Annotated in this window: 56 protein-coding genes (2 of these 56 only partly in view); 32 read left to right on the top strand and 24 right to left on the bottom strand. The window is 52.7% G+C overall.

The features are described 5' to 3' along the window. The 6 genes from ACJJII_RS01870 to pcnB all read right to left on the bottom strand — a co-directional run. Positions 1-668 carry the 5' portion of an endonuclease/exonuclease/phosphatase family protein gene (locus ACJJII_RS01870; protein WP_444907381.1) on the bottom strand. It extends 370 nt beyond the left edge of the window, so 668 of the gene's 1038 nt are visible here — the first part of the coding sequence; it begins with the start codon at positions 666-668; its stop codon lies off the left edge, out of view. A 398-nt stretch (positions 669-1066) separates the two neighbouring features. Further along, a complete protein-coding gene (locus tag ACJJII_RS01865; protein WP_444918101.1) occupies positions 1067-1858 on the bottom strand; it encodes an acyl-CoA thioesterase in 792 nt (263 codons plus the stop codon). A gap of 78 nt (positions 1859-1936) precedes the next feature. Beyond that, complete coding sequence (gene panB / locus ACJJII_RS01860; protein ID WP_413663177.1) at positions 1937-2749, bottom strand: 3-methyl-2-oxobutanoate hydroxymethyltransferase; 813 nt, start codon at positions 2747-2749, stop codon at positions 1937-1939. A 5-nt stretch (positions 2750-2754) separates the two neighbouring features. Continuing rightward, positions 2755-3441: a deoxynucleoside kinase gene (locus ACJJII_RS01855; RefSeq protein WP_444915629.1), complete on the bottom strand. Its 687-nt coding sequence runs from the start codon at positions 3439-3441 to the stop codon at positions 2755-2757. A gap of 101 nt (positions 3442-3542) precedes the next feature. Then, positions 3543-4019, bottom strand: a complete 477-nt coding sequence (gene folK, locus ACJJII_RS01850; protein WP_282931421.1) for a 2-amino-4-hydroxy-6-hydroxymethyldihydropteridine diphosphokinase — start codon at positions 4017-4019, stop codon at positions 3543-3545. Then, a complete protein-coding gene (pcnB, locus tag ACJJII_RS01845) occupies positions 4019-5395 on the bottom strand; it encodes a polynucleotide adenylyltransferase PcnB (RefSeq protein WP_444918100.1) in 1377 nt (458 codons plus the stop codon). Before pcnB ends, folK begins: the two co-directional genes overlap by 1 nt. A 6-nt stretch (positions 5396-5401) precedes the next feature. Between pcnB and ACJJII_RS01840 the strand changes: the two genes are divergently transcribed. After that, positions 5402-6025, top strand: coding sequence for a hypothetical protein (locus ACJJII_RS01840; protein WP_444918099.1), 624 nt, complete (start codon positions 5402-5404; stop codon positions 6023-6025). Between the two features lie 182 nt (positions 6026-6207). Here ACJJII_RS01840 and ACJJII_RS01835 read toward each other — a convergent pair whose 3' ends face one another. The 5 genes from ACJJII_RS01835 to dksA form a co-directional block, all read right to left on the bottom strand. Further along, a complete protein-coding gene (locus ACJJII_RS01835; protein ID WP_444907386.1) occupies positions 6208-7599 on the bottom strand; it encodes a sigma-54-dependent transcriptional regulator in 1392 nt (463 codons plus the stop codon). Positions 7600-7728: 129 nt separating this feature from the next. After that, a complete protein-coding gene (locus ACJJII_RS01830) occupies positions 7729-10692 on the bottom strand; it encodes an ATP-binding protein (RefSeq protein WP_413663173.1) in 2964 nt (987 codons plus the stop codon). Then, positions 10682-10858 carry a hypothetical protein gene (locus ACJJII_RS01825; RefSeq protein ID WP_169337099.1) on the bottom strand — a complete coding sequence of 59 codons (177 nt, stop codon included), beginning with the start codon at positions 10856-10858 and terminating at the stop codon, positions 10682-10684. The genes ACJJII_RS01830 and ACJJII_RS01825 overlap by 11 nt, the downstream gene beginning before the upstream one ends. A gap of 142 nt (positions 10859-11000) precedes the next feature. Then, positions 11001-11873 (bottom strand): tRNA glutamyl-Q(34) synthetase GluQRS, encoded by an 873-nt coding sequence (gene gluQRS, locus ACJJII_RS01820; protein WP_444918098.1) that lies wholly within the window; start codon positions 11871-11873, stop codon positions 11001-11003. A gap of 80 nt (positions 11874-11953) precedes the next feature. Then, positions 11954-12391, bottom strand: coding sequence for an RNA polymerase-binding protein DksA (gene dksA / locus ACJJII_RS01815; RefSeq protein ID WP_108734345.1), 438 nt, complete (start codon positions 12389-12391; stop codon positions 11954-11956). A 258-nt stretch (positions 12392-12649) separates the two neighbouring features. On the opposite strand from dksA, the gene sfsA reads away from it, so the two are divergent. Beyond that, positions 12650-13351: a DNA/RNA nuclease SfsA gene (sfsA, locus tag ACJJII_RS01810; RefSeq protein WP_444918097.1), complete on the top strand. Its 702-nt coding sequence runs from the start codon at positions 12650-12652 to the stop codon at positions 13349-13351. Positions 13352-13369: 18 nt separating this feature from the next. Here sfsA and ACJJII_RS01805 read toward each other — a convergent pair whose 3' ends face one another. From ACJJII_RS01805 to ACJJII_RS01785, 5 genes are all read right to left on the bottom strand, one after another. Continuing rightward, positions 13370-13714 (bottom strand): Rieske (2Fe-2S) protein, encoded by a 345-nt coding sequence (locus ACJJII_RS01805; RefSeq protein WP_444896214.1) that lies wholly within the window; start codon positions 13712-13714, stop codon positions 13370-13372. Between the two features lie 48 nt (positions 13715-13762). Next, positions 13763-14818, bottom strand: coding sequence for a S1C family serine protease (locus ACJJII_RS01800; RefSeq protein WP_282931426.1), 1056 nt, complete (start codon positions 14816-14818; stop codon positions 13763-13765). Positions 14819-15083: 265 nt separating this feature from the next. Beyond that, positions 15084-15431 (bottom strand): hypothetical protein, encoded by a 348-nt coding sequence (locus ACJJII_RS01795; RefSeq protein ID WP_444918096.1) that lies wholly within the window; start codon positions 15429-15431, stop codon positions 15084-15086. A gap of 53 nt (positions 15432-15484) precedes the next feature. After that, positions 15485-16369: a protease HtpX gene (gene htpX / locus ACJJII_RS01790; protein WP_282931439.1), complete on the bottom strand. Its 885-nt coding sequence runs from the start codon at positions 16367-16369 to the stop codon at positions 15485-15487. Between the two features lie 174 nt (positions 16370-16543). Further along, on the bottom strand, positions 16544-16828 hold the full coding sequence (locus ACJJII_RS01785) for a TfoX/Sxy family protein (protein WP_108735343.1): 285 nt from the start codon (positions 16826-16828) through the stop codon (positions 16544-16546). Positions 16829-17074: 246 nt separating this feature from the next. Here ACJJII_RS01785 and ACJJII_RS01780 point away from each other — a divergent pair, with 246 nt between their 5' ends. The 3 genes from ACJJII_RS01780 (at position 17075) to ACJJII_RS01770 (ending at position 19252) form a co-directional block, all read left to right on the top strand. Then, entirely contained in the window at positions 17075-17794 is a 720-nt protein-coding gene (locus ACJJII_RS01780) for a M15 family metallopeptidase (protein WP_444918095.1), read from the top strand. 156 nt (positions 17795-17950) lie between these two features. Further along, positions 17951-18757 (top strand): serine O-acetyltransferase, encoded by an 807-nt coding sequence (gene cysE / locus ACJJII_RS01775; protein WP_282931441.1) that lies wholly within the window; start codon positions 17951-17953, stop codon positions 18755-18757. 18 nt (positions 18758-18775) lie between these two features. Continuing rightward, positions 18776-19252: a hypothetical protein gene (locus ACJJII_RS01770; RefSeq protein WP_444918094.1), complete on the top strand. Its 477-nt coding sequence runs from the start codon at positions 18776-18778 to the stop codon at positions 19250-19252. 81 nt (positions 19253-19333) lie between these two features. Here the strand turns inward: ACJJII_RS01770 and ppa are convergent, their stop codons facing one another. Further along, on the bottom strand, positions 19334-19870 hold the full coding sequence (gene ppa / locus ACJJII_RS01765) for an inorganic diphosphatase (protein WP_282931443.1): 537 nt from the start codon (positions 19868-19870) through the stop codon (positions 19334-19336). A 162-nt stretch (positions 19871-20032) separates the two neighbouring features. Here ppa and ACJJII_RS01760 point away from each other — a divergent pair, with 162 nt between their 5' ends. The 5 genes from ACJJII_RS01760 to ACJJII_RS01740 all read left to right on the top strand — a co-directional run bounded on the left by ACJJII_RS01760 (position 20033) and on the right by ACJJII_RS01740 (position 25846). Further along, positions 20033-21406 carry a glutamine synthetase family protein gene (locus tag ACJJII_RS01760; protein WP_444918093.1) on the top strand — a complete coding sequence of 458 codons (1374 nt, stop codon included), beginning with the start codon at positions 20033-20035 and terminating at the stop codon, positions 21404-21406. Between the two features lie 18 nt (positions 21407-21424). Further along, complete coding sequence (locus ACJJII_RS01755; RefSeq protein WP_444918092.1) at positions 21425-22831, top strand: aldehyde dehydrogenase family protein; 1407 nt, start codon at positions 21425-21427, stop codon at positions 22829-22831. A 105-nt stretch (positions 22832-22936) separates the two neighbouring features. Then, positions 22937-24121 (top strand): iron-containing alcohol dehydrogenase, encoded by a 1185-nt coding sequence (locus tag ACJJII_RS01750; RefSeq protein ID WP_444915641.1) that lies wholly within the window; start codon positions 22937-22939, stop codon positions 24119-24121. Positions 24122-24183: 62 nt separating this feature from the next. Further along, positions 24184-24777: a peptide-methionine (S)-S-oxide reductase MsrA gene (gene msrA / locus ACJJII_RS01745; protein ID WP_413663162.1), complete on the top strand. Its 594-nt coding sequence runs from the start codon at positions 24184-24186 to the stop codon at positions 24775-24777. Between the two features lie 25 nt (positions 24778-24802). Beyond that, positions 24803-25846 (top strand): alpha/beta fold hydrolase, encoded by a 1044-nt coding sequence (locus tag ACJJII_RS01740; RefSeq protein WP_444918091.1) that lies wholly within the window; start codon positions 24803-24805, stop codon positions 25844-25846. Between the two features lie 253 nt (positions 25847-26099). Here ACJJII_RS01740 and ACJJII_RS01735 read toward each other — a convergent pair whose 3' ends face one another. From ACJJII_RS01735 to pdxR, 3 genes are all read right to left on the bottom strand, one after another. Beyond that, positions 26100-27032 (bottom strand): ADP-ribosylglycohydrolase family protein, encoded by a 933-nt coding sequence (locus ACJJII_RS01735; protein WP_444918090.1) that lies wholly within the window; start codon positions 27030-27032, stop codon positions 26100-26102. A gap of 200 nt (positions 27033-27232) precedes the next feature. After that, the gene (locus ACJJII_RS01730) at positions 27233-28042 is read right to left on the bottom strand and encodes a right-handed parallel beta-helix repeat-containing protein (RefSeq protein WP_444918089.1); all 810 of its coding nucleotides are present in this window, start codon (positions 28040-28042) and stop codon (positions 27233-27235) included. 260 nt (positions 28043-28302) lie between these two features. Continuing rightward, positions 28303-29757: a MocR-like pyridoxine biosynthesis transcription factor PdxR gene (gene pdxR / locus ACJJII_RS01725; protein WP_444918088.1), complete on the bottom strand. Its 1455-nt coding sequence runs from the start codon at positions 29755-29757 to the stop codon at positions 28303-28305. Positions 29758-29860: 103 nt separating this feature from the next. On the opposite strand from pdxR, the gene ACJJII_RS01720 reads away from it, so the two are divergent. After that, complete coding sequence (locus ACJJII_RS01720) at positions 29861-30460, top strand: pyridoxamine 5'-phosphate oxidase family protein (RefSeq protein WP_444918087.1); 600 nt, start codon at positions 29861-29863, stop codon at positions 30458-30460. A 28-nt stretch (positions 30461-30488) separates the two neighbouring features. On the opposite strand, the gene ACJJII_RS01715 is transcribed toward ACJJII_RS01720, so the two are convergent. Both ACJJII_RS01715 and ACJJII_RS01710 read right to left on the bottom strand, forming a co-directional pair. Further along, the gene (locus ACJJII_RS01715) at positions 30489-31463 is read right to left on the bottom strand and encodes a S41 family peptidase (protein WP_444918086.1); all 975 of its coding nucleotides are present in this window, start codon (positions 31461-31463) and stop codon (positions 30489-30491) included. Between the two features lie 2 nt (positions 31464-31465). Further along, positions 31466-31936: a MarR family winged helix-turn-helix transcriptional regulator gene (locus ACJJII_RS01710; RefSeq protein WP_444896232.1), complete on the bottom strand. Its 471-nt coding sequence runs from the start codon at positions 31934-31936 to the stop codon at positions 31466-31468. Between the two features lie 264 nt (positions 31937-32200). On the opposite strand from ACJJII_RS01710, the gene ACJJII_RS01705 reads away from it, so the two are divergent. The 3 genes from ACJJII_RS01705 (at position 32201) to ACJJII_RS01695 (ending at position 36271) form a co-directional block, all read left to right on the top strand. Then, a complete protein-coding gene (locus tag ACJJII_RS01705) occupies positions 32201-35053 on the top strand; it encodes an ExeM/NucH family extracellular endonuclease (protein ID WP_444918085.1) in 2853 nt (950 codons plus the stop codon). Between the two features lie 456 nt (positions 35054-35509). Then, a complete protein-coding gene (locus ACJJII_RS01700; protein ID WP_413663153.1) occupies positions 35510-35878 on the top strand; it encodes a hypothetical protein in 369 nt (122 codons plus the stop codon). Positions 35879-35908: 30 nt separating this feature from the next. Further along, entirely contained in the window at positions 35909-36271 is a 363-nt protein-coding gene (locus tag ACJJII_RS01695) for a VOC family protein (protein ID WP_413663152.1), read from the top strand. Between the two features lie 66 nt (positions 36272-36337). On the opposite strand, the gene ACJJII_RS01690 is transcribed toward ACJJII_RS01695, so the two are convergent. Then, positions 36338-37600, bottom strand: a complete 1263-nt coding sequence (locus tag ACJJII_RS01690) for a 6-phosphofructokinase (protein ID WP_282931458.1) — start codon at positions 37598-37600, stop codon at positions 36338-36340. A gap of 287 nt (positions 37601-37887) precedes the next feature. Between ACJJII_RS01690 and mpl the strand changes: the two genes are divergently transcribed. From mpl to ACJJII_RS01670, 4 genes are all read left to right on the top strand, one after another. Continuing rightward, the gene (mpl, locus tag ACJJII_RS01685; protein ID WP_444918084.1) at positions 37888-39270 is read left to right on the top strand and encodes a UDP-N-acetylmuramate:L-alanyl-gamma-D-glutamyl-meso-diaminopimelate ligase; all 1383 of its coding nucleotides are present in this window, start codon (positions 37888-37890) and stop codon (positions 39268-39270) included. Between the two features lie 31 nt (positions 39271-39301). Beyond that, positions 39302-39964, top strand: coding sequence for a flavin prenyltransferase UbiX (locus ACJJII_RS01680; RefSeq protein ID WP_444891899.1), 663 nt, complete (start codon positions 39302-39304; stop codon positions 39962-39964). Next, positions 39954-40241 carry an Rdx family protein gene (locus ACJJII_RS01675; protein ID WP_282931461.1) on the top strand — a complete coding sequence of 96 codons (288 nt, stop codon included), beginning with the start codon at positions 39954-39956 and terminating at the stop codon, positions 40239-40241. Before ACJJII_RS01680 ends, ACJJII_RS01675 begins: the two co-directional genes overlap by 11 nt. A gap of 118 nt (positions 40242-40359) precedes the next feature. Further along, positions 40360-42942 carry an efflux RND transporter permease subunit gene (locus tag ACJJII_RS01670; RefSeq protein WP_444918083.1) on the top strand — a complete coding sequence of 861 codons (2583 nt, stop codon included), beginning with the start codon at positions 40360-40362 and terminating at the stop codon, positions 42940-42942. A 72-nt stretch (positions 42943-43014) separates the two neighbouring features. On the opposite strand, the gene ACJJII_RS01665 is transcribed toward ACJJII_RS01670, so the two are convergent. Continuing rightward, positions 43015-43296 carry a peptidylprolyl isomerase gene (locus tag ACJJII_RS01665; RefSeq protein ID WP_282931463.1) on the bottom strand — a complete coding sequence of 94 codons (282 nt, stop codon included), beginning with the start codon at positions 43294-43296 and terminating at the stop codon, positions 43015-43017. A 194-nt stretch (positions 43297-43490) separates the two neighbouring features. On the opposite strand from ACJJII_RS01665, the gene ACJJII_RS01660 reads away from it, so the two are divergent. The 14 genes from ACJJII_RS01660 to ACJJII_RS01595 all read left to right on the top strand — a co-directional run. Continuing rightward, entirely contained in the window at positions 43491-44066 is a 576-nt protein-coding gene (locus ACJJII_RS01660; protein WP_444911418.1) for an LON peptidase substrate-binding domain-containing protein, read from the top strand. Between the two features lie 96 nt (positions 44067-44162). Further along, a complete protein-coding gene (locus tag ACJJII_RS01655; RefSeq protein ID WP_444918082.1) occupies positions 44163-45446 on the top strand; it encodes a glutamate-5-semialdehyde dehydrogenase in 1284 nt (427 codons plus the stop codon). A 48-nt stretch (positions 45447-45494) separates the two neighbouring features. Next, positions 45495-46178, top strand: a complete 684-nt coding sequence (gene nadD / locus ACJJII_RS01650) for a nicotinate-nucleotide adenylyltransferase (RefSeq protein ID WP_444918081.1) — start codon at positions 45495-45497, stop codon at positions 46176-46178. Further along, the gene (rsfS, locus tag ACJJII_RS01645; protein WP_413663146.1) at positions 46175-46552 is read left to right on the top strand and encodes a ribosome silencing factor; all 378 of its coding nucleotides are present in this window, start codon (positions 46175-46177) and stop codon (positions 46550-46552) included. Before nadD ends, rsfS begins: the two co-directional genes overlap by 4 nt. A 5-nt stretch (positions 46553-46557) precedes the next feature. Next, positions 46558-47034 (top strand): 23S rRNA (pseudouridine(1915)-N(3))-methyltransferase RlmH, encoded by a 477-nt coding sequence (gene rlmH, locus ACJJII_RS01640; protein WP_444896240.1) that lies wholly within the window; start codon positions 46558-46560, stop codon positions 47032-47034. 120 nt (positions 47035-47154) lie between these two features. Next, entirely contained in the window at positions 47155-49050 is a 1896-nt protein-coding gene (gene mrdA / locus ACJJII_RS01635) for a penicillin-binding protein 2 (protein WP_444918080.1), read from the top strand. Continuing rightward, positions 49043-50188 carry a rod shape-determining protein RodA gene (gene rodA, locus ACJJII_RS01630; RefSeq protein WP_444918079.1) on the top strand — a complete coding sequence of 382 codons (1146 nt, stop codon included), beginning with the start codon at positions 49043-49045 and terminating at the stop codon, positions 50186-50188. The genes mrdA and rodA overlap by 8 nt, the downstream gene beginning before the upstream one ends. Positions 50189-50230: 42 nt before the next feature. Continuing rightward, complete coding sequence (gene mltB, locus ACJJII_RS01625) at positions 50231-51241, top strand: lytic murein transglycosylase B (RefSeq protein WP_413663142.1); 1011 nt, start codon at positions 50231-50233, stop codon at positions 51239-51241. Between the two features lie 147 nt (positions 51242-51388). Then, positions 51389-52264, top strand: a complete 876-nt coding sequence (locus tag ACJJII_RS01620; protein WP_282931471.1) for a septal ring lytic transglycosylase RlpA family protein — start codon at positions 51389-51391, stop codon at positions 52262-52264. A gap of 249 nt (positions 52265-52513) precedes the next feature. Continuing rightward, entirely contained in the window at positions 52514-53659 is a 1146-nt protein-coding gene (locus ACJJII_RS01615) for a D-alanyl-D-alanine carboxypeptidase family protein (RefSeq protein ID WP_282931472.1), read from the top strand. 167 nt (positions 53660-53826) lie between these two features. Further along, complete coding sequence (locus ACJJII_RS01610) at positions 53827-54108, top strand: HP0495 family protein (protein ID WP_282931473.1); 282 nt, start codon at positions 53827-53829, stop codon at positions 54106-54108. Next, on the top strand, positions 54108-54809 hold the full coding sequence (lipB, locus tag ACJJII_RS01605; RefSeq protein ID WP_444918078.1) for a lipoyl(octanoyl) transferase LipB: 702 nt from the start codon (positions 54108-54110) through the stop codon (positions 54807-54809). The genes ACJJII_RS01610 and lipB overlap by 1 nt, the downstream gene beginning before the upstream one ends. Further along, positions 54802-55785 (top strand): lipoyl synthase, encoded by a 984-nt coding sequence (lipA, locus tag ACJJII_RS01600; protein WP_282931475.1) that lies wholly within the window; start codon positions 54802-54804, stop codon positions 55783-55785. The genes lipB and lipA overlap by 8 nt, the downstream gene beginning before the upstream one ends. 889 nt (positions 55786-56674) lie before the next feature. After that, positions 56675-57671, top strand: the 5' portion of a protein-coding gene (locus ACJJII_RS01595; protein ID WP_444918077.1) for an AMP-binding protein. The gene runs 719 nt beyond the window's last position; the window shows 997 of its 1716 coding nt (coding positions 1-997); its start codon is at positions 56675-56677; its stop codon lies beyond the right edge, outside the window.

Genomic DNA, 57671 nt, shown 5'->3' with positions numbered 1-57671 from the left:
TTGGCTTTGGCATTTAGGTCATCGTCTTGGTGTCCTGCATCCATATGGGTGTTGTACACATGAACATGGAAGTTTTTGGTCACTTCAACTTTTGCTACGGTAAAGCCTTTTTCGGTATCACAGTCATTACCTGCGCACTTATCAAAAGTTTCCTCCTCATAAGTGGCGAAGGTGTAGTCGTCATCATCGCGATTATCTCGGTCAAACGGAAACTTGGAAAAGGTCAGCAGGCCATTGCCAAAGCTGGTACCAGTGCCTTTCCAGTGTTTGGAGCGATAGGGGACTGTATCGTTATCGAGCTTGTCGTCGTCGTCCAGATAATTGGCTTTGGTTTTGCTCCAAGCTTCCTGCATCAACCAGAGGTCTTTGGGGTTATTATCAAAAGTGTTAATAATCTGTTTGAAGTCAGATTTACTGTTGCCGCCTATACACTCCAAAAATCCATCCATGTTGTAGACGATCATGTCAAAGCTGCCTGAATTGGCATCGGCAAATTCAGTGTCACCGTATTCATAGCCGTCCAGGTCTTTTGAGCCGGTATCGTCGACATCATCAATAAATTCAAACCAGTTACAAGAAGTAATTGCATCCCAAACGTCTTCAAAATCTACTGCTGCGGCGGAATGGCTGAATAGAAGTGTGAGTGAAAAAAATATTCTTTTTATCATTATTGCTCTCCAACTTTGTTATTACCGACGGTTTTGTAGTGGGGTCGAAAATTGGGGCGTTTCTCTGGCGGCCCCTTTGTTTTCGATGGAGGGGATGATGGATAGCGTAGATTACAAATTGGAGTAAAGGAGGTTTTTTTTATTTTATTTTTCTGTAAGGGCGGCGCGAATTATTTTTTTCATAAAAAAATAATAAAAATCACGAAAGTTGTATATTTTTATGCAGGTAATAATTGATTCGTTAGGCGGGTTAAGCAGGATCGGGAAGTATTATTTAGAGTTATCTGAAGGCTGCAGAAAAGTTACAAAATTCTTTAGGACCGTTTAAATGGTTCCATCCGTGGAGCCAAGGCACTCAATGAGTGGCGGTAAAGGGATAGTTGATCGACGAGTGCTGGTTAACCAAAGATAGTGACCATTTGGCGGGAGAGGGCGGTTAAACGTCCATCGGCATCCCACAAGCGGGCCTGTATTACTGCGTAGCCATCCTCAGCCTGTTCCACTTCGGCCTCGTATTGCCACCAGTCAGAAGCGGTGCGCTCTGGGAGTGGCTCCATAAACTCCACTGTCCATGTTAATGAGCTGGCGGGAGCCGGCTCTTTCATCATCGGGAGTGTCGCCGGTGGCCAGGCATCGATCAGTGCGAGTAAGTGGCTGATACCGGTACGGCCTTTACTGCCATCCTTAAATCGTACCCAGCCACCTAAAACTCTCTCTTTCGCGCCGCTGAAAGGGAGGCTCCCACATGCGATACGGTAATCGAACTTCTGTGTGAACTCCGGTACTACACCTTCGATATAGGGCAGGGGCAGGCATTTATCCGGGGTGGGGTACTCCGGTGCTGAGGGACCTTTGGCGAGAACGGATGACTCCCTGCCGCGACCAAAACTGGCGAGGCCCGCCAGCATAACGGCACCATTCTGATCGAGGTGCCCCTGTACCTGAGTGACAGAGCGGCCTGCGCGGAGGACATCCGCACGGGTGTTAATCGCCCCCGGGGCAACCGGGCCTACGAATGAGGTGGTAAAAGAGCGTAAGCTGCTCTCAGAGGGCAGCTCTGAAGCCATCTGCTCATACAGCATTGCGGCTACAAGGCCGCCAAATGTAGCTCGCCCCTGGGTCCAGCCTTCGGGCACAGAAGTGGCGCCATTGGTCGAGAGCCAATCCTGGATTAGTTGGTCGAAAGTCATAGTGTTACCGCTTGAGAGCGGCAGGTGGGACCTGCCGCAGAAAAATACCGGGTGAGAAGCACCCGGATGAGGGGAGTATTATTTAAATATGTGTTCCTCGCCGGGGAAAACGCCCTGCTTGACGTCCTCGGCGTATTTGCGCAGGGCCCCGGGAATATCCTCGGCCTCTACCAGGAAGTTTTTGGAAAACTTGGGGGGCTGTTGGGTGAGGCCCAGGATGTCATTGATTACCAGTACCTGGGCATCGCAGTCGCGGCCCGCGCCTATGCCGATGGTGGGCATGGATACGGCTTCGGTAATACGCTTTGCCAGGTCGGCGGGTACACATTCCAACACCAGCAGATCAGCTCCGGCTTCGTCGAGTTGTAGAGCGTCTTCGAGGATTTGCTTGGCGTGTTCTTCGTCGCGCCCCTGAACGCGATAGCCTCCCAGTTTGTGTACTGATTGAGGGGTGAGGCCCAGGTGGGCGCAAACGGGAATACCGCGATCAGTAAGAATCTTCACGGTGTCGGCGAGCCAGGCGCCTCCCTCAATCTTCACCATATGTGCACCGGCCTGCATGATCCGGGTTGCATTCTGGAGTGCCTGCTCTGGGGTGGCGTAGGTCATAAACGGCATATCCCCCATAATCAGGGACTTCTTATTGCCGCGCGCGACCGCCTCGACGTGGTAAATCATTTGCTCCATCGTCACTGGCACGGTGCTGTCGTAACCCAGCACGGTCATGCCCAGGGAATCTCCGACGAGCAGTGTCTCAACCCCGGACTTTTGTGCCATCGCAGCCATAGGGGCATCGTAGAGAGCAACGGTAATAAACTTCTCACCATTCGCTTTCATTTTTCGCAGGGTTTGAACGGTTACGAGCTTTTCTAATTCAGAGGGTGCATACATAACGATTAACTTCCTGGGTTGTAATAGTGCCGGCCACTGGTGATCGTGAACAGATATTCGACCAGCTGTTGGTAGTCCTCTGGGCTATCGACAATGTCGATCTCCTCGGTATTGACGATAAGTAGAGGCGCCTCATCGTAAAAATGGAAAAAGCGGGTGTAGGCGTTGTTGAGGGTGGCGAGGTACTCATTGCTTATCGCCTGCTCAGCCGGGATTCCCCGATTGCGGATTCGGGCTTGCAGCACATCGAGGGGGGCTTGCAAATAGATCACCAGGTCCGGCTTGGGTGCTTCCAGGGTGAGGTGTTTGTACACCTGTTGGTACAGGTGCAGCTCATCCTTATCCAGGGTGACTTCAGCAAACAGCTGGTCCTTTTCGATCAAAAAGTCCGATACCCGCACCGGCTCAAAGATATCGTCCTGCCGGAGTGCCTGGATTTGCTGTGATCGCTGGAGGAGAAAGTGCAGCTGGGTGGGCAGTGCGGCATTTTGGGGGTCCCGGTAGAAACGCTCCAAAAAGGGGTTCTCCTCGGGTAATTCCAACAGCGTGTCGTAATTGAATGTGGAGGCCAGCTTCTTTGCCAGTGTGGTTTTTCCCACACCAATATTGCCTTCCACCGCGATAAATTTAGGCGGTGTTTTATTAGACAGGTTGAGTTCAGCTGTGCTGGTCTCGGGTTTTTCGATAACCACTTGAGCGACTCCTCTTTGTCTGGGGTCTTCCCTGATGAGTTGCAAACGCAAAAGTACTATTGAGAGGGCCGCCCGTCGAGTAGTTGGGGAGCCTCAGTCGATCAAACCTTTTCCAGGCGGTTTTCTGGGCAGCCCTGTAAGAGTGCTGGAAGGGCTCCCAATCCGGGCAGTTCCATCGCGGGAGCCAGTTCAGAAAGGGGTAGCAGTACGAAGTTGCGCTCGGCCATGCGCGGGTGTGGGACCTGTAGGCGGGGCTCATCGATTTGAGATTCCCCAAACAGCAGGATATCCAGGTCCAGGGTGCGGGCGCCCCAGCGGATGGAGCGCTCGCGCCCGTGGGACAGCTCGATAGATTGGAGCTGGTCCAGTAGTGCTAGCGGGGACAGTGCTGTTTTCAATGCTGCGACGGCATTGATGTAATCGGGTTGATCGCCGGGGCCGACTGGGGCGCTTCGGTAAAAGCTCGAACACCCCAATAATTCTGTACTGGGGATTCGTTCCATGGCCGATAGGGCGCTGCGCAGTTGTTTGCCGGGCTCTGCCAGGTTACTGCCCAGGCCGATGTATACCGTTTCCATTACTGTTCTGCTCTCGGCTTGCGACGGCGGCCGCGAGAGTTACGGTTGCGGCGCCCACCGCTGCCTGTGCGCTGTAGCTTGCGCACCATTTGCTGGCGCTGCTCATCGTCGGCCTGTTGGAAGTCGGTCCACCATTTGCCCAGGCCCGCTTCAATCTCGCCACTTTCTTCCCGCAGCAACAGGAAGTCGTAGGCGGCGCGGAAACGGGGGTGCTCCTGTAAGCGCTGGGCCCGGCTGCCACCGCGCTGGGGCAGGCGCTGTTGCAGGTCCCAGATTTCCCGCATGGGGATTGAGAAGCGCTTGGGAATAGCGGTGTGGGCCAGCTGTGAACTGGTAACTTTTTGTGCCGCTTGGGCCAGCGCTGGCGCTGGTGGGGTGCCCTTGGCAATCAGCTTTTGTTGCTCGGTGCTCACCGCAGGCCAGAGTAGGGCGGCGTAGAGGAACGCTGGGGTAACACGCATATCGGCGCGGATACGTTGGTCCGTGTTCCGCAGGGCTTGTTGGGATAGTTTCAGGGCCGCGTTGTTGGCCTCAATTTGTGCGGCGTTATCCGGGAATAGGTGTTGCCAGAGCTGGTACTGGCGCAGCAGCTCAAAGGTGCGCTCTCCGTGGCCACTCATCAGCAGCTTGAGAATCTCATCGAACAGGCGAGCCGGGGCAATATTGCGTAACAGTGGCGCCAGCTCGTGCAGGGGAGCCTCGGTCTTGCCTTCAATAGTGAAATCCAACTTGGCGGCGAAGCGCACCGCGCGCAGCATGCGCACCGGGTCTTCCTTGTAGCGGACCTCTGGGGAGCCGATCATTCGAATCAGGCGCTTTTCAATATCCTCGACACCGCCGGTGTAGTCGTGGATTTCAAACCCTTTGGTGGTGTAGTAGAGCGCGTTGACCGTGAAATCCCGACGCATGGCATCACTTTCCAGGTCGCCATAGACATTGTCACGCAGCAGCATACCGTGTTCGGACTGCTTGGCTTCGTGAGTCTCGCCATCGCTGTGGTGACCGCGGAAGGTAGTCACTTCGATAACTTCACGGCCTATACGGGCGTGCAGGATGCGAAAGCGGCGGCCGACAATGCGGGCGCCGCGAAACAGCACCTTGGCCTGCTCTGGAGTGGCGTCGGTGGCCACATCGAAATCCTTGGGGTGGCCGCCGAGCATCAGGTCGCGTACACCTCCACCTACGATATACGCCTGGTATCCGGCATCCTGAAGGCGCTTCATAACGGTTAAGGCCGCGCGGCTGATTTCTCGGCGTGAGATGCTGTGGTCGTTGCGGGCGATAACCCTGGGGCCTTTACTGGCCGGCTTGCGCCAGCGTTTGATACTACTAATCAGGTTGTTGAGCATACGGCTGTCTATGTTGACTGCTGCCATTTAGGGATGGCCGGGAAAGCCCCGCTGTGCTTGGCCACGCATTGGTTAGCGGCCTGTATAAGTGGTGGTCCCTCTGGGGAGATTCACGATGGCACTGCTGGAGCCTCTATACCTGGGCTGCCCCAGGAGCGAGTCCGGAAAGGAGCCTCAGTGGCTGTTTATCCTCAGAGATCGGAACTCGCGGGCGCGATTCTAACACACGCAAAGGAATGCGCCCGCAATATGCGGGTGCCTGTAAGTTCGGGGGAAAAGAAATATGGGAATTATTATTACCAGTATGAAGGCAGCGGCTTCCTTGCGCTCTCAATTTGCTTTCAAGCAAACACCCTCTCCCAGGTACAGTTCAGTCAGTTTGCAACGCGCTTGTTGTTATTCTTATTCTTCTTGAGTTTTATTGTTATTGTTTATTGTTGTTCTTGCGGTTTTGGCCACTCATTGCTTTTATTGTCGGCCGCCCCATTATTTTTATTATGTTTCGCCCCACTTATTGTTAGTTGTTATAGGGCTTTTAACAGTCATTTATTTTTATTGTTGGCTGTTTTCAATTTTTGTACTAAGAGTAAAGCACTTAGTATGCCAACTTTTAAAAATCCTTATAAATCAACAAGTTACGATCTTTACGAAATTTGACGGAACTTTTCTGAGTGCTATTGCGTTACGGAAGGTGCGAGAGTTGTTACTTCTGGGTGGGTGTGGGTAACACTCTGGTTAGTAACCCTTGTGGGGGTGGGGTAACAAAGTGGTTGAAGGAGTTTGACAGGTGAGGACGGATTGGGAGTAGGGGGCGAAGCCCCCTGGGGATAACGTTAGTTTTAAGCTTCTGCGGCGGCGCTGCGGCGGCTCTTCTTGCGGGGAATGCCCAGCTTTTGGCGTCGTTCCCACAGGCATTTGCGGCTGACGCCGAGCTTCTTGGCCAGGTCTGTCTCACTCATTGTGTCCTGGTGCTCAATAACGAAGCGGGCGAAGTAGTCTTCCAGGGACAGGTCCTCACGGGGGTCGGTGTGCAGACTGCGGGGGCGCGGGATGCCGTCGGCCTCTTCGATTGGTACCAGGTCCAGATCGATATCCAGGGTTTTGTGGTCGATCTCGCGGCTGTTCTTATCCGTCAGGATCACAGCGCGCTGGATGGCGTTCTCCAGTTCGCGCACGTTACCGGGCCAAGTGTAGGTGGTAACAGCCTGGATGGCTTCCGGTGACAAGCGCAATAAAGGGCGCTCGATCTTGGTGCAGAACTTTTCCAACAGGTGCTCTGCCAGTGCTAGGACGTCTCTGCCTCGCTCGCGCAAGGGGGCAAGCGTCATTTGCACCACATTGATGCGGTAGTAGAGGTCTTCCCGGAATTTACGCTCCGCTGACAGCTGGCGCAGGTTGCGGTGGGTGGCTGTTACCAGGCGCACATCCACTTTGCGGGATTCGATCGAGCCGATTGGCCGCACTTCGCCCTCTTGCAATACACGCAGCAGGCGGGCTTGTGCCTCCAGGGGCAGCTCACCGATTTCGTCGAGGAACAGGGTTCCTCCATCGGCTGCCGCTACCAGTCCCTCGCGGGAACTCTGGGCACCGGTAAATGCACCTTTCTCGTAGCCGAACAGCTCAGATTCAATCAGCGTGTCGGGAATCGCGGCACAGTTGACGGAGATCAGCGGTTTGTTGGCCCGGCGGCTCTCCTCGTGAATAGCCCGGGCAACCAGTTCCTTACCGGTACCGGTTTCACCGTGCACCAGGACGGTGGCGTCTGTGGGGGCAACTTTATGGATGCGACCGTAGAGCTCCCTCATCACTGGGCTGCTGCCAATCATGCCGGCAATAGTGCCGGTATTTTCTTTCTCGTTGACGGGCTGGGCGCGATTCTGCTCCGCTTTGCCTATGACCCGGCGGACGGTTGCGAGCATTTCGTCGTGATCAAAGGGCTTGGCGATATAGTCGGCGGCCCCCATACGCATGGAGTCCACCGCAGAGCGGAGGCTGGCGTAACTGGTCATGATCAGTACCGGAATATCACCGGCGTGCTTGAGCAGGTCGGTGCCCGGTGCGCCAGGCAGGCGCAGATCGGAGATAACCAGGTCAACTTCATTGAGGCGGTACTTGGTGAGCGCCTCCTTTACCGAACCCGCTTCACTGATTTTGTAGCGGTGCCGCTCTAAAAGCTTGCGCAGCGCCGTTCGGATAATGGCTTCATCTTCGACGATGAGGATGTGGCTCATATGTTACGCCTGGTTACAAAATGCTCAGTAAGCGCCTAGTTTTACCCGGGCGCCGTTTCGATGCAACTCAAAAACGGTTAATCGGGTTGTTTTTGCACAAATAATGATCGATTTGGGTGTCCAGCCATCTCAGTCTCCAAGGGGGAGTTGCACAATAAAGCGGGCGCCAGTCCCGGTTTCCGGATTTGCGGGACTGACCAATTCCAGCTGGCCGCCGTGCTCCTCGACAATGCTGTAAACCATTGCCAGCCCCAGCCCCGTACCTTCGCCGGGCTCTTTCGTTGTGAAGAAGGGCTCCAGAATCCGTTCACGATGCTGAGCTGAAATTCCCGGTCCGCTGTCGGTGACAGAGACACAGGCGCTGCCGCTCTTGCGATAGCCCTCGATTACAATCTGGCCGCCATCGGGGCTGGCATCGCGGGCATTGCTGAGCAGGTTGATAAACACCTGGATTAGGCGCTGGTTGTCTCCCGGGGCGATCAAGTCTTCAGGTACCCGGTTCTCAAACTGGACCTCGGTCTTATCCCGTTGCAGGGACAGCAGGTTGACCGCCTCCTGTACACAGGCATAGAGGTCCACTGGGGCCCGCTCGCTGTCTTCCTGGTTGCCGCTGTGAGAGAAGTTGACCAGGGAGTGGACGATACGGCTGATGCGCTGGGTCTGGCTCAAGATCTGGTCGGCGGTTTCCAGGACTTCCGGATTGTCACAGTCGTACTGGAGGTTTTGCGCCAGGCAGGCGATTCCCGTTACCGGGTTACCCACTTCGTGGGCTACGCCGGCGGCCAGGCGACCCACAGAGGCCAGGCGCTCGCTGTGGATAAGTTCCTGTTCCAAGACCTGTGTTTCGGTAATGTCCTCCAGCAACAACATTTGTGCATCGCCGCGCTCGTCGCGGGAGCGGTCGCTGCGGCTGCGTTTTTGCCGCGCCTTGTGCAGGTTGAGCCAGTGGCTATTGCCGTCGAGGCTCACCTGTTGCTTAAAGCGGCTGGCATCGGTGGATAGGGCAAATTCCCCCAGCAGGCTGCGCCAGGGTTCTGCCAAGTATTCCAATTTCGAGCCGATTACCTCGCTGGCACTGATACCGGTGAGGTCCTGCATGGCGTAGTTCCACAGAAGGACTTCTCCGTCGCGCCCCAGGGAGCAAGCGGCCATCGGTAGCTCTTCCAGCATTTGACGGTGATACAGGCGCAGGTTATTGAGTTCTGCGGCCAGGCCGGTGAGCTGGTGCTTATAACGGCCCAATCGGGTCTCGATCAGGTGAATATCCTTGTTCGCCGGCTGATCGCTGTTCTGAAACGGGAAGTGCCGATCGATAATTTGCACCGCCAGAACCCGCCCCAGCAGGCCGGAAAGATTGGACTCCAGCTTGTTGCGCAGTTGGCGCAGGGCGTAGGGGCGGCGCTCGTTGTCCGGCAGATTGAGGGCGGCGAGAGCGCGTTTAACTTCTTTATTCGCAGTAGCGGCTCCGAGGCTTTCAGCCAAGCGCAGGCGAAAATCTGCGGCAGATTCCACATCCAGTCCCAGGCGCAGAGCCTGGGCGATGGTGTCGTCGCTACACAGGTCAGCGGCGTACTGCTCCAGGCTGCTGGTGCGGGTGAACAGAGATAGGCCGACAAATAACAGGACATTGACCCCCAGTGACAGGGTGGTGATCTGTGTCCAGATAGACATCCCCAGGGGGATCTGGAGGGAGGTGCCGGGCAGGGTGATGCCGGTAATCCCAAAAATTGACGGAATTAGCAGGCCGCCCCCCCAAAGCAACATGCCCGCCAGCAGGCCACCGACAAATCCGCGTCGATTGCCTCGCGGCCAGTGGATTACAGCAAAAATCCCAGGCAGAAATTGGAGTGATCCGATAAATGCCAGCAGGGCCAGATCCGACAGGGAGAGTCGGTTGTTGAGTAACAGGTAAAAGGCAAAGCCGGCAATAAATAGAGCGGCGATCAGAGCGCGGCGCAACCACACCAGCTGCCGGTACATATTGTCCTCAGAGTGCCAGCGGGTGCCGGGTAGCAGCCAGTGGTTCATCACCATGGTGGCGAGGGCCAGGGTGATCATAATCAGCGCGCCAGTGGCTGCTGACAGGCCGCCGATAAAGGCCAGGGTGGTGAGCAGTGCCGAGCCACTGGCGCGGGGAACCGCCAGGGAGAAGTACTGCACCGGGCCGGCCACATCCAGGGCAAAGCCCGCCCACATGATGGGGAAGATGGGCAGGGCCATCAGCAGCAGGAACAGGGGGAAGCCCCAGCTGGCGGTGCGCATTGCCTGTCCGGTGGGGCGCTCGGCAATACTCAGGTAAAAAATATGTGGCATAGCCACGGCAGTGGCGATAAACACCAACAGTAGGGTATGGGATGAGCCCTGCTTGATGGGGGTGTAGAGCAGCTGGTGCATATCGGGGTTCTCCAGCAGCCACTCATCCAGGCCGGAAAACCCTCCGAAGACGCCGTAAATGGCATAGCCGCCCACAGCGGTGAGAGCCACCAGTTTTACCAGGGACTCCAGGGCCATGGCACTGGCCAGGCCCTCGCCACGCTCGCGGGTAGCGCCGTACATACTGGTGAATACCGCCAGCAGCACGCAGTAGAAAAATGCGATTAAATTTTTGCTCGATACACCGCTGTCCGGCAGCGCCAGGGCTGCCACACTATCCCGCGACAGCAGCGCCAGGGTCTCAGATACCGCCTGGATTTGCAGGGCGATCAGGGGGAGCAGCGCCAACAGCATAAACAGGGTGGCGAGAGTCCCCGCCTGGCGGCTGTGATAGCGGAACACCAGAAGATCTGCCGGGGAGTACAGCTGGTAGCGCTGTGCCAGGCGCGCCAGTGGCTCCAGGGCTACTGGCGCAAACAGGAACATGGCGCCGGTGCCCAGATAGTAGGCGAGTACCCCGTAACCATATTGCCAGGCCAGGTCGACGATACCGTAGAAGGTCCAGGCCGATAATGATACGCCCAGGGAGAGCACATAAACCAGCGGATGGCGCACCCAGCGGGAAGGCAGCCAGCCCTTGGAGGTGGCGAAGGCGACAAAAAACAGGGTGGCGATATAGGCCACTCCCACCAGGGCAATGTGGGCAATATCAAAGCTCATTCGATTTGCGCCTCCACTGGATAAAAATCGCCAGTAGGATCAGCACGAACCAGAGGATAAACGGCCGGTACCAGGCGCCGACGGGATTGATCATCCAGGTGAAGATGGTGGGGGAGAATACATAACCCACCAACACCAGCAGAATTAATAGTGTGCGGTTACTCATAGATCGCCTTGAAAACCCGCTAGAGAAATTTGTTGCCCGCGCACTGTACCGGTGAGAAGTTATCCCTGTGTAATCGTCAACGCGGGTTATCAGCCGGACCCCTAAGGGCGGCTGGCGCGGAAATGGTAAGTGCAGCTTGGAATCAGTGCAATTGGCGGTTGCGCATATCTACCTGGTGGCGGCGCCAGCGCGCGGTAGCCCACTTGAGAATATGCTCGGGGGATTCTGTTAGGGCAGTGTTTGGCAGTTTGAAGCCGAGGAACTGTAAGGCCTTACACAGGTTATCGGAAGCCATGTTGTCGTCGATAGCCGGCGCGTGATTTTGTTTGCTGAGTTTTTGCCTGTCATCAGGGCCCATCACCAACGGCAGATGGCCGAATTGGGGTGGAGTGGCGCCGAGGATTTTATACAAGCGCTGTTGTGCACCGGTGGTATCCAATAGATCTGAGCCGCGCACCACCTGGTTGATCTGTTGATCGATATCGTCGACAACGACTGCCAGTTGGTAGGCATAGAGGCCGTCGCGGCGCTTGAGAATGGTGTCTTCGCGGATTAGCTGCCGTTGCTCTCCGTGCCAAATATCCACAAAGCCTTCCTCGCCGCCTGCGCATTGCAATCGCAGCGCTGAGGGTTCGCTCACATCGTATTTAAGGCGACAGAAGTCGTTCGCATGTCCACCATTTTTCTTAATCTGGCTGCGTGAGCAGTCGCAGGGGTAAATCAGTTGCCGTTGGCGCAGTGTGGACAGGGTTTCCTCGTAGAGTGCGTAGCGCTTGCTCTGCCATTCGACGGGGCCTTGCCAGTGCAGTCCGTGGGCTTCCAGGGATTTCAGAATGCGGGTTGCCGCGCCGGGCTCTTCCCGGGGAGGGTCGAGGTCTTCCATGCGCAGGAGCCAGTGTCCGCCATGGGCGAGGGCGTCAAGGTAGCTGCCGACGGCGCACACCAGTGAGCCGAAGTGGAGTGGTCCACTCGGGGAGGGTGCGAAGCGACCAATATAGGGAGTTGTGCTGTTCAAAATGAATAGGGGCGATACATTGATCGCCCCCTCCGAGCAGGGCGATCGCAAGCGAACGCCGTGCCGCTATCGGTTGTGGATCAGCCGGAGATCTGCCGTTCCTTGATTTCCGCGAGGGTTTTGCAGTCCACGCACAGAGTGGCGGTTGGACGGGCTTCCAGGCGGCGAATGCCGATATCAACACCACAGGCTTCGCAGAAACCGTAGTCATCCTGGTCGATAAGCTCCAGGGTGGCATCGATCTTCTTGATCAGCTTGCGCTCGCGATCGCGGGTGCGCAATTCCAGGCTAAATTCTTCTTCCTGGCTGGCGCGGTCTGCGGGATCGGGGAAGTTTGCGGCCTCGTCTTTCATGTGGGAAACGGTGCGGTCCACTTCCGCCATCAGCTCGGCCTTCCAGGCCAACAGCAAGTTGCGGAAATGCTCCTGCTGCTTCTCATTCATGTACTCTTCGCCCTGCGTCTCCTTGTAGGGCTCAAAGCCGTGCAGAGATTCGGTGCTCGCAGCAGTTTTGGGCATAGTCGTTGCCTCTCTTTCTATACGGGCCCCCCTTTATGGGGGCGATACCACCAAATTCAATCTAGCCTAGACCGGAATCTTTCTAAGTGATGCTTTTTTCACCTATCAAATTCGCTGTGGTGTCAGGCTAATCCTGTTCTCGGTACCGATACCCCTGGCGACCGAGAGCGAGGAAGCTATCAAATCTGCGCGATTCGCGCCACAAATAGTTGTCTGCTATTTTGTGGCGCCTGAAATTACAGCCAAGTGGTCCAGCCCGTGAAATTTACCCCTCCGTTGCAAAAGGCAACACTTTTGCGCCGATACAAGCGTTTTCTCGCCGATGTGGAATCTGCCAGTGGCGACGTGTTTACCATCCACTGCCCAAATACGGGGTCTATGAAGAGTTGTTGGGTGGAGGGGGGAGACTGCTGGTACTCCGATTCTGGCAATCCCAAGCGCAAGTACCGCCACACCCTGGAAATCTGTACGACCCCGGATGGAGCCCTGGCGGGGGTGAACACAGGCCGCGCCAATGCTCTGGTTGAAGAGGCCATTCTGTCCGGCGTAGTCAGCGAGTTACAGGGCTATGAATCCCTGCGCAGGGAAGTGCGCTACGGCGAGGAAAACAGCCGTATCGATCTGTTGTTGTCTGGCACCGATGGGGACTGCTACGTGGAAGTGAAAAATGTGACCCTGGCAGATGGGGCGCAGGGTTACTTTCCCGATGCAGTAAGTGCCCGGGGCGCCAAGCACCTACGCGAGCTGCAAAAGCTGGCTGAGAGCGGAGTGCGGGCGGTACTTTTTTACTGCGTCCAACACAGCGGTATTGAGACGGTGCAGGCGGCGCGGGAAATTGATCCCGCTTATGCTGAGGCCCTGGATTCCGCTGTTAATGCTGGTGTGCAAGTGCTCGCATACCGTGCGAAGCTTGGTGCTGAAGGTGTCGAGCTGGTGGAGGCCCTGCCTTTTCTCCCGTAAGGGAAAGGCAGGGAGCTGTCAGTCGGCCAGTAATGCGTAGAGACCGTCCTGTGCATATTCCACCGGTACTGGCGTAAGGGCATCACCAGTGCAGGGCCCGGCGATACACTCCCCAGATTCAATCAGAAATAGCGCGCCGTGGGAGGCGCACTGAATAAGTGCGCCATCGGGATCGAGGAACTGGTCTTCCTGCCAGTCCAGATTGATGCCCCGGTGAGGGCAGGTGTTTTTGTAGGCGTAGACCTCGCCATCTTTCATCACAGCAAACACATTGTCAGTGCCGGCGGCAGTGTCTCCGAGGGAGAACCCTTTGGATCGACCTTCGCTTAATTCGTCATAGCGACACAGGAAGTACTTCTGCATAAGTTTTCGGCTCCCGGCCTAATTCTTGTTCAGGGCGCAAGCGCCTGCTTATTCGGGTGCCGCGAGTCTAATGGACGTGTAGCGAATTGTCCCGTCACGCAGTATGCCGATAGTGATTTCGTCACCGGCACTATGCTTTTCAAGGGCATTGAGCAGATCGTCGTAGCTGCGAATCGGCTGCTGTTCTATTTCTACAATCACATCGCCCAATTCCCAGCCTCCACCCCGGGTGCGGTGGATACCGCGCAAGCCGGCTTTCTCTGCGGGAAGCCCGGGAGCGGTACGCAATACGGCGACCCCTTCAAAGCCGTAGCGGCTACTCCACTGGTCCGGGGCGGATTCGATACCAATAATCGGGCGTACCAGGCGGCCGTGATTGATCAGTTCCGGCACAATTTTTTTGACCGTATCCACTGGAATCGCAAAGCCAATACCGACACTGGCGCCACTGGGACTGTAAATTGCGGTGTTGACCCCGATTAAACGCGCTTGGGAATCAAGCAATGGGCCGCCGGAGTTACCTGGATTAATAGCCGCATCTGTTTGGATAACATTGCGAATGGTGCGGTTGTTGGCGGCTTCAATTTCCCGCCCCAGGGCGCTGACCACACCGGTGGTGAGAGTGGTATCCAGGCCGAACGGGTTGCCGATAGCCAGTACTTTGCGGCCTACCGCGAGATTGCTGGAGGTGCCCACAACCAGCGGTTTTAGCAACTCCCTGGGAGCGTTAATTTTCAGAACTGCCAGATCTTTTTCCGGTGCAGATCCCACCAGCTCGGCCGGCCACTCACTGCGATCCTGCAAAGTAATAGTGATTTGCCGCGCACCCTCAATGACGTGAAAATTGGTGACAATATGGCCCTGAGTGTCCCAGATAAATCCGCTGCCGGCGCCTTTGGGCACTGAGTGGAGGCGTAGGGTCCTGCGATCCCGCACCAGGGTCTCATTGGTGACATAGACCACCGACGGACTGGCAAAATTGAACACCTGCATGGTGTTGCGTTCGTCGTCGGTGGCAAAGGTTTCCGCCTGTGCAGATATTGCCGGGGTAAGCAGTAAAAAGACTGAGATTAAGCTGGCGCGTAGAGTTTTAAGTAGAGTCATTAATACAATCCTCCCTTTGAACTGCCGGATTGCAAGAGCAGTGGATACTGTTGCCTTCCGCTTTTTGTCACTGTTTTAAAAAGTGTATCTTGTTCGAAATATCCGAGCGTTATTTGCTGTTTATGGGGGAGCGGAGGTGAGATTTAAAGTTGGAGCTGTTGTTGCTGCGTGATCAATGTACTTATTAGAACAAGTTATGCCCTGCGGCGCGATCTCAACCTGGCATTTTTAGCATGCTTTACCATGTCACCTGCTTGAGCCTGTTCTACATCTCCTGGATTTCAAATTTTGCAGCGTCGGGCCCATCTTCCCGAAAGGTTATGATAAACCGCTTAGCAGAATCTCCAGGATTAGCGATCCACATTTCTCGCCAAGCTCTTGAGTCAGCCCTACCAACAGGTTGTTGAATTACAAATTTAAGGATTTTTGCATCAGAGCTAATTCCGGCAACTCTACTTAATTCAGCGACTGTGTCATCAATAAGCTTTTCGTTTGCTAGAGATCCCTCTTCGGCAACTGACGGCTTAATTTGTGAAATTGGCGGTAATTCATCAGAGGATGCGTAGCTTGAAATGATCAGCCATGAGAAAATTAATATGGTCAAAGCTTTCATCTTTTTCCTTAGGTAACGATCGCCATGATTGATGGCGGCGATGCGAAAAATATCTAATTACGAAAATTTTGCAGGGCGAGAATACGATCATCCAGTGGTGGGTGCGTGGCCATAAGCGCTCCCATGCTACCGAATATACCGAAGGCTTTCATATTGCCGGGTAGGGGTTCCTCGTGGCCGCGATCGGACTCCACCTTGAGCCGTTGCAGTGCGGCAATCATGGATTGAGGACTGGCCAGTGTGGCGCCGGCATGGTCGGCCCGATATTCACGGCGGCGACTGAACCAGGCGACAATCATCATGGCGAAGAAGCCGAATATGATATCCATAACAATGGATGTGACAAAATAGCCGATGCCCAATCCTTCTTCGTTGCGCAAGATAACCCGGTCTACGAAAAACCCAACCAAGCGGGCGAGGAACATCACAAAGGTATTTACCACGCCCTGGATCAGTGCCAGCGTCACCATATCGCCATTGGCCACGTGACCAATTTCATGGCCAATTACGGCGCGGGCTTCCTCTCGGCTGAAGCGCTGCAACAGACCGGCACTGACAGAGACCAGGGCGCTGTTGCGATTCCAGCCGGTGGCGAAGGCATTCGCCTGGGGCATTGGAAATATCCCCACATCTGGCATACCGATGCCCGCCTTGCGGGAGAGTTCCCGTACGGTTTCTACCAGCCACTGTTCATCGGCGCTGCGGGGCTGCTCGATAATTTGTGTGCGGGTACTGACCCGTGCGATGGTCTTCGATAAGAGCAGGGAAATAAAAGATCCGCCAAAACCAAAAATCGCGCACATCAGCAACAAGGCGCCGAGGTTGAGATCGACACCGTTTGCCTGAAGAATTCCCCCAATTCCAAAAATATTGAAAATAATGCCAACCAATACAAGGACAGCAAGGTTGGTCAGCAGGAATAGCCCAATGCGCAACATCGGATCTCTCCTTTGAGTGAGTGTCTTTACGGAATTATTCCGCGGCTCCACCGGTAAGTTTAGATAGGGTTGGCGCAACTTGCCTTACTGTAGATCGGCACAGCTTGGCCTGCTGTGCCGAGTCCGTCGAGTGCGCGTGTCTGCGACTCTTTCCGTGGTGCTTGAGGGGAATTACTAGTCAGAGTTTTGGGTGGCAAGGAGGCGGTCGACCTCGCTGGTGAGGTGTTGTTTCAGCTCCGGCTCCAGGTCGTTCCAGTGCACATCCATCAGCGCGCCCTGAAGAGCGTAGAGCATTACTTTGGAGGCGTTAATCCCCCGATTGCGAATGCTGATAAAGGCCTCGACAGGCCCAACCCTGCGCAGGTCATCGTGGGAGCGAATGCCAATAGAGTGGAGAATATTGACCGAGGCCAGGCCCAGGTTTTTTAGTTTTAATAGTTCTGATTGACTCGGGTGCATTCGGTTTTCCCTACCAGTTTGAGCGTCCGTTGTCGCAGCCAACCCCTCGACTGCGGCTTTGAACTTAACATAAATTAACAGGTGGCTAACAAACATTACCGCCAGATTATTGTGCGGCGCGCCTGCTTTTGGTGCCCCTGCTTTGGTGCCATAGTTAAGGGCGATTGTCTGCGCTCTGTTAAAGTAGGCATAGCCTGTTGAATAATTTAGCCTGCCCTTTGGAGTTCGCCTAATAATGAGATGCAAATGTTATCGACACCGCTGAAGCGTATGTTATTTGGACTCGGCGATGAGCATGTCATTGTCGACCCAGCTTCTGACCAGCTTTTACATCCCGAAGCACTGATCGCCTTCCAGCGCTTGAGTCGGGATGCCCGTGAAGAGGGGTTTGCCCCTAAAATCGTTTCCGGTTTTCGCGCCTTTGATCGACAACTGTTGATTTGGAATGCCAAAGTGCAGGGTCACCGCCCGGTTCTCGATAGTCACGGTACTCCCCTGGATATTGAACAGTTAAGCGAGCGGGAGCTGATCTTCGCTATCCTGCGCTGGTCCGCATTGCCGGGAGCATCCCGTCACCACTGGGGTACCGATTTCGATATTATCGATGCGGCGGCAGTCCCCGCTGACTATGCAGTCCAGCTCACCCCCCAGGAGGTGGCGGACGACGGAGTTTTTGGCGCCTTCCACCGCTGGCTGGATAACCAAATCAGCACGGGTAATAGTTATGGGCTGTTCCGGCCCTATGCAGAGGATCGCGGCGGAGTCGCACCGGAACGCTGGCACCTGAGCTATGCCCCCAGGGCCCGAGAGCTTCAGGAACTTCTCAGCGTGGAGCGCCTGTCCGAGTTGCTGCAGGAGTCAGAACTATCCCTGGGCACTGCGGTTTGCGAGCACCTTCAGGACATCTATACGCGCTATATCTGGGTTCCGGATCACTGCTACCCCCCATTTAATGGGCAACTATAGCGGCCTGTTGAGATAGGTTGGTTACAGTTCATTACCACCTCAATGGGGGGTGGCAAGAAAGCTACTTTGCGATGGAGGCTTCCTCTTGAAAGGGGCTAGTGATCCTGCCAAGCTGCGCCGCAGTGAATGCCCTGGGGAATATAAGGGAGATGAATTATGGGTGAGGAAGCGGCCGTTCAAGGGCAGCGGGATATCTGGCAGGCGATGCGGGCTGAAGCCTCAGAGGCGGCTGCTGGCGAACCTATCCTGGCAAGTTATTTCCACAATACCATTTTGCGCCACAAGTCTCTGGGTGATGCTATGGCGGATCACCTGGCTTCGGTGTTGGAGCACAATGCCCTCACGGCAACCGCACTTCAGGAAGTGATTGCCACGGCTCTGGCTAATGATCCGAGTATTTCCCACTGTATGAGCGAGGATATTTGCGCTTGGTATGACCGGGACCCGGCTTGCGACCAGTACCTGACGCCTTTCCTGTATTTTAAGGGTTTTCACGCCCTGCAATCCCACCGGATAGCGCACTGGTTGTGGAATCAAGGCCGCCATACCTTGGCGCTCTATTTCCAGAGCCAGGTATCGGAACAGTTCTCGGTGGATATCCACCCAGCAGCGCGATTTGGCTGCGGGATTATGATCGATCACGCCACTGGATTAGTGGTGGGGGAGACCTGTGTGGTTGAGGACAATGTCTCGATTCTCCACTCGGTGACATTGGGCGGCAGCGGCAGCGGCAGCGGCGATCGCCATCCGAAAATTGGCCCCGGAGTGATGATTGGCGCCGGTGCTAAAGTACTGGGTCCGGTTAAGGTGGGAGAGGACGTCAAAATTGCCGCCGGTAGCTTGGTCTTGCACGATGTGCCCGCTCATACAACCGTCGCCGGTGTTCCCGCCCGCCAGGTAGGAGGGCGTGTTGAAGGGGCTCCGGCTTATACCATGGACCAGACTCTGGATTCGGAAGAGTAACTCAGGGAAATATTATTGATGTCGCAATCTACCTACAGTTTGGTTTTTCGCGGTGATTTGGTGGCGGGTTTTACCGCTGGTGATGTAAAAGCCAGTATGGTGCGCCTGTTTAAAAGCAATCCCCAGGCGATAGAGAAATTGTTCAGTGGGCGCCCGCTGGTACTGAAGAAAGGGTTATCTCTGCCCCAGGCACAGCAGTTTCGTGCAAACCTGGCCAAAATAGGCGCACAGGTCAGTATTAAGGATGAGAGCAGCGGAGCAGCTGTTGCCGAGCAAACCAAGCCGAAGGCGGAAACTGCGGCTAGCCCGCAATGGACCTTGGCACCCATGGAGGGAAACCTCGTAAAGGAGCACGAACGCAAGTCGGTGGAACCGGTCAGCGTTGAGGTAGAGCACCTCAGTTTGCGTGCAGCGGAAGGCCAGCTTCTGGATGAGAGTGAGCGCAAGGGGGAGGAGCTATCTCCTGTCCTTGTTCCCAATTGGGAAGTTAACTGACAGGGTCTCTCCTAACAGGCAATAAAAAACCGGCACTAGGCCGGTTTTTTATTGCTCGGAGTCTGCTGAAAGAAGAGGGGATTAGCCTTCTTCTTTCAGGTAGCGCTCGCGGGAAGCCATAACTTCTTTGCGTGCAGCTTCGGCGTCAGCCCAGCCTTCTACTTTAACCCACTTGCCCGCTTCCAGGGCTTTGTAGTTTTCGAAGTAGTGCTCGATCTGCTTGATCAGCAGCTCGGGCAGGTCGCTGATTTCTTCAACGTGATCGTACAACTTGGTCAGCTTGGTGTGCGGTACGGCCAGCAGTTTGGCATCAACACCGGATTCGTCGGTCATGTTCAGAACGCCAACAACACGAGAGCGGATTACAGAACCAACCATTACCGGGTAAGGCGCGACAACCAGCACGTCCAGGGGGTCACCGTCTTCAGACAGAGTCTGGGGCACGTAGCCGTAGTTTGCTGGGTAGAACATGGGAGTGGCAACGAAACGATCCACAAATACTGCGTCAGAGTCCTTGTCCACTTCGTATTTGATCGGGTCGTGGTTGGCAGGGATCTCGATGATTACGTTGATATCGTTGGGCAGTTCTTTACCTGCCGGGATCTTTTCGAAGCTCATTGCTGGTCCTGAATGAATAGATAACTGAAAATCTGGAGCGCGGATTATATATGCTGACGGGCTCGGCTGAAAGTCACGCCTGCGCCGGGTTTATGGCGTCGAAGCTCGTCTGGCGGGTCTATCCTGTAACTCGGAGATAACAACAACGGGGCAGGACCAGTCATGGTAAAGGCACGGGAGGTAAAAACCGCTCAGGAGGCCCGCACAATTGTCGAAGAACGAGGCCTCAGTCATGTCAAAGTGGGCTTATTCGATACCGATGGTGTAATGCGTGGCAAATATATGAGCCGCGCCAAATTCCTCTCATCCCTGGAAAAGGGTTTCTCGTTTTGTGATGTGGTCCTGGGCTGGGATGTTAAGGATCAGCTCTACGACAACACTCGTTATACCGGTTGGCATACCGGATATCCAGACGCCCCGGTACGTATACTCCCCGATAGCTGCCGTGATGTGCCTTTTGAAGGCGATATGTTGTTGTTTCTTGCGGAGTTTGATGGTCGAGCCCAGGCGCTGTGCCCCCGCGCAGTTCTGCGCAGGGTGATTGAACGCTGTCGCTCATTGGGATTTGACCCCTGTGCCGCCCTGGAGTACGAATTTTTCCTGTTTGACGAAACGCCCGATTCAGTGCGGAACAAGGGTTTCCGCAATTTAAAGCCTTTTACCCCCGATGTGTTTGGCTATTCCATACTGCGAAATTCCGTACACGGAGAGCTGTATCGGGAAATCCTGGAGCTGAGCGAGCGCATGGATTTCCCTTTGGAGGGATTACACACAGAAACTGGCCCGGGAGTTTTAGAGGCGGCTATTGCAGTGGATGGTGCTGAGGCCGCTGGAGACAAAGCTGCCCTGTTTAAAACCTTTATAAAAGTGCTGGCACAGCGGATGGGTTTGATGGCTACTTTTATGTCCCGCTGGTCCAGTGAGTACCCGGGGCAAAGCGGACATATTCATTTGTCACTGCGCAATAGCGGCAGCGGTGATTCCGCCTTTCTCGATTCGAGCCAGCCTGATGGTATCAGCCAGATAATGCGTCAGTTCATTGCTGGGCAGCAAAGGCTGATGCCGCAATTCCTTGCCCTGATGGCACCGACCGTTAACAGTTATCGCCGCCTGGTACCAGGTTTTTGGGCGCCGACGGGAGCCAATTGGGGAGTGGAAAACCGCACAACGGCTCTGCGTGCTATCCCCGGCGGCGATACTTCCCAGCGCGTCGAATACCGCTTGGGGGCCGCCGATGCCAACCCCTATTTAGCATTGGCAGCAGCTTTGGGCTCGGGTCTTTACGGTGTTATGCAGCAATGGCAGCCCAGTGAGCCTGTCGCCGGTAATGCTTACTCGCTGGAGTTGGAAAACGAACAAGTGCTGCCGGGCACACTGTGGGAATCCACGCAGCAATTTAAGGCGTCAGAAGCGGCACAGGAATTATTTGGCAGCGACTTTGTTGAACACTTTTCTGCCAGTCGCGAGTGGGAGGAGCGGGAATATCGCCGCCATGTGAGTGACTGGGAGTTGGAGCGGTACTTCGAAATTATTTAATTGGGAGTATCGACGCCGATGAAGACTACAAAAATCATGCACCATCTTCAGTGTATTTCCCCTATTGATAACAGTGTTTATGTAGAGCGCGCTCTGGCGGGAGAGGTGGAAATCCGTGTAGTGCTGGATCGGGCCAGTAAAGCACAAAAAGCATGGAGGCGAACTCCCCTCAATGAGCGCATCGCCATTGTCGAGCGGGCTGTGGAAATATTTGCCGTTAAAAAAGAGCGTTTGGGGCGGGAGCTGTGTTGGATGATGGGGCGTCCAATCCGTTATGCAGGAGGAGAAATTAACGGGTTTATGGATCGTGCGCAGACCATGGCACAGCTTGCTACTGAAGCCCTCGCTGACATTCAGTTACCTGAGAAGCCGGGTTTTACCCGGTTTATCCGCCGCGAGCCCTTAGGGGTCTCCCTGGTAATTGCCCCGTGGAATTACCCTTATCTGACGGCGGTTAATGCAGTGGTACCGGCACTGCTATCGGGCAATGCAGTGATTTTAAAACACTCGGCGCAGACACCGCTGTGTGCTGAGCGAATGGTGGAGATTTTTCGCGAGGCGGGACTGCCCTACGGTGTCTTTCAGTTTCTTCATTTAAATCATGCTTATACCCAGCGATTAGCCTGTGCGGGGGAAATCCAGCATGTTGCCTTCACCGGCTCGGTTGGCGCTGGCGCGAATCTAGAACGCACAGTTGCCGGTCGATTTATTCAAGTGGGACTTGAACTGGGGGGAAAAGATCCAGCTTATGTCCGCGCCGACGCCGATATTAATCAGGCTGTGGCTGCGGTAGTCGACGGCGCCTATTTTAATTCCGGGCAGTCCTGTTGCGGTATTGAGCGGGCCTATGTGCATGAAGATATTTTTTCTGAGTTTATTTCCCAAGCGGTCGACTTACTGCGTGACTATCGACTGGGGCGCCCGGATAAAGTGGAAACCACTTTGGGGCCTTTGGTGCGTGCGGAAGCTGCAGACCGGGCTCGCGCACAGGTGGATGAAGCGATAGCAGAGGGTGCGAAGGTCCACTTGGATGTGAATGAATTCCCAATGGACAAGCGGGGTACCCAATATATGGCACCGCAACTGTTAACCCGGGTGCGACACCACATGCGAGTGATGCGTGAGGAGACTTTTGGGCCGGTGCTGGGGGTGCAGAAAGTGCACGATGATGGCGAAGCTCTAGAATTTATGAATAACAGCCCATTTGGTCTTACTGCGGCTATTTTTACCCGCGATGAAGATGTTGCAATGGAGATGGGAGGGTATTTAGAGGCCGGCACTGTTTTTTTAAATCGTTGTGATTACCTGGATCCGGAATTGGCCTGGACGGGTGTTAAGCAATCTGGTCGTGGATGTACACTTTCTAAAATTGGATTTGAGAATTTAACCCGCCCCAAGTCATTTCATTTTAAACATGATGGTTAGCGGGAACGATTGCCGGATGCAGAAAGTGAAATTGTCTGCCTGTTTTCCGAAAGGTCACAGCCTATTTTGAATATGCAAAAGTGACAGAACGTCAGAGAGGAAATTGTGGATAAATACCATGTCAATTGGAATTATCCCACGACCGTTTGGGTTGGCCCCGGTCGCATTACTGAATTGGCTGAAGCTTGCCTGGAGCTGAATATTCACAAGCCTCTGTTAGTTACTGATCCTACAGTCGCCGCATTGCCACTGGTCGATAGTGCGATTAACCCATGCCAACAGGTGGGTCTGGAAGTTAGCGTTTTTTCCAAAATCAAAGGTAATCCCAATGAGATAAATATCGCCGATGGGGTGGCCAAGCTGCGTGAGCAGAAGTGCGATGGGGTCATTGCCTTGGGCGGGGGCTCGGCCCTGGATGCGGGCAAAGCCATTGCCCTTATGGCGGGACAGCAGCACAGTATTTGGGATTTTGAGGATATTGGCGACAACTACAGGCGTGTGGACCCAGAGGGTATTTTACCGCTGATTGCCATTCCCACGACGGCTGGCACAGGTTCTGAAGTTGGCCGGGTTGCGGTAATTACCGATGAGAAAGCCCAGGTTAAGAGGCTGATTTTCCATCCGCGCATGATGCCGGACATTGTTATTCTCGATGCTCAATTGACAATGGGGTTACCCCCAGACCTCACCGCAGCGACGGGAATGGATGCGCTGTCACACAATCTCGAGTCTTTTTACTCCCCTCAATACCATCCTATGGCCGAGGGAATCGCCCTGGAGGGGATGCGCCTGATCAAGGAGTATTTGCCTCGAGCTTATGCTATAGGCGCAGAACTCGAGGCGCGTCAGCAAATGTTGGTAGCTTCCTGTATGGGGGCTACAGCTTTCCAGCGGGGCTTGGGCGCTATCCACGCCCTGGCACATCCATTGGGGGCCCTGTATGACAAGCACCACGGTTTGTTAAATGCGATATTGATGCCCTACGTTCTGATCGCCAACCGTCCAGCCATCCAGGTGCCTATGGGGCATCTGGCACTTTATCTACAACTGGCCGGTAATGAGATGTTTGATAGCGGATTTGATGCGGTACTCAACTGGTTGCTCGGATTGCGCAAACAGCTGGGGATTCCCCACAGCCTGTCGGAGATTGGAATTGATGACACTGATGCCGACAGAGTTGGGAAAATGGCATCGGTGGAGCCTTCCGCTAGTACTAACCCGATGCGTTTTAACGGGATAGAGTATCGGGATATTTTCTTGCGCGCCTGTGAAGGTACCGTCACCCTGTAATAAATTCCTGCGAATAGACGACAGAAGAGAATGTGTTCCATCGACAATCGGTAAAGGACTGAATGATGCGCAGTATTATTGCTCTCTTGTTCCTCTCATTGGCCAGTATTTCCCTGGCTCAGGATTCATCGAATATTCGCACGGCTATTTTTGCAGGAGGGTGTTTCTGGTGCATGGAGCCGCCATTCGACAAGGTCGATGGCGTCCTGGAAACCACCTCAGGATATAGCGGTGGCCATGTCAAAAACCCGACCTATGAACAGGTATCTTCCGGTGGTACGGGGCATGCGGAAGTTGTTCAGGTAAAGTACGATACGAATAAAGTCAGCTATTCCGACTTACTGAATATTTTTTGGCACAACGTTGACCCTTTTGATTCCGGTGGTCAATTTTGCGATCGCGGTGACCAGTACCGAGCCGAGATTTTTTACGGCAATCAAGAAGAAAAGGTGTTAGCAGAGGAGAGCAAGAAAAAGGTAGAAGCGGAGTTGGGTAAAAAGGTGGTGACACAAATAAAACCCGCTGCAACCTTTTATCCCGCAGAGGCCTACCATCAGGACTATTACCAACGTAATCCCCTGCGTTACAAGTATTATCGCTACCGCTGTGGGCGTGATAAGCGCTTAGAGGAGGTCTGGGGGAAAGCGCCAAGTTAACGGATTGCCTCTCCGCAGGGTGAATATGGCACCGAGTCCCACTTTGTTTGACGGGGAAGTCCTGGAAACAATCAATGATTTTCCAGTGCTTTACCGTTATATACCGGCGGTTAGTACCAATCCGCTAATGGTATTTATTCCAGGCACAGCACATCTAGCGCGTATTTTCTACGGCTATCCCGGTGGCCGCTCAGATGATTTTATAAGTCACTGGGTCAATCGAGCGGATTTTCCCTTCCTTGCTATTTCTTACCCTATGGAAAATGCGGTTTTTTGCAGTACTCACCCGGAGTTTACAATTCAAGATTGGGGAGATCAGGCTGCAGAAATTATTGCCAAGATTTTGTCTGAATATAACCTTCCAAATTCGGTAGTGGTGTGCGGCTGGAGTATGGGAGGGAAAATCGCTGGGGCTCTAGCGAGGGCGGCGAAAGCCTTGAATTTTTCGATTGAATGCTTTGTGGCTATGGCCGCAGAACCCGCGTTGCCGGGCTTTCTTCCCGAAGCTAATGCCAAGGCCATCGAAATGACAGTTGATGGGATGGCCAGTCGAAAGGGCATATATCCTGCCTTTTTGGCCGCGCTTGATGAGCAGAATGCTCTAAACCAACACACAATTATCCCCAAAGATATCTATCGGGAGGCGTTCCTTGGAGCAATTCCCATCGCGCTTATTGGCACTGGGTTAATGTATGATGGGCAAGGGTTTAAGGAAGATCTTTCCAGGGCATTGAAAACGGCAAACACCTTTGACTTCTTGGACTATCCAATTCCCGTTGTTATTCAGAGTGATTCAATGGGGGATTTGGAAAACGTGCTGTGCAATATTGATGATTGGGCATTTATTCGCAATCGAGTTCTTGCCAGTAAACTTTTAGGAGGTGCATCTCCAGAGCAGATTCCAAGGGAAAGATGGGAGCTAGTACAGCTTATTATCCGCTCGTCTTCCGCTTATTTTTCACAGACCGTTACAGGTAACCATTTCTTCTTTGTTGGCGCTATTGGGGCGCGCACTACTGTTGAAAGTATCGAAAAGCTTTTGGCCAGGGTGAGAAGTATCCAGTCCTAATAAAGCACTTTTTAATAGCCACATGGTGCTCTGGTTAAGCTGTCAGAGATTTTTAAATTAACATTTTGGTTATTTTACGATCCGCTCTACTTGTTTAAGGCTTACTATTGGGGTTGAAGGAAAGAATACACTGCACTCGAGACTCACTGCGAATACATCCCTGTAAGCTCCTAATCGGCATTTATGCCTCATAGGGTCCAAGCGCGGTGTATTCTTCCTTTCTCCTTTTTTAGTAGGTTATGCGGGTAGTAGGTTATGCGGGTTGCAAGGCTCGTTCATGCTGATATTGGGTGAAATAGAGTTTCTCAGAAAGCTCGGTAATAAAATCGATGTTTTCGACCTTGTCGGCCATGCTTTCCATTCGATCTTCTCCATTTAATGCACCCCAGATGCTAGCAGCCATGGCACCCAAGGTATCTGTGTCACCACCTAGAGAAAAAATATTAGCTAATACAGACGTTAAAGGAGAGTTTCGATACTTAAGCCCAAAGTAAATGGCGGTGATACAGGACTCTGGCGCGGTAATGCCATTACCTAGCCATTGCTTGATTTGCTGCGGATGTGGAATTTTCTGGTTAAACAGTAGAGTCGCACACTTTTCCAGTTTGTAGCGATATATTTCGGACTTACAACTTACTTCCAGTTTGTTCAATATCTCTCTGTTTGAACGGTCTTGCAGGGATTCACAGATGGCGATAGCGATCAAGTATGCTCCCTCGACAGCAACTGGATGGGCGTGGGTGATTTCAGACACCGATTGTACATATTGCTTGAGGCGATAGTCATTTTGGGGGTGGCAGAGGGCAATAATAGGTGCTCTCATGGCGGCCCCATTGCCGATAGAACCATGCTTAAATTTTTTTCGGTTTAAATCTTGCCAGCGTTTACCATCCCTGACGCCTTTGAGTAGTTTCGCTGCACTGGGACCATACCCTCTGCTCCAGCGATAACTTTGGGCAAATTTTTTGGCTATGTGGTCCTGATCAAGGTAATTATGTTCAAGAAAGGAGGTCGCAATATCAATAGACATCTGCGTGTCATCGGTGTAACGCTTTCTACCCTGTTCGGTTTTCCCGATAATTTTCCAGAGTTGTCTTTCTAGAATGCCGCCTTCGTACGGGGCGCCAAAGGAATCGCCGATGGCTATTCCTTTAAAGCAACCTCTGTATTTACTGAGCTTTATCATTTTTTGATTTCTATACCTTACTCTCAGGGGAAGTCGCTACTAGCTATAAGGACCACTATTAATTGCTGTTATAAGTAACAATTTTATTCTAGAAAACATCTATTGGTAGTTGATGGCCCGCGAGGGGAAGGGTTTTGTTTTAGGTGAGAGCGAGCCGATATTTAAAACTAATCGGCTCGCCACTAAAGTCGCTATATCATTTAATTAATACAGGCATCGTTAGCACTTCCAAAAGTATTTCTAATCCATACATTGCCAGTGCAAGCAGGGTGATTGTGGTCAGCAAGATCTGCGCCGGCATTATTTTCCGCGGTATTGCCAATGATCAAGTATCCGACTTGACCCAATCCCAACATCATAATGCCGTTAACGCCGTTATTATCTGATAGATTGTTGGCAACAATGCCGCCATCCCCACTATCAATTACAATCCCACTCGACGTATTGAGATTCGTCTCATTGAATCTGATGAGAGTATTGTCACCAACGATCTTTATTCCTTGGAGACCGTTACTTGATGCATAAGAGTATCTCACACGATTACCGTCACCCATAACGCGTATACCCATACCCCCATTGCCGCTAGCATCGGAGGCTTCAACAGTATTACCTGAACTCCAAAGGGCGATTCCTGCAATAGAGTTTGACGAAGCAGTGATATCAAAGATTTGATGGCTGCCATCACCTTCGGCAGATACGCCATTGTTACAGTTTGTGATAGTGCTTCCACCAACAGTATCCTCAAGGATTCTATCGCTGTCTTTCAATTGAATGCCAATTCCACTGCCATCGCAGCTGAGGTGGTAACCCGCCATATCGAGTGATCCGCCAGCATCTATCACGAGTGCAGGGTGGCTTGCGCAGCCAAGAATATCGCTGGTAAGTGACTCTGCGGTTGTAATGGTATCTCCACAGCTGACAGCTGAAGCGACGGCGGAGAATGATAGTGCGGCAATACCGGAAACAGCGAGCAATGATGCTTTTATAGAATTCATATTTCTATTTTTCATATCAAATTTCCCTAATTATCTGAGTAATTAAAAAAGAGAGTGAACACCCAAAGCCATGGAGATTGTGACCTAGGTTTGGGAAAGAGCCATAGGAAATTTTTCCTAATTTATTGGGTTTTATTTGATATTTTGGTGATAATAGATTGTTTTTATTCTATTAAAATATTTACTTTTTTATTTTAGGTGGAGGTGCTTAATGCTGGTGCGAAAAATGAAGAAACCTGCATTATAAAAATAAGTTTTGTTTGGGTGTGTTATGGCTACTTTTTCAGGGTTTTTGCGAGAATCTTTGCGCAATCTGCCCTCTGTTCGAAAGTTGTGTTGGCAAACCCGAGCACCAATCCTGGATCTTCAGTTTTATTGGAATAGAAGAGAGATAGTGGTGTGCTGCCAAATCCGTATTCGCGTAGTTTTTTTGAAAGGGTGATGTCGTCGTGTCCCGGCGTAGATATTACCAAGTGCATACCGGCGCTACTGGCAATTAGTCCGGCTGGAGGTGGTACTTCTTCTCGAATAAGCTGACAGAAATGTTCCCATTTCTTCATATAGTTAGCACGCATTTTGCGAAGGTGTCGCACAAAATGCCCCTCGTCTAGAAAGTCTGCCACGACGGCTTGTGTGACTAAGGGGGAGTGGCCAGATAACATTTCTTTGGCTTGGGTAAATGCCTCTACTGTGGAACTAGGCACCACTAAATAGCCCAATCGTAGGCTGGGTAGTAAGGTCTTACTAAAGCTCCCCATGTAGAGTACAGGTGTATTTTCTCCCATGCCCTGGAGTGCTGCGATGGGTTTGTGTTGGAATGAAAATTCACTGTCGTAATCATCTTCAATTATCCAGCAGCTTGCCTCTGTCGCCCAATCCAATAATTTGATTCGTTCACCAGCAGGCATAACACCACCCATAGGGTACTGATGTGTTGGTGTGGTAAAAAGTAACTTGGCTTCGGTTGCACTATTGACCAGCTTATCAACATCCAAGTGCTTATCTTTCAGGTTCGCTGGTACGAGCTTTGCTCCAATAGATTGGAAAGCTGCTCGAGCACGGCGATATCCCGGATCTTCTATATAAACCTTGTCTCCCTGGTTAATCGCGACTAGTGCACATAAATTCAGGGCCTCCTGAGCTCCATTGGTAATAATAATTTGTTCAGTGTTACAGCGAACTCCCCGGGAGTTGCGCAAGTATTCCGTAAGTGCCATACGCAAAGGTAAATAACCTTGGCTTTGCCCGTAACCTGTGAGAGCTAACCTGGATTGGTGGCGGCGGTATAATTTATTCCAAATAGTGAATGGAAATGCGCTTAGATCCGGTAGGCCGGGGGTGAAGGGAAGAGATTGATCTTCACTTTTCTTACCCCAAGATAAAGTCTGTGCAAAATCACCATAGTGAGAAAGTGATGGTAAGTATCTATTCTTCTGTGCTTGCCAACCCTGCCTGTGTGTTTTCTTTGTGTAGGCCGGCAATTCGGGAGATACAAATACGCCTTTCCCAGGATGGCTGGTAAGGAAGCCTTCCGCTTTCAGCTGGTCCAGAACTAATGTCACCGTATTGCGGCTGATAGAGAGGGATTCAGCTAACCGGCGCGAGGAGGGGAGCTTGGTACCAGCAGCCAGCCGGCCGTTGCAGATCCAATCTACCAATTGTCGATACAACTGTTCCTGTAGCGGCTGGCCTGATTCGAGAGTTAGGTCTGTAAGCTCGGCGGTACTCAAAACTGGCACCATGAAATAGTTAAAACTGGCGCTTATCAGCGTACCAGCAAGATCCTACATTGGCGATATCTATTTCATACCAGAGTGAATTAAAGGAGGTTTTATGAATTTACATTCGCCAATCTCTGATGAATTGCCAACCTCAGCGAAGAGTCGTGTACGTCGTGCCCCGAAACGTGCCAGTTATCGGCGAGAGGATGTTTATAAGCTTGTCGACGAGCTAAAACTGGGCCATGTCGGTTTTATTGAAGACGGTGAAGTCATCATTATTCCTTTAACCATTTGGCGCCTGGGGGAGTTTTTGTATTTTCACCTGGCTAACAAGAGCCGGCTACAAAAACTATTGGAGGCAGGAGAACAGGTCTGTATTTCATTTGCCCGCTGCGATGAGTGGGTACTGGCCAAGTCAGCTTATCATCACAGTGCTAATTATCGCTCTGCGGTATTGTTTTGCCGAGGTGAGAGGGTCAAAAAGCAGCGGGAATTTGATGCGGTTTTTAAAGCGATTATTGACGATATAGAGCCGGGGCGCTGGGATCAGGTGCGCCTCCCCAGCCTACAGGAGCGCAAGGGAACAGCTTTGATGCGCCTGACCATAGTGGAGGGGGCTTTCAAAAGCCGAACTGGCGCACCATCAGATAATCAAGAGGACTTGGCTCTGCCTGTATGGAGTGGGGTCAAGCCTGTGTGCCCGTTTCGCTAGTGTTCAATTTAGCAAAGTAAAGGGAGCCTTATAGGGCCTCTGCCACTACTTTTAATGCGATTTGAATGATCTCCTGTTGGCCGGCTTCAATATCGGGGATCACACCCTGTCCTTCCCAGTTGGGGCGGCTGCCGACAATCGTAGAAACCGGGCGTTTATCTGGGATACCGATTTCAAAGCCATAGGGGAGGGGTTGGGGAGACTCCATCATATGTGCCCCACCGGCGCTGGCATTACCGACAATCGTGGCTCGGCCCAGCTGTTGTAGTGCGAAGGCGGTACTCTCAGATGCAGAGAAGGATCTCCCATCAATCAGAATGACCATTGGTCTGTCACTCCCATAGCTGGGCCAGGGTTGAGGTGAAATACGTTTCGGTATTTCTCTCCCCTTGCGGCTTTCAATAACAAAGGGAAAGGGAGAATGGGGATCAATAAATGACTGCAGAACAGCATTGGCGGTTTCTTCGTCTCCGCCGCCATTACTGCGTAAATCGAGTATTAGGCCCTCGCTGTGGCGAAGCAGAGTGAAAGCAGCAGCGAGGGTATGGCGAGCATTTTCAAAGGTGTGGAAGGAGGAGAGGGAAAGGTAGCCAATGTTACCGGGAAGAATTTCAATTTTCTTAACGCCGTAGTTATTGCTGGGCGCTTCAGCCTGCCACTGTTCAATCCAATTATGGGCTTCTTTTTGGTTATCTATATGCTCTATATAGAAATGCTTATCACCGGAAAGGGTGCGAATTTCTTTGGTAAGTGCGCTGGCTAATTGTTGGTAGTCACTACAAAGATGATTAAAGTGTTTGGATTCTGCCAGTCTATTGAGTTGAGCGGATAGCGCCTGTCCTTTTTCCTCCAATATATAGTGCTTCTGAATAGCTACTGCAGCAGCTTTAATAACCGGGCCTGTCTCAAACTGGCAGGAACTCATTGCGCCGGAACTTGCCGCGAGAGAGATGGAAAAAAAACTGATTAATACCGCTAAACTCATCTTGAGTTGGCGTTTCATATTTATGTAGCCTCTATTGATAGATTTTCTTGTATCCGCTCTAAATAAGGACGTTTCTCTAAAGCTTGAATTGTTTGATTGAGCAGCTCTGATAGTTCTGTCGGTAATTCGCTATTGAGGGACTGCTCAGCTTCCAGAGTTGCTATCCACTGCTGTTTTAACTTGGGTATCAACGCACTGCCTTTGCGGGTCAAGCGTATTTTGCGCTGGCGAGCATCTTCTCCAGAAGAGGTCTGTACCAGCCCTTGTTTAATCATGTCTTTTACAGTTTGACTCACTGCGGGCTGGGAAATGTGGGTGCTCGCTACCACCTCACTAATGGTGATATCTCTCTTGTGGATAAGTGCACGCATTATCGGGGTGTAGCGGGGTTTGTAATTCTCCAGGCCACAGGCCCTATAGCTCTCTGCTACATCGCCATCCAGTAATTCCAGAATGTGACGAAGCTGAGTCCCCAGTTGGCTGTATTTCATAAAAGCTGCTCCATAAGCACTTATATAAGTGACTATATAATTTTTGGCGAACTTTTCAAGCTTCTTTGCCGCTATTCATCACCCCGCACAAATTCTTTGGCGCTTTTTTTGCATTGTGTGGCGAGTTTGGCGGGTTTTGTGTGAAATGGATTTTTGAACAAAGAGCTGAAATTTAAATTTCATATTTCATTCATCGAACTTTAGGAATTAACCGCCAATCTTTGCGCCGCGTGATCTGTGTCAGGTACGAGTGAAGAGAACATTATGAAAGAGATTGGCTTGGCTGCCCTTGCAGCCCTGGGGTTACCATTTTTGGCTGAAGAGGTCCAAGCCAGCGACCTCATTATTTCTGAATATATCGAGGGCAGTAGCAATAATAAGGCCCTTGAAATTTACAATGGCACGGGTGCAGCGGTTGACCTCAGTAGCTACAGCATTGAACTTTACTTCAATGGCTCCTCTGCGGCGGCTTCAACCATCGCCCTAAGTGGCAGCTTGGCAGACGGCGATGTTTACGTATTCGCCCACGCTAGTGCTGATTCCTCAATCCTGTCAGTAGCCGATCAGATTTATACCAGCGGCCTGTTTAACGGGGATGATGCGGTTGCCCTGAGTGGCCCCAATGGATATGTGGATGTTATCGGCCAGATCGGTGTTGATCCCGGTAGCCAATGGGGCGATAGTGGCCTGGGCACCCAAAATCAAACCTTAATCCGCGACTGGGGTGTGAGCGAAGGCCGTGTTGATGGCAGCACGGATTTTGACCCAGGCTCAGAGTGGTCTAGCCTGGGGCAGGATGACTTTTCCAACCTCGGCTGGCACAGCGAAGACGGCACTGGTGGTGGAGATGACGGCGGTGATGACGATGTTGTTCTCGGCGATTGTGGAGATGTTTCTACATTAATCAGCCAGATTCAGGGTGATGAGTTTGAAAGCGCTCTGGAAGATGAGCGCCACGTAATTGAAGCGGTTGTTGTTGGTGATTTCCAAGATACCAGCACCGGCCTTTCCGGCTTCTTCCTGCAAGAGGAAGACAGTGACCAGGATGGCCAGATCAATACCTCTGAGGGGCTGTTTGTACACGACAAAGGCTTCGGTGTAGATGTGCAAGTCGGAGACTTGGTTCGCGTCGGTGGTGTGGTTACTGAATACTATGACTTTACCGAATTAGATGAGGTTGATGGCGTTACGGTTTGCGGTAGCGGCTACAGTGTCACTGCCGAGGAAGTCTCCCTGCCGTTTAGTTCTGCTGAAGAGCAGGAGCAATACGAGGGGATGTTGGTTGAGTTCCCGCAAGCCCTGATGGTGAATGACCACTATAACCTGGGGCGCTATGGTGAAGTCACCCTGGCCAATGGCCGTCTCTATATTCCCACCCACAACAATGAGCCTGGGGTTGCAGCCGTAGCACAGGAAAGTGCTAACGATCTGAACAGGATTGTGCTGGACGATGGTTCCAGCGTGCAGAACCCGGAAGCGGTGCCGTACCCGGACTCCGGTCTCAGTGCCAGTAATACCTTACGCAATGGCGATACGGTAGAGGGGTTGCGCGGAGTAATGGGGTATAGCTACAGCGCCTACCGAGTACATCCCGTGGAGGCGCCAGAATTTGTTGCTGCCAACCTGCGTGAAAGCGCTCCACAATTACCGGGTAAGGGCAGTTTAAAGATCGCCAGCTTTAATGTTCTGAATTATTTTAATGGCGATGGTTATGGCGGCGGTTTCCCTACCTCCCGTGGGGCTGATACTGAAGAAGAATTCCTGCGCCAGAGAAATAAAATTATCTCCGCTATTTTAGGCCTGGATGCCGATGTAGTTGGCTTAATGGAAATTGAGAACGATGGCTACGGTTCGGAAAGTGCTATTCAGGATTTAATTAATGGTCTTAACGCGGCTACTGGCAGTGAAAACTATCAATTTATTAATCCAGACCTGGCTCAACTGGGCACCGATGAAATTACTGTGGGGCTGATTTATCGCAGCGATCGGGTAATGCCTATAGGCGCTGCTGCGACAACTGATAGCTATCCCTTTGATGACGGTAACCGCCAACCACTGCTGCAGGCTTTTGCCGAACTATCAAGTGGTGAAGAGCTGGCCGTGGTGGTCAATCACTTTAAATCAAAGGGAAGTTGTCCTGACGATGGTAGTTTGAACGATGATCTGGGTGATGGACAGGGCTGCTGGAACTCGCTGCGCACCGAAGCCGCAGATGCCCTGGTTTCATGGATTGATTCTGACCCGACAGGTAGCGGCACCGATCGTGTTCTGGTGCTCGGTGACCTCAATAGCTACGCCCGTGAAAACCCAATTAGCACTCTAAAGGACGCTGGTTACGCTGATTTGTTGGAGGTTTTCGGTGAAGGAGAAGCTTACTCCTATGTCTACAGCGGTGAGTCCGGCTACTTGGATCACGCCCTCGCCAGTGAATCACTGGCTCCTTTGGTAACAGGTGCGGCCGATTGGCATATCAATGCCGACGAGCCTCGGGTGCTGGATTACAACATCGAGAATAAAACCGATGAGCAGGTGGAGAGTTTCTACTCGACTGATGCATTCCGCGCTTCAGATCACGATCCGCTTGTGGTTGAACTGGATCTGGGGGCAGATAACCAGGAGCCGGTTGCTGGGTTTGAGTGGGGTGTTGAAGGCTTCGAAGTGAACTACTTCGACAGCAGCATCGATACCGATGGCACTATCGTTAGCTGGGCCTGGGATTTTGGTGATGGCACTACCAGTACTGAGCAAAACCCCAGTCATAGCTACGATGCAGCAGGCACTTATTCAGTAATCCTCCAGGTTGAGGACGATAGGGGAGCGATCTCCACTGTTGAGCAGCTTGTACCACTTGAAGAAGTTGTTGATCTTCGGGCTGATTTTAAAGTCCACAGCTTCCTGCGCTGGGTGTGGGTTGAAGAGCGCAGTAGTTACGATGGCGACGGTAACCTGAGCTATGAGTGGGACTTTGGTGATGGCACCAGCCGCTCCGGCCCCATGGCACTGCATCGCTATGCCACCGGTGGTAGTTATGAAATTACCCTGACTGTGAAAGACGATTTCGGTAATGAAGATAAAGCCTACCGTGAAATTGAGATTCGCAAGCCGTTTTGGCACTGAGATGGATATCAACAACAATAAATAATTAACTCCACATATTGAACGGTCGGATATTAAGGCAAGAGATATTCGGCCGTTTTCTTTCCTCCCCATGTTAATTACGTATTTTTCATCTTTACCTCCTTGGGCATATGCCCGAGTGTTTCACTTCCTCGTTTTCATATTGGTAGCCCGGCAAGACTCCATTGCGAGCCATTAAAATCTTTATTATATGGATTATTGGAGGGGAAAGTGTTTGTGCGTGCCCGATCCCTGAATTGGAAAAAGACTTGAGTAAAATGCCTAAGATGTCTTTCTGGAGTATTGAGGTATCATTGGGGCCTATCGGAGACGTATCAAAATAGATAAATATTTAATGCAAGGAGTGTCGTTTTCAGTCAGCGTGTGTTTTATTGCTTCAGGTAAATCAGTTACTAGTGATCAGCGAAGCTATTAAACCACTGGGGGAGACATAGTTTGCAGGCATTTAAGACATTGGAAGGTTTAAGCCTGGAATGGACCGGCACCCACTATTCAAAACAAGGTGATTTCCCCGACCTTTCTACCCACACGGTAACCTATGAAACCGCGACACATTGTTACGTTACGGCGTCGGGAAAGTTAGTTGGGGAAGCTTCATATACCTATGAAGCCATGGACGATAGGATGGCGGCGTTGATTTATCGGCCTGATATATATCAGGGGCGAAAAGGTGTGGTGCTTTATGCGATGCTCGATTTTGTACAGATGATGGATCGCGCCATTATTCTCTATCAGGATCGGCCACTAGCGTTGGCAAATGGCAGTTTTCAGGTGGTGAATACCCCTGTGCGACCTACAGCCTGAAAATTGAAAAATAAGGAAAATGGTGAGCTTATGAGAGAGTGCGAGAAAATTAATTATATTGAGTTGCCCTCCAGGGATTTGGGTAAGACAAAAGCATTCTTTACCGAGGCATTTAATTGGACTTTTACCGATTACGGCCCGGAGTACACCGCTTTTTCAAATGCTGGATTGGACGGTGGCTTTTTCAAGGCAGAGTTGCAGAGCACTACTGAAAATGGATCTGCATTAGTGGTGTTATACAGCCGCGACCTGGAGGGTACCCTGGAGAAGGTCACGCGATGCGGAGCCGAAATAGCCAAGCCAATTTTCCCGTTTCCCGGTGGCAGGCGCTTCCATTTTAGGGAACCTTGCGGCAATGAATTTGCGGTTTGGTCTGATGTGGAATCTGCGTAGAGGCGTTTACAGAAAAAAGCCCCCGATTTTACTCGGAGGCTTTTGGGACACTGGCAACCGTTTCTATTAAGCTTCGAAATCGGTACCCAGCTTCTTTTCCACCAGCTGCTTTTTCAGGGTGGCGTATTGGGGAATGCCATTTTTGTAGGGAGGGTAGTCCTCGCCTTGAATCAATGGCAGCAGGTACTTGCGTCCCTCTTCAGTAATTCCAAAGCCGTCTTCGCTGATATATTCGCGCGGCATAAATTTTTCTACGTTGGCGACTTCAGACAGTGGTGCCTCTGCGATGGACCAGCTGTACTCTTCACCTTCTGCGCGAATAATGGCTGGCATAATGGCATTTTTGCCCGCTACAGCCATTTCCACTGCAGCGCGACCTACGGCGTAGGCTTGCTCAACGTCGGTAGCAGAAGCGATATGGCGGGCGGCGCGCTGGAGGTAATCTGCCAGGGCCCAGTGGTACTTCAGGCCGAGTTCGCTTTTGACCATGTTGGCCAGGGTCGGTGCAACACCGCCCAGCTGCTTGTGACCAAAGGCGTCGGTGGTGCCGGCATCGGCAAGGAAGGTGCCGTCGCCGTACTGGGCTCCTTCGGAGGCGACGATAACGCAGTAGCCTTTCTCGTCTACGGTCTTTTGTACCTTGGCGAGGAACTTCTCTTTATCGAAAGCGATTTCCGGGAACAGGATAATGTGGGGTGCATCGCCTTCCTGTTCTTGGGCCAGAGCGCCGGCAGCGGCAATCCAGCCCGCGTGACGGCCCATCACCTCGAGAATAAATACTTTGGTAGAAGTGGCGCACATGGAGGCCACGTCCATTGCCGCTTCCTTGGTGGACACAGCAACATATTTGGCAACGGAGCCAAAGCCCGGGCAGTTGTCGGTCAGGGGCAGGTCGTTATCCACAGTTTTGGGAATATGGATGGCCTGGATTGGATAACCCATGGTCTCGGACAGTTGGGATACTTTCAGGCAGGTGTCTGCGGAGTCGCCACCACCGTTGTAAAAGAAGTATCCAATATTGTGCGCTTTGAAGACTTCGATCAGGCGCTCGTATTCTGCGCGGTTCTCTTCCAGGCTCTTCAGCTTATAGCGGCAGGAACCAAAGGCACCGGAGGGGGTGTGGCGCAGTGCAGCAATATCCTCTGCGCTCTCTTGGCTCACGTCGATCAGCTCCTCGCGCAGCGCGCCGAGAATACCGTTTAGCCCTGCGTAGACATTGCCAATCTGGTCCGGGTTTTCACGCGCAGCTTCAATTACGCCGCAGGCGGATGCGTTGATCACGGCGGTAACGCCACCGGACTGCGCATAAAAGGCGTTCTTTTTCGACATGGTTATCCTGTGCTTATAGAGATATAGAGAAGTATCCCGATCCGGTAGTCCGCCTCGCATCTAGTTTTAAACATTTGTGCCAGTGGGGATAACCGGGAGCTCGTATCGGGTGTCGACCCTTTCGGGAAAATTCCTACCACCGTACCGGGGATGAGGCCGACCAATGCGGGGGCGGAGTCTAATGGAATAGCGAGTAAATTGCATGGTAACTGGGGTATTTGGCAATTACTGGCCCGAATTGCCGTGTTAAGCTTGCGCCGCAACCCGTAGGAGTACATTTTTCCGCTATGCATATTCATATTCTAGGTATTTGCGGCACATTTATGGGCAGTTTGGCCCAACTGGCGGTGGCGGAAGGGCACCGCGTAACCGGCAGTGACGCCAATGTTTATCCACCTATGAGCACCCAGTTGCAACAGGCGGGTATCCAAATTACCGAGGGCTATGATCCCGCACAGCTGGAGCCCGTCCCGGACCTGGTGATTATTGGTAATGCCATGTCCCGGGGAAATCCGGCGGTAGAGGCGGTGTTGGAAAAAGGGTTGGCTTACACCTCTGGCGCCCAGTGGTTGTGCGATCATTTCCTGGGTGGCCGCTGGGTATTGGCGGTTTCCGGAACCCACGGTAAAACCACCACCGCCAGTATGCTGGCCTGGATTTTGGAAGCGGCAGATATGCAGCCCGGCTTCCTGATTGGTGGAGTTCCGGCTAATTTTGGTGTCTCTGCTCGTTTGGGAGAGTCTCCCTTCTTTATTGTCGAGGCGGATGAGTATGACACTGCCTTTTTCGACAAGCGTTCCAAGTTTGTGCACTACCGCCCGCGCACGGTGATTATCAACAATCTCGAATTTGACCACGCAGATATCTTTGAGGACCTGGCGGCAATCCAGAAACAATTCCATCACCTGGTACGAACTGTGCCTGCTAGCGGCCTGATAGTGGCCTCTGCCGAAGAGAATGTAGAGCAGGTGCTTGATAAAGGCTGCTGGAGTGAAGTGCAGCGGGTTGGCAGCGAGTCTGCCGAAGGTGTGCGAGTGGGTGATTGGTGCGCAGTGGATATTGCCGCCGATGGCAGCAGTTTTACGGTTCAGTTCAAAGGCGAAGCTGTGGCGCGGGTCGAGTGGGACCTGACCGGGCAGCACAATGTGCAAAATGGCCTCGCGGCTATGGCTGCGGCGCGGCATGTGGGTGTCACCCCAGATTTGAATGCGGCAGCTCTGGCACGCTTCCAGGGGGTTAAACGCCGTATGGAGTGCCTGGGAGAAGTGGCCGGCATCCGTGTTTACGATGATTTTGCCCATCACCCTACCGCGATTGAATCCACCCTCAATGGTCTGCGGGCGAAGGTAGGGGAGGATAAAATCATTGCCCTGATTGAACCGCGTTCCAATACCATGCGTATGGGAGTGCACCAGGGCAAGCTGGCCGACTCCTGCTCCGGAGCCGATATGGTGCTCTGGTATCAGCCTGAGGGAGTTAACTGGTCCCTGGAAGACGTCGCCCACCACTCATCGGTGCCGGCCAAAACTTTTGATTCGATTGAAGATGGTGTGGAATCTGTGTTGCAGCTAGCCGATTCCGGTAGCCATATCGTAGTGATGAGCAACGGCGGCTTTGGCGGTATCCACCAGCGCCTTATCGGTGCCCTGGAACAGAAATACGATCTCTAAGTCAGAAGACTAATGTTTCCTGCGCAGTCCTATGCTCGCAGGGCTTAATAAGGTATCGACTTTGCATCAATCCTCTTTCGAAAAGACCGTGACCCTGGCTATGACCGGGGCCTCCGGCGCTCAGTATGGTTTGCGCCTGTTGCAATGCCTGCTGGCATCGAATGTGCGCGTGTGGTTGCTGTTGTCTGAGGCGGCTCAGGTGGTCATCAACACCGAAACTGATATGCAGTTGCCGGAGGGCGATGAGCGCGAGTTGCAGAATTTCCTCGCCGATCGTTTTGCCGCGCAGGAAGGCCAGCTGACCCTTTTCAGCAAGCGCGATTGGTTTTCCCCGGTGGCTTCTGGAACCGGGGCGCCAGCCAGTATGGTGATCTGCCCGGCAAGTGGTGGCACCTTGTCTGCGGTGGCCTGTGGAGCATCGAACAACCTGATTGAGCGGGCTGCGGATGTAGCCCTGAAAGAGCGCCGCCAGCTCATTCTGGTTCCCCGCGAGGCGCCTTACTCCGAGATTCACCTGGAAAATATGCTGAAACTCACCCGCATGGGGGCCATGATCCTGCCGGCCAGCCCTGGCTTTTACCAGAGGCCCAGTTCGGTGGAAGATATTGTGGACTTCGTGGTGGCGCGGTTGCTCGACCAGTTGGGCATCGAGCAGAAGCTGTTGCCCAGCTGGGGAGAGCAGGATGGGCAATGAGATAAAACCGAGTATTACGATTCACTACTGTGTGCAGTGCAACTGGATGTTGCGAGCCACCTGGATGGCCCAGGAATTGCTGCACACTTTCGCCGATGACCTCAATCAGGTTGCATTGCAACCGGGTACTGGGGGAGTATTCGAGATTCGGATTGGCGAAATTTTGATCTGGGAGCGCAAGCGTGACGGCGGCTTTCCCGGTGCTAAGGAGCTCAAACGTCGCGTCAGGGATACCCTGTTTCCCGAACGCGACCTGGGGCATATCGACAATCCCTGAAAAAAGTTCCAATAAAACGGTGCGGTGGCAAATTTTAGGTTTGCTAATTCATCGCATAGGCGAACAATATGCGCGCCGCAATGCGGCCAGTTTTTAGTTTGGAAAGAAGCGGAAATTTATGCTGTCAGCTTTACAGAAGTCTTATGAATACTTGGTGACCAAGCGGCCCGCTGTGGTGTTGGTGGTTATCGGCCTGTTAACCCTGCTGGCAGCCCTCGGATTGTCCCGCCTGAAGATCGACGCCTCTGCCGATTCCCTCACTCTGGAAGCTGATAAATCCCTGGATTATTTCCGCGAGATTTCCGAGCGCTATGCCAGTGGCGACTTCCTGGTTGTCACTTACCGCTCCAAGACTGGGGACCTGTTCAGTGATGAGTCCCTGGAAACCCTGGGCAAGTTGCGGGATGAATTGGCCAAGGTAGATGGTGTGTCCAGTGTGCAGAGCATTCTCGATGTCCCACTGCTGTACAGCCCCAAGCTGGTTCTCACCGATATCAGCGATGAGGTGCGCACGCTCGCCAGGCCCGATGTCGATCGGGATATGGCCCGGCAAGAGTTCCTCTCAAGCCCGATTTATCGGGAGTTGATCCTGAGCCCGGACGGGCAGACGACCGCCATTCTGGCGAACCTGAAACTGGATAGCCGCGGCATTGAGATGGTGCGCGAGCGGGATGCTTTGCGCAGCAAGCGCAATACAGAGGGACTGACCCCGGAAGAGGCCGTTCGCCTGGAGGAGATCAGCGCGGTCTATCTGGCCCATCGTACTGAGCAAGAGAAAATTGCCCACCAGCGAGTCGATACCGTGCGTGCAATTCTGGCTGGCTACAACGGCGAAGCGGAGCTGTTCCTCGGTGGTGTCACCATGATTACCGCCGATATGATCTCGTTTATTAAAAGCGACCTGCTGGTATTCGGTGTGGGGATCCTCGCTTTTATCGTGATTACCCTGTTGCTGATTTTCCGCCAGCCGCGCTGGGTGCTGTTGCCGCTGATGACTTGTGTTACCACTGCGGTGGTGATGCTGGGGCTACTCGGCTGGCTGGATTGGCGACTGACAGTGATCTCGGCCAACTTTGTCGCACTGCTGTTAATTATTACCTTGGCAATTACCATCCACCTGGCGGTGCGCTACCGGGAATATATTGCCCAGAACCCGGATTGGAATCTTGAAAAGCTGGTATTGCAGACAGTGCGCTTTATGGCCAAGCCCTGCCTGTATACCGCACTGACCACCATCGTGGCTTTTGTGTCCCTGGTGGTGAGCGGCATTCGCCCGGTTATCGATTTTGGCTGGATGATGACGATGGGTGTGACTGTGGCTCTGCTGCTGTCGTTCCTTATTATTCCCAGTTTCCTGATGGTGCTGCCGAAGCGTGTGGGCAGTGTGAGTGCAGATAACTCCCACGCATTTACCCTGCAGTTTTCCCGCTTTGCTGAGCGCCACAAGTTTGTGGTGCTAGGTATTTCACTGCTGGCAGCCGTCGTGAGTGTGGTGGGTATATCCCAGCTGAAAGTGGAAAACCGCTTTATCGATTACTTCGATGATTCCACGGAAATTTATCAGGGCATGCTGGTGATTGACCGCCGCTTGGGTGGCACTGTGACCTTGGATATTATTCTGGATCAGCCCGAGGAGCAGGAGGCAGCTTTCGAGGGAGAAGAAGATCCGTTTGCGATGGAAGCAGAGGAAGATCCCTTCGCTGTAGAAGAGGACCCCTTTGCCTCCGATGATCCATTTGGCGGTGAAGAGGAGTCAGTGGAGCAGAGCTACTGGTTTACGGTTGCCGGTTTGGCAAAGCTGGAGCAGCTGCATGATTACCTGGAGGAGCAGCCGGAGATAGGCAAGGTTCAATCTCTGGCGACCCTGTATAAAGTTGCCGTGGATCTGAATGGCGGTCCCCTCAATGACTTTGAGCTGGCGGTGGCCAATACCAGCCTGCCGGCCGAAATTCGCTCTGTTCTGGTAGACCCCTATTTATCTGTGGAGAACAACCAGGCTCGTATCACCCTGCGGGTGATGGAGACAGACCCCACCCTGCGTCGCGATGAGCTGATCCAGCGTATCTACAACTACGCTCACAATGAGATGGGCATAGCTCCAGAGAATGTTCATCAGACCGGCCTGTTGGTTCTGTACAACAATATGTTGCAGAGCCTGTTTAAATCCCAGATCCTGACCCTGGGTGCCGTCTTTGTCGGAATCCTGCTGATGTTCCTGGTGCTATTCCGCTCTCTGTGGATTGCTCTGATTGCACTGGTGCCAAATATGCTGGCGGCCTGTGTGGTACTTGGTGGTATGGGGCTCGCGGGTATTCCGCTGGATATGATGACCATCACTATCGCCGCGATTACCGTGGGTATCGGGGTGGATCACGCGATTCACTACCTGTATCGCTTCCGCGCGGAGTTTGCCAAAGATGGCAATTACCTGGCGACCATGCACCGCAGCCATGCAACGATTGGCCGTGCCATGTTCTACACGGCGATCACGATTATTGTCGGTTTCTCAATTTTGGCGCTGTCGAAGTTTGTTCCGTCGATCTATTTCGGCCTCCTAACCGCGCTGGCGATGTCCGCCGCACTGTTGGGTTCCCTGACACTTCTGCCCCTGTTGCTGGTGATGTTCAAGCCGCTCGGTCGTCAAAGGCAAGCTGATAAAGTTGAGCCCGAGGCACCGATGCAGGAGGCGCCCAGCGCCTGAATCGAAGAAATTTGAAATATAAAAAAGCCGGGATAACCCCGGCTTTTTTTATGTCTGCTCAACAGTCGGGCCTCAGTCCTGGCGGCTGGTAATTTCCAGCAGGTGGTAGCCAAACTGGGTTTTGACTGGGCCATGCACCTTATGCAGCTCTTCGGAAAATACGACCTTGTCAAATTCGGGAACCATCATTCCCTTGCTGAAAGAGCCCAGGTCACCGCCGGAACGGCTAGAGGGGCACTGGGAGTACTGCTCGGCAATTTTACCGAAGTCAGCGCCGTTCTCGATTTGCTGTTTCAGGTCCTGGCACTGCTGTTCATTTTCAACCAGGATATGGCGAGCGGTTGCTGTAGGCATGAAAAATCTCCGTTTGGTCAATTTACCGCAGCAGCTTAAAGGCTGGGTGTTGGGCTTGCCAGCGACAATTACCGCAAAGTGGAAAAACTTGCTCCCAATCCAACCGGTTGGCGGTAAAAAGTCTCTTAACCTGCCGCAGAGTTCCCTAGGGCGATGTTATCTTTAGGGTACACAAAAAATAATGAGTGATGACTTTGCAACAGATACCCCTTTTTCCCCTGAGTGTCCCTCTATACCCCGGCGTGACTTTGCCCCTGCGGATTTTTGAGCAGCGCTATATTCACCTTGTCAGTGAGTCCATGAAAACCAATAGCGGCTTCGGCATTGTTTTGATTCGCTCCGGGGGCGAAGTGGGGCGCGCTTCAGTATGGCCTCTCGGTGTTTATGTCGACATCGTGGATTGGGGGCAGGGTGAGGGAGGGCTGCTAAATGTGGAGGTTAAAGGTCGGCGTCGCTTTCGCATTGTCCACACCCGTCGCGCAGAAGATGACCTGCTTCTGGGGGACGTGGAATGGATACCAGATGAAGATGAAAAGCCGATTCCGGCGGATTGCGATGGTCTTCTGTCGGTATTGGAGGAGTTGAAGGAGCGGGCACAGACGCTATCACTTAAATTTGAGCCGGTGGAGTCTGCGGACTCACTTTCCTGGCAATTGGCTCAGCTTCTGCCATTGGAGGATAAGGTTCGCACCGATCTGCTGGCGGTAGAAGATCCTCTTATGCGACTTGCTACTATCGCCGAGAACCTGGACCGTTGGACGCGGGAATAGCTAGATACAAAGCTGTGCGGCCCGGTAATCGGCACTTTAAACCGGGTCTCGCTGGGTTATACTGCGCGGCCGACCGGATTTTGCACGGAGAGCCAAGTGACCGCCACAGACACCGCTGATCAGCAATCCACTCGCGCCAAGCTCGAACAAATGGGGCGCGCCGCCCGTACCGCCGCCAAACAGATAGCTGCCGCGGATACCTCCACCAAGAATAATGCTCTCAAAGCCATCGCTGCCCAACTGGAGACTCAGCGGGTGTCTCTACTGAAGGCCAATGCATTGGATATGCAGGCGGGTCGCGAGCGCGGCCTGGATGCGGCTCTTCTGGATCGTCTGGAGCTTAACGATGCCCGCATCGATGGCATGATCGAGGGCTTGGTGCAGGTGGCAGAGCTGCCCGACCCGGTGGGAGAAGTTGAAGATTTACGCTATCGCCCCAGCGGTATTCAAGTGGGCAAAATGCGTGTGCCCCTAGGGGTGGTGGGCATTATTTATGAGTCCAGGCCCAATGTGACCATTGATGCAGCGAGCCTGTGCTTAAAATCCGGCAATGCCACAATTTTGCGTGGAGGCAGTGAAGCGCTGCACTCGAACAAGGCAATTGCCACCTGTATTACCGCTGGCTTGCGAGAAGCGGGTTTACCGGAAACGGCGGTGCAGGTTGTCGATACCACCGATCGAGCAGCGGTGGGTGCCCTGATCACCATGCCGGAATATGTGGATGTGATTGTACCCAGGGGCGGAACCGGCCTGATTGAAAGGGTCAGTCGCGAAGCCCGGGTGCCGGTGATCAAACACCTACACGGTGTTTGTCATGTGTATATCGATGATCGGGCTGACCTGGACAAAGCTTTCGATATCGCACTCAATGCCAAGACCCATCGCTATGGTGTTTGTAACGCCATGGAGACACTTTTAGTTGCCGAGACGGTTGCTGTGGATATACTGCCGCGCTTGGCGCATGCCTACGAAGAAAAAGGGGTTGAATTGCGCGGTTGTGACCGCACCCGTGAAATTATTCCTCACTGTGCTGCAGCGACAGAAGATGACTGGAGTACGGAGTACCTTGCCCCGGTTCTGGCTGTGCGTGTTGTTGCGGATATGGAAGCGGCTATGGAGCATATTGCCTGTTACGGATCCGGCCACACCGAGGCAATTGTCACCCAGGATTACAGTCGCAGCCGCCGCTTTATGAGTGCTGTGGATGCCAGCTCAGTGATGATTAATGCCTCAACCCGCTTTGCTGACGGTTTCGAGTACGGCTTGGGGGCGGAAATTGGTATCAGTACTGATAAAATCCACGCCCGTGGCCCGGTTGGCCTGGAAGGGCTCACTTCGCAAAAATGGATTGTGTTCGGGGATGGCCATATCCGGCAATAAGCACTTTTCCAGTTGGGGCAGCGAGTGCGAGGGGTACGATAAATAATTGTGGCGAGCAAAAGGCATACGTTGGCCCTGTTTGGGGGAACCTTTGATCCGATCCATCTCGGTCATTTACGCATGGCGCTGGAGCTGCGCCAGGTGCTCGAATTTGATGAAATGCGCTTGCTACCCAGCCACCAGCCCGCCCACCGGCAGACGCCAGGTGTATCGTCCCGCCAGCGCAGTGAAATGCTGGCTCTGGCGCTGGAGGGGTGTGAGGAACTCACCCTGGATGAGCGAGAACTCCATCGTGGCGGAGCTACTTATACGGTAGATACCCTGGAGGAGCTGCGCAGTGAACTGGGAGGTGAAGCCTCCATCAGTTTCTGCATGGGATTGGACTCCCTATTGAGTCTGCACCGCTGGCACCGCTGGGAGCGCCTCTTGGAGCTGGCACATCTGGTGGTGGTAACAAGGCCGGGCTGGCACCTGCCAGATCGCGATAGCGAAGAGCATGGCCCTCTGGCAGAACTGCTGGAGAATCATCGGGGCACGGTTGCAGACTTGCATACACGAGCATGTGGTTGCCTGCTGTTGCGGGAGCAGACCATGTTGCCAATTTCCGCGACGCAAATTCGCGAAATAATTAAAAGTGGCCAGTCGCCACGCTATTTACTGCCCGCAACTGTGTTGCAGTACATAGAAGATCATCGACTTTATACAGAGGTTGCTTCGGGCGACCCGCAATGAATCAAGGTGTTATGACAAATATTAAAGATATCGCTCTCAATGCGCTGGAAGATTTGAAAGGTAAGGATATTGTTTCCCTGGATGTTTCCGGACTTTCAGATGTAATGGACAATCTGTTGATCTGTACTGGTACTTCCAGTCGTCAGGTTAAATCCCTGGCAGAGAACGTTGTAGACGAACTGAAAAAAGAAGGTATTCGCCCCATTGGTGTTGAAGGTGTCGACCAGGGCGAGTGGGTATTAGTCGACTACGGTGACTTGGTTGTCCACGTGATGCTCGCAGATGTTCGCGGTTTCTACGACCTGGAAAAACTCTGGTCTATGACTCCGAATACCCGTGACGATGCCGATGGCAGTGATCCGCACCAGGGTTAATTGCTGTGAAAATCCGCATTCTTGCCGCCGGTGGAAAAATGCCGGCTTGGGTGCAGGAGGGCTACGCCGAGTACGCTAAGCGCCTGCCCCGGGAAATTGCTCTGGAAATGGTGGAAATTCCACTCGGCCAACGAGGCCAAAAGAGCTCTGCAGCCCTGATTGAAAAAGCGCGAAAAAAAGAGGGCGAGGCGATGCTCGCCGCTTTGGGACCGCGGGACCACGTGGTAGCGCTCGATGTGAAAGGCAAGCCCTGGAGTACCGAGCAGTTGTCGGCGCAATTAAGTGATTGGCAAATGCTTGGGGAAAATATCAGCCTGTTAATTGGCGGGCCCGACGGTTTATCCGAAGACTGCCTCGCCCGTGCACGCCAGCGCTGGTCTCTGTCCCCACTGACCTTGCCACACCCGCTGGTGAGGGTGGTTCTGGCTGAACAAATTTATCGCGCCTGGACATTATTGGCCGGCCATCCCTACCACAAATAAAATATTTGCGATAAGTCGCGGAGAGATTTGCCGACTCGGTTCTCTCTCCTGACTCGCCCTGTGTTAATGTAGGGAATTAGATTTTTTGCACGCCAGTCAAAAACCATCGAATAAATTCTGATGCCGCACGATTACCATCTCAAGGACCCCCATACCGAGCAGCGATTGTTTCGCAATCGTATGTTGGTGGCGCTTGTGGGGGTTATCTTTTTACTGGGTGTTCTCGTAGCGCGTTTCTACAACCTCCAGGTGGTTAATTACGAAGACTACCGCACTCAATCTGATGAGAACCGTATCCAGGTGCGCCCGGTCGCGCCGACCCGCGGATTGATCTATGACCGCAACGGCATTTTGCTAGCCGATAACCGCGCCAGTTATAACTTGTCGATTGTTCGCGAGCGCGTTCGCGATATGGATGCCACGTTAGAGCTGATCGGTAACCTGGTGCGACTCGACGAAAACGATGTCACCAAATTCCAGAAACGCCTCAAGCGCCGGCGCCCCTATGAGCCAGTGCCTCTCCGATTTCGATTGAACGAAGATGAAATCGCACGGATCAGTGTTAATCAATTCCGTATGCCTGGGGTGTCAGTGGAGGCGGAGTTGGTGCGCTACTACTCCCTCGGGGATTTATTTGCCCACAGTGTGGGCTATGTGGGGCGAATCAGTGACCGCGACCTGAGTAACTTTACTGAGGATGATGTGCGCCGCTATCGCGGTACCCGCAGCATCGGTAAGGTCGGGTTGGAACGCTCCTACGAGGATCTCCTACTCGGAGAGGTCGGTTATGAAAATGTTGAAATTAATGCTCGTGGCCGGGTTTTACGAGTACTGGAGCGCCAGGACCCCAAACCGGGCTCGGATCTGGTGCTCAACCTGGATGCTCAACTGCAACAAGTCGCCTCTGATGCCCTGGGAGATCGCCGCGGTGCAGTAGTTGCGATCGATGTAAATAGCGGTGGTGTGTTGGCGTTTGTCAGCAAGCCGTCCTTCGACCCCAACTTGTTTGTGACCGGCATCAGCTTTGCCGACTATCGCGCCCTCAGCGATTCCCTCGATGTGCCCCTGTTTAATCGGGCGGTGCAGGGTCAGTATCCACCGGGTTCCACTTTAAAGCCGTTGATGGGGCTGGGTGGACTCCAGGCGGGCATTATTACTCGAGAGAGTACAGTCAAAGACCCCGGCTTTTACAAGCTGCCCAACGATCCGCGCATCTACCGCGACCACGTGCGCTGGGGGCACGGTGAGAAAGTGGATCTGATACAGGCCATGGCGCAGAGCTGTGATGTTTACTTTTGGGATATGGCGCACCGCTGGGACATCGATGATATGCACAGCATCGCCTCTCATTTTGGCTTGGGCAGCAAGACCGGAATTGATCTGCCCATGGAACGCTCCGGGTTGTTTCCCTCTAGAGATTGGAAGCGCGGCGCCCGCGGAATGCCCTGGTTCCCCGGTGACAGTTTGAATGCGGTGCTGGGGCAAGGTTTTGTGTTGGCGACGCCACTGCAGCTTGCAGTAATGACTGCCACGATTGCCAATCGCGGTACCCACTACCGCCCGCAGATGGTCAAGTCGATCAACGGGATGGAGCAACCTCCCGAGATACTGCACAACCTCGAGGCCCGCCCTGATCACTGGGATTTGGTATTCGAGGGAATGGAAGCTGTAGTCAACCACCGTACCGGTACCGGGAAACGGGCTGGTAAAGATCTGGACTTCCGCGTGGCGGGTAAGTCCGGTACCGCTCAGGTGGTCGGCATTGCCCAGGGGGAGCGCTATGACTCAGAGGCCCTGCAAGAGCGCCACCGAGATCACGCCCTGTTTGTGGCTTTCGCGCCTGTGGATAACCCCCGTATCGCTGTTTCGGTATTAGTCGAAAATGGCGAGGGCGGCGGCAAGGTCGCTGCTCCGGTGGCAAGAGAGCTATTTGCGGAGTGGATGTCACGCCCGCATTTGGAACCGCAGAAGACGGCGGATACCACTTATTTGAGCGAGGGGGCTGGCAATGGCTAGTCGCGATTTCTCCCACCGTTTGTCAGATGCCCACGGCAGTCTGCGCAAACCGGCCAGTCTCTCACGCCGCCTGCATATTGATATACCGCTACTGGTGCTGTTGTTGGTGTTGGCAGCCGTGGGACTTGGAGTGCTGTACAGCGCTTCTGGCGGTGATATGAACTATGTGCGGCGCCAGTCGATTTTTATGTGCGTGGCCTTCGTGGGCATGTTTATCGTTGCGCAAATTCCCCTGGATTTTTATCGGCGCTGGTCCCCCTGGGCCTATTTGGCTGGTTGTGCGCTATTGGTTGGGGTATTGTTTTTTGGCACCAAGGCGATGGGGGCGCAGCGCTGGTTGGAGATAGGCGGATTTCGCTTCCAGCCATCGGAAGTGATGAAGCTCGGTGTCCCCATGGCAGTGGCAGCTTACCTGCATCAACGCCGCTTGCCGCCATCACTGACCACAGTGATTGGAGCTTTGGCAATTGTGGCGATTCCCGCAGCTCTTATCGTACGGCAACCGGATTTGGGGACCTCGATCCTGATTGCGGCGTCCGGTCTTTTTGCTCTGTATCTAGCTGGGTTGAGTTGGAAGATGATCAGTGCGGCGGCAATGGCGCTGTTGGTTGCTGCCTATCCAATTTGGCACTGGGGGCTGCACGATTACCAACGGCAGCGAATTTTGACCCTGCTCAACCCAGATGATGACCGTTTTGGTGCTGGTTGGAATATATTTAACTCCAAAGCGGCTATCGGCTCCGGTGGTGTTTACGGCAAAGGCTACCTGCAGGGAACCCAGTCACAGCTCGATTTCCTGCCGGAGAGCCATACCGATTTTATTATTGCGGTACTGTCGGAGGAGTGGGGCATGCGCGGCGCCCTGTTGCTGCTTTTGCTATATGTACTGATTATCGCCCGTGGCATTTACATTAGCTTTATGGCCCAGCACGTATTTGGCCGATTGTTGGCGGGGAGTATTACCCTCACTTTTTTTGTCTATGTATTTGTAAACATTGGTATGGTTACAGGATTGTTGCCGGTGGTGGGGGTGCCTTTGCCAGTGATTAGTTACGGCGGGACATCCTTGATTACATTGATGGCCGGATTTGGCTTGTTGATGGCTGTTGGCACTGAGCGGCGCAGAGTTCACTTTTGAGGAACACTGCATAGGGACAATAACCGGATTTAGAGACGCGAGATGAAGACAGGAGCGGTCGTTTTGAAGTGGACCTCGGGATTATTAATCGGGATGGGACTGGCCCTCGCCGCCTGTGCGCAGGAACCGGGTCACGGAAATAATAAACAAGCGCAAGAATTCGTTGATTATATGGTGGAAGAGCACGATTTTAATCGCGAAGAAATGCAGACTCTGATGCGTGAGGCCAAGCGCAAAGACTCCATCCTCAAGGCGATCAAACGGCCAGCCGAGAAAGCCAAGCCCTGGCACGAATATCGCAAAATGTTTCTCACCCCGCAGAGCATTGCCGGTGGGGTAGACTTTTGGGATCAAAATGCCGAGGCCTTGGCTGAGGCTGAAAAGAAATACGGTGTACCAGCAGAGATGATTGTTGCCATCATCGGCATTGAAACCCGATACGGCGGTAATATGGGCGGCTACCGGGTTTTGGATGCACTTTCCACGCTGGCATTTAACTACCCCCGTCGCTCTGCGTTTTTTACCAAAGAGTTAGAAAATTACCTTCTGCTGACTCGTGAGCAGGATATGGACCCCTTGGCTCTCAAGGGCTCTTATGCTGGGGCTATGGGCTACGGTCAATTCATGCCTTCAAGCTACCGTTCTTATGCGGTGGACTTCAGCGACGATGGCAAGGCGGATATATGGAATAACCCTACCGATGCGATCGGCAGTGTGGCTAACTATTTCGTTAAACATGGATGGAAGCCCGGTGAACCGGTCGCGGTACTGGCCAGCCCCCGCCCGAATGCGGACATGACAATCGTCAACGACACTCTGCAGCCGCAGTGGACCGTTGGAGAATTGGCGGACAAAGGCTTTAACGCTACTAGCCAGGTGGCTCCGGAAATGCCGGCCAACGTATTCTCCCTGCAAACTGAGCAGGGAAAACAGTATTGGCTCGGTTTGAATAATTTCGCGACTATCACCCGCTATAACCGCAGTCGTCTCTACGCTATGGCCGTCAATGACCTGGCCCAAGAGATCGTTAAAGCGAGAGGCGGCAAGTCTTAAGGCGGCTTCAGTCCCGCAGCTAAATTTAACCCAAATGGAGGGAACCATTTGGGTTTTTAGTGTTCATATTTTTCTATTTTATTTAGCAGTTCAAGATAATAGCGGCTTGGAGACGGCAGCAATAAGTTGTCGCGCGCCGGGGGGATTATGTTTCAGTGCAAAGCGCGTTGGGGAGTGGCCCTGGCGGTCCTGATATTAGCGGCCTGTAGTGGCCCGCAGCCAAAACCACAGAAAACCGAAAACACCAAGCAACCGGACTTTAATAGCATCAAGGATAGTGGCCCTGCTGCTCCGGTAAATATGCAAGCAGCCCCTGAGCCGATCCCTGTCCGCGAGCCGATCGGCGACGCCGGCAATAAATCCCCTTATAAAGTCAACGGTGTCACGTATCGTGTACGCAATGACGTCAAGGGCTATAAGGAGGTGGGGCAGGCTTCCTGGTATGGAACAAAATTCCACGGCCGACGCACTGCAAATGGCGAGGTCTACAATATGTATGCCATGTCTGCTGCCCATAAAACGCTACCACTGCCCAGCTATGCCAAGGTCACCAATCTCGACAATGGCCGCAGTATTATCGTGCGGGTAAACGATCGGGGGCCCTTTGTGCACGGGCGCATCATCGACCTCAGTTATACTGCTGCGCAAAAGCTCGGATACATTGATAAAGGCATTGCTCGGGTTGAGGTAGAGGCTCTGGACCCGGCCGCGTTGCCGGCGGCCAATGAAGTGCTGGCCAATAGTGATGGCACTGCTGGTTTGGCGGAAGATACGACTATCAAGTTGCCCGACAATACCTATCTGCAAGTTGGTGCTTATAGTAGTTCCGCGCAGGCCCAGGAAATTCGCACCCAATTGGCAGCGGCCATTGACTATCCTGTTGCTGTTAGTTCTGTTCAGAGTGGCGGCAAGACTTATTATCGAGTTCGAATTGGCCCACTTACCCAGCAGAGAGCTTTGGCAACAGCGCGGGAAACTGTTGAGCAAAAGCAATTTGGACAGCCACAAGTAGTTTACGAATAGTGTTGTGGGCTCTTGGGTATCAATAGGGAAGGGTGATATCTGCCTTAAATGATTGTGACTGATGTTATCGGTGGCAGTCATTTGAATACCCGTTCACAAAATAGTGCGCATTGACGCGTTTTTTCTTGTATTTTGTAATTTTGTAATGATAGGCGGCGTTTGGTGACAAGCTCTAGTGCCGCTGATTAACCTTGTAGATTTCGTTGCAGGTTAAGCCAACGAAAACGAGGAATGACGAGACATATACCTATGATCACACGGATTATCGCCTGTTCTTTCCTGTTGTTATGTGCGGGCCTGGCCCAGGCGCAATCTCTTATCCCTGCACCGCCTCAATTGGCGGCGAAGTCTTACCTGCTCTTAGATGCCAATACCGGTCAGGTCCTGGTTGAGCACGAGGCGGATACTCCGGTACCGCCGGCAAGCCTAACCAAGATGATGACGGCCTATATCGTTTCTGAGGAGATCCTTAAGGGGAGCATCAAAGAAAACGATATGGTTCGTATCTCTGAAAAGGCCTGGCGCAAGGGTGGCTCCAAGATGTTTGTCAAAGTGGGTGACCAGGTGCCGGTTATCGACTTGATGCGCGGTGTGATTATTCAATCCGGTAACGATGCGAGTATCGCCCTGGCAGAACACGTCTCCGGTAGTGAGGAGGTCTTTGCCGAAGTTATGAACCAGCAGGCAGAGCTGCTGGGAATGGAAGATACTAACTTCGTCAACGCCACTGGCTGGCCTGCAGAGGGGCATGTAACGACTGCCCATGACCTGGGTGTACTGGCGCGCGCGCTGATAATGGACCACCCAGAGCATTACGATATTTATTCCGAGAAGTATTTCAGCTACTCCGGCATTAACCAGCCCAACCGCAACCGCTTGCTGTGGCGCGATTCCTCTGTAGATGGAATTAAGACCGGCCATACGGAAGAAGCAGGGTACTGCCTGGTGGCTTCTGCAATGAAGCGCGGCATGCGCCTGGTTGCTATTGTTGTCGGCACCGACAGTGATGAGAAGCGCGCCTCTGAAACCCAAAAACTGCTGGCCTACGGCTTCCGCTACTACCAAACCCACAAGGTCTACGGTCAGGGTGAAGAGTTGCAGACGGAGCGTGTCTGGGGTGGTAAAGAGCCCAGCGTGGGTATTGCCGTAGCTAAAGATGTATTCGTTACCATCCCCCGTGGCGGTGAGGAAGGCATTAAGGCCGACCTGATTGTGGATGGTGAGCTGGAAGCGCCTGTGCAGAAGGGCCAGCCAGTGGGTAAAGTTGTTGTGACCCTGGATGGTGAGACTGTCGCCGATGTTAAAGCAGTTGCTGCCGAAGATGTGGAGCGTGCCGGTTTCTTCAAGCGCATGTGGGACTCCATCAAGCGCTTTGTAATGGGCTTTTTTAGCTAATTGCTGATTTAGGGATGGGAATGATTCCCATCCCTGTCCATCCCTCCCCACTCTCTGTCCACTTCCCCTTTTGCTCACTGTCCACTGCTGTTTAGCCGCTGTATAATCGCCGCCCGGCTGTGCCTAAGCTTTTCTCAATATCTAACAGCCCGGCCCCGGAGAGTGGTATGAGTCAAGATCCCAATCAAAAAGCCCCGAAAATTGAATTTCCCTGCGAAGACTACATGGTCAAGGTCGTGCGTGATGCCAATGATGAGGCGCACGAATTTGTACTGGATGTGATGCGTCGCCATGCCCCCGGCCTGGATGAAGAGCGCGTTACCTTGCGTGACAGTAGTACTGGTAAATTCACCTCAATGACTTTCTTTATCCTCGCCACTGGTGAGGAGCAGCTCAAAGCATTATTTGAAGAACTGAAACAGCACCCCGCTGTGCATATGGTGCTCTGATGACCATTGTTCGCGATCTTGCGCGGCGAGATTACAAGAGTGTCTGGCAGGCCATGTCGCGCTATACCGATAGTCGCGATGGCGAAAGTGTCGACGAGATCTGGTGTGTAGAGCACGAGCCGGTTTTCACCCAGGGGCAGGCAGGCAAAGCCGAGCACCTGCTGAATACCGGTGATATACCCGTGGTTCAGGTGGATCGTGGGGGACAGGTGACTTATCACGGCCCCGGCCAGTTGGTGGTGTACCCATTGCTGGACCTGCGCAGAGCAAAAATCGGCGTGCGTGATCTGGTCACTGCCCTGGAAACTGCCACGGTGGCAATGCTGGAAACCTTTGGTGTTGCAGCGGCACCCAGGGCCGATGCGCCTGGGGTCTACCTCACTAAAGGCCCAGGTGCGGGGAGTAAAATTGCCTCTATCGGATTGCGAGTTCGGCGGGGGTGCAGTTTCCACGGTATCGCCATCAATATCGATATGGATCTGGCTCCATTCCTGCGGATCAACCCCTGTGGCTATGCGGGGATGCAGATGGTGCAGATGGCAGAAATATTGGAACCAACCCCGAGTTGGAGCCAGGTCGCCGAGATTTTTGTACGCGAGCTGCTCCACACTCTTCAGTTGCCCGACGCCCAGTGGCAACCCATTGATAAAAAAGTATTTGCGCAGCTGAGCGCAGAACAGCAGGAATTAAGTAATGGCTGATAAACCCGACCTGGTGCCCGTTAAGCGCACTCGCCGCCTCCAGCAGGGGGAGAAACTTCGCGATGGCGATAAGGTAGAGCGTATCCCGGTGAAGGTAATTGCCAGCGATAACCTGCTGCGTAAGCCTGACTGGATTCGCGTAAAGGTTCCCGCTTCAAAAGAAGTGGATCGCATCAAAAATATTCTCCGCTCACAAAAACTGTCAACGGTTTGTGAAGAGGCGAGCTGCCCTAATTTGGGAGAGTGCTTTAGTGGCGGTACCGCGACATTTATGATCATGGGTGAAATCTGTACCCGTCGCTGTCCTTTCTGCGACGTAGGCCACGGTAAGCCCAATCCACTGGACCCGGAAGAGCCTAAGAACCTGGCGGATGCCATTGCTGCAATGAGTTTGCGCTATGTGGTAATCACCTCTGTTGACCGGGATGACTTGCGCGATGGTGGCGCCGAGCATTTTGCCAATTGTATTCGTGAATCGAGAGCGCAATCCCCGAACCTGCAAGTGGAAATTCTCACTCCGGATTTCCGCGGCCGTATGGATGTAGCGCTGGACATTCTGGAGAAAGAAGCTCCGGATGTGTTTAACCACAATTTGGAAACTGTGCCACGCCTGTATAAAGAGTCTCGTCCCGGTGCCAATTACAAGTGGTCTTTAAAGCTGCTGCAGGAATACAAAAAGCGTCGCCCTGACGTACTGACCAAGTCCGGGTTGATGGTTGGCCTGGGTGAGGAGAAAGAGGAAATTTTCCAGGTAATGGACGATATGCGCGAGCATGATATCGATATGCTTACGATCGGCCAGTATCTGCAACCGAGTAAAGAACACTTGCCGGTGCAGCGCTACGTCCACCCGGATGAGTTTGAAGAGTATCGCCGCTACGCCGAGCAAATCGGCTTTAAGCACGCGGCCTGTGGTCCCTTGGTACGCTCTTCTTACCATGCTGATAAGCAGGCTCACGGAGAAAAGGTAGGTTAATACAATTTGTAGGAGAGGGGGGTGTTTTTCACATCCCTCTCCCCATTTCTCCCTCCTCAATCTCGCTTTTAACGCCTAGTTAAACACATCTATTTTTAAACAAAACTTACAATGCTTTCGGTGTTGCGAGCTCTGAAAGTATATTCTTGAATGAGAAATTAAAGTTATTTTCTCTGAAGTATTGAGGCGGCTATTTTCAATATTTAAGAGCTGTTAATGTTCTTAATTAAATTAAGGTTATTGTATTAATTGCCTTAAATGGATTTTAAGTCTCCGCGGCTTTTGTCGTTTTTAGTTTTACCTGGGTGCTCGCACTTGCTAAAAGGAAGCTTTTGTAGTTTTCGGGCTTTTTAAGTTGGGTGTTGCTATTTGTTTTTGCTTGTTGTCTCAGGTTGTTTCTCTGTAACCCTGATATCAAACTAGAAATTGGTGCGGATTAAATTTTTAAGAAATCAAAAGTAATTTTGAATTACACTCATGTGACACTGTGTACCACAATGCTCTAGTTTTTAGTCCTATTAGTAAGTAGCGCCCTGATAAAAGGGATACTTTTGTTAGACCTGATGTCCCAATTAAGCAGCAAAGAGCCTGCTCCTTTGTGACCAGTCATTCGCATTTTATTGTTGATAACAATAATTGCACTAATAGCTGATCTTCAGTAACTTAAGGTAAAACAATAACTGTCAGAGATTCTGCCTTTTTAGGTGTTTCATCTGCCATATTCATTCGGCGGATCTAGCCAAGCCGAGTAAAAGTCGTTATTTAATGGCTTTACTGCTTAGTTATCTTGGTAACTCCGCTCAGGGTGTGCTGCATATTGGTGCAATCTGCCCGGACAAATGATACTGCTCATAATTAAAAAAAACACAATAATCAGAGAGGACTAGCGATGACCCCGGAAGAAAAGTACGAGAAGGTGAAGGGCCTGCAACCTTTAGAGCTTCTTTATCAGAGGGAGGCGCAGCAGGCTGATACGGTCTTTCTTCGCCAAATGCAGCAGCGGCAATGGAGAGACTATACCTGGGGTGAGGTAATGGATCGGGCTCGCAGGATTGCTGGCTACCTGCGCGCTCAGTACGAGCCCGGTGATCGCATTGCTATTCACGGCAAAAATTGTGCGGACTGGATTATTGTGGATGTGGGTATCATGCTGGCGGGAATGGTCAGCGTGCCGCTTTACCCAGGTCAATCTGTCTCCTCAATGACTTATGTTTTGCAGCACTCTGAATCGAAATTGCTTTTCTGTGGGGCCACCGACAATAATGCGGCTCTACAGGAAGTTGCTGATATGCTGCCCTCGGTCGCTATCCAGCGCTGTGAGATCCGTTGTGACCAGGATCTGGAAACCCTAATCAAAGAGAGTGAGCGCTTTGAGGAGAAGCCGACTTTTGATCTGGATGATATCTTTACGATCATGTACACCTCTGGAACTACAGGTAATCCAAAAGGGGTTATGCATAGCTGGTCTTCGGTGGTTTTTGTCTCCCCAAATATGATTCGCGGTTATGGAATGGATGAGAATGACCGTGTTCTTTCCTATTTGCCCTTAGCTCATGCTGCAGAGCGGATATTGGTTGAATTCCATTGTTTGTATTCTGGTACCCCAATTCATTTTCCCGAATCTCTGGATACTTTCCTGGAAGATTTAAAGCGCACGCGCCCGACGATGTTCTTCTCGGTTCCTCGTCTTTGGACCAAGTTTAAAGAGGGAATTGATGAAAAAATCCCGCCGTCATTGCAAGAAGTACTGCTACGTATTCCTGGAATCAATACCTGGTTAAGAAAGAAAGTTCGCAATGGTCTGGGGTTGGATGATGCAGAAATATTGGTTAGCGGCGCGTCCCCTATTTCCATTGAACTACTGCGTTGGTACCACCGCATGGGAA

It is taken from the genome of Microbulbifer maximicatervae (SeqCode) (assembly GCF_052467825.1).
Note: the sequence above shows the minus strand (reverse complement) of the source record. Positions and strands in the feature narration are given on the sequence as shown.

Bases quoted from the DNA above. Each gene is read 5' to 3' on its own strand.
- ACJJII_RS01755 (WP_444918092.1), top strand. From the start codon at position 21,425: ATGAAGACTACAAAAATCATGCACCATCTTCAGTGTATTTCCCCTATT.
- ACJJII_RS01805 (WP_444896214.1), bottom strand. From the start codon at position 13,714: ATGCAGAAGTACTTCCTGTGTCGCTATGACGAATTAAGCGAAGGTCGA.
- ACJJII_RS01670 (WP_444918083.1), top strand. From the start codon at position 40,360: ATGCTGTCAGCTTTACAGAAGTCTTATGAATACTTGGTGACCAAGCGG.
- dksA (WP_108734345.1), bottom strand. From the start codon at position 12,391: ATGCCCAAAACTGCTGCGAGCACCGAATCTCTGCACGGCTTTGAGCCC.
- ACJJII_RS01720 (WP_444918087.1), top strand. From the start codon at position 29,861: ATGAATTTACATTCGCCAATCTCTGATGAATTGCCAACCTCAGCGAAG.
- lipA (WP_282931475.1), top strand. From the start codon at position 54,802: ATGGCTGATAAACCCGACCTGGTGCCCGTTAAGCGCACTCGCCGCCTC.
- mltB (WP_413663142.1), top strand. From the start codon at position 50,231: ATGAAGACAGGAGCGGTCGTTTTGAAGTGGACCTCGGGATTATTAATC.
- ACJJII_RS01785 (WP_108735343.1), bottom strand. From the start codon at position 16,828: ATGCACCCGAGTCAATCAGAACTATTAAAACTAAAAAACCTGGGCCTG.
- lipB (WP_444918078.1), top strand. From the start codon at position 54,108: ATGACCATTGTTCGCGATCTTGCGCGGCGAGATTACAAGAGTGTCTGG.
- ACJJII_RS01665 (WP_282931463.1), bottom strand. From the start codon at position 43,296: ATGCCTACAGCAACCGCTCGCCATATCCTGGTTGAAAATGAACAGCAG.
- ACJJII_RS01840 (WP_444918099.1), top strand. From the start codon at position 5,402: ATGGCCGGGAAAGCCCCGCTGTGCTTGGCCACGCATTGGTTAGCGGCC.
- ACJJII_RS01835 (WP_444907386.1), bottom strand. From the start codon at position 7,599: ATGAGCCACATCCTCATCGTCGAAGATGAAGCCATTATCCGAACGGCG.
- ACJJII_RS01735 (WP_444918090.1), bottom strand. From the start codon at position 27,032: ATGATAAAGCTCAGTAAATACAGAGGTTGCTTTAAAGGAATAGCCATC.
- ACJJII_RS01730 (WP_444918089.1), bottom strand. From the start codon at position 28,042: ATGAAAAATAGAAATATGAATTCTATAAAAGCATCATTGCTCGCTGTT.
- ACJJII_RS01675 (WP_282931461.1), top strand. From the start codon at position 39,954: ATGGGCAATGAGATAAAACCGAGTATTACGATTCACTACTGTGTGCAG.
- htpX (WP_282931439.1), bottom strand. From the start codon at position 16,369: ATGTTGCGCATTGGGCTATTCCTGCTGACCAACCTTGCTGTCCTTGTA.
- ACJJII_RS01800 (WP_282931426.1), bottom strand. From the start codon at position 14,818: ATGACTCTACTTAAAACTCTACGCGCCAGCTTAATCTCAGTCTTTTTA.
- folK (WP_282931421.1), bottom strand. From the start codon at position 4,019: ATGGAAACGGTATACATCGGCCTGGGCAGTAACCTGGCAGAGCCCGGC.
- ppa (WP_282931443.1), bottom strand. From the start codon at position 19,870: ATGAGCTTCGAAAAGATCCCGGCAGGTAAAGAACTGCCCAACGATATC.
- ACJJII_RS01615 (WP_282931472.1), top strand. From the start codon at position 52,514: ATGATCACACGGATTATCGCCTGTTCTTTCCTGTTGTTATGTGCGGGC.
- ACJJII_RS01695 (WP_413663152.1), top strand. From the start codon at position 35,909: ATGAGAGAGTGCGAGAAAATTAATTATATTGAGTTGCCCTCCAGGGAT.
- mrdA (WP_444918080.1), top strand. From the start codon at position 47,155: ATGCCGCACGATTACCATCTCAAGGACCCCCATACCGAGCAGCGATTG.
- ACJJII_RS01825 (WP_169337099.1), bottom strand. From the start codon at position 10,858: ATGAGTAACCGCACACTATTAATTCTGCTGGTGTTGGTGGGTTATGTA.
- ACJJII_RS01780 (WP_444918095.1), top strand. From the start codon at position 17,075: ATGTTATCGACACCGCTGAAGCGTATGTTATTTGGACTCGGCGATGAG.
- ACJJII_RS01620 (WP_282931471.1), top strand. From the start codon at position 51,389: ATGTTTCAGTGCAAAGCGCGTTGGGGAGTGGCCCTGGCGGTCCTGATA.
- ACJJII_RS01705 (WP_444918085.1), top strand. From the start codon at position 32,201: ATGAAAGAGATTGGCTTGGCTGCCCTTGCAGCCCTGGGGTTACCATTT.
- rodA (WP_444918079.1), top strand. From the start codon at position 49,043: ATGGCTAGTCGCGATTTCTCCCACCGTTTGTCAGATGCCCACGGCAGT.
- panB (WP_413663177.1), bottom strand. From the start codon at position 2,749: ATGTATGCACCCTCTGAATTAGAAAAGCTCGTAACCGTTCAAACCCTG.
- mpl (WP_444918084.1), top strand. From the start codon at position 37,888: ATGCATATTCATATTCTAGGTATTTGCGGCACATTTATGGGCAGTTTG.
- msrA (WP_413663162.1), top strand. From the start codon at position 24,184: ATGATGCGCAGTATTATTGCTCTCTTGTTCCTCTCATTGGCCAGTATT.
- ACJJII_RS01715 (WP_444918086.1), bottom strand. From the start codon at position 31,463: ATGAAACGCCAACTCAAGATGAGTTTAGCGGTATTAATCAGTTTTTTT.
- ACJJII_RS01680 (WP_444891899.1), top strand. From the start codon at position 39,302: ATGCTCGCAGGGCTTAATAAGGTATCGACTTTGCATCAATCCTCTTTC.
- ACJJII_RS01690 (WP_282931458.1), bottom strand. From the start codon at position 37,600: ATGTCGAAAAAGAACGCCTTTTATGCGCAGTCCGGTGGCGTTACCGCC.
- pcnB (WP_444918100.1), bottom strand. From the start codon at position 5,395: ATGGCAGCAGTCAACATAGACAGCCGTATGCTCAACAACCTGATTAGT.
- ACJJII_RS01770 (WP_444918094.1), top strand. From the start codon at position 18,776: ATGTCGCAATCTACCTACAGTTTGGTTTTTCGCGGTGATTTGGTGGCG.
- ACJJII_RS01865 (WP_444918101.1), bottom strand. From the start codon at position 1,858: ATGACTTTCGACCAACTAATCCAGGATTGGCTCTCGACCAATGGCGCC.
- ACJJII_RS01610 (WP_282931473.1), top strand. From the start codon at position 53,827: ATGAGTCAAGATCCCAATCAAAAAGCCCCGAAAATTGAATTTCCCTGC.
- ACJJII_RS01795 (WP_444918096.1), bottom strand. From the start codon at position 15,431: ATGAAAGCTTTGACCATATTAATTTTCTCATGGCTGATCATTTCAAGC.
- rsfS (WP_413663146.1), top strand. From the start codon at position 46,175: ATGAATCAAGGTGTTATGACAAATATTAAAGATATCGCTCTCAATGCG.
- ACJJII_RS01710 (WP_444896232.1), bottom strand. From the start codon at position 31,936: ATGAAATACAGCCAACTGGGGACTCAGCTTCGTCACATTCTGGAATTA.
- ACJJII_RS01760 (WP_444918093.1), top strand. From the start codon at position 20,033: ATGGTAAAGGCACGGGAGGTAAAAACCGCTCAGGAGGCCCGCACAATT.
- ACJJII_RS01740 (WP_444918091.1), top strand. From the start codon at position 24,803: ATGGCACCGAGTCCCACTTTGTTTGACGGGGAAGTCCTGGAAACAATC.
- cysE (WP_282931441.1), top strand. From the start codon at position 17,951: ATGGGTGAGGAAGCGGCCGTTCAAGGGCAGCGGGATATCTGGCAGGCG.
- ACJJII_RS01830 (WP_413663173.1), bottom strand. From the start codon at position 10,692: ATGAGCTTTGATATTGCCCACATTGCCCTGGTGGGAGTGGCCTATATC.